The sequence below is a fragment of the Colwellia sp. MB02u-6 genome (assembly GCF_014077095.1).
Lineage (GTDB): Bacteria > Pseudomonadota > Gammaproteobacteria > Enterobacterales > Alteromonadaceae > Cognaticolwellia.
Genome location: NZ_JACGVG010000016.1, coordinates 1 through 45640, shown reverse-complemented (window position 1 = coordinate 45640; position 45640 = coordinate 1). Strand labels below are relative to the sequence as shown.

Below are 45640 nucleotides of genomic sequence, written 5' to 3'. Positions count from 1 at the left end.
AGAAATAACTAGAAATAAAAGGTATTAATATGACTACTAATATGACTACTAATATGACTCATTTTTCAATGCAAATGGTGGGGAAATTTAGTGTGCACAGCAACATCCATGTATATCAGGTTATTTTACCGCCTGCAATATCTCATGGTAGTTTATAAAATCGTCGATAGGTTTGTAATCAACTAATTCATAGTTAATTACAATTTAAATTAAATAAATAAACAATAATATTTAATAGAAGTCGAGAACTCAATATGAATAATACACAGAAATTTCGTTTCATAATAAATCGTTTTTCAAAAAAAACATGCCTAAAAAAGAACTCCTTGTTTCTTGTACTATCAATACTTTTAGCTGGTTGTAATGATAAAGAGCCTGAGACAACTTTAATTGCTCCTCCTGACCCAGTTGCATCGACTCTAGATGCCGATATTAGAACAATCATTGTTACACAAAACTTGACAGGAGATCCTAGTACAGGAAGAACATTACCTGGTATCGAGGAACCTAAAGCTCAGTTAGGAATGAAGCTTTTTTTTACTAAAAGTTTAGGTGGTGATCTCGATTCTGCCTGTGTTACCTGTCACCATCCTATGCTAGGTGGTGGTGATGATCTTGTTTTACCGATCGGTGTTGATGCTGAAGTGGATGATTTGTTAGGTCCTGGTCGATTTCATAGTACAAATGGTGAACATTTTGATGGAGGCCCTACGGTGCCTAGAAACGCACCTACAACCTTTAATATCGCTTTATGGGATAATTTTTTATTTCATGATGGTCGAGTCGAAAGTTTAGGGAAAACGCCTAAATTGGGCGGTAATGATGGATTAGGAATTCGCACGCCAGATGTTTCTTTTGGTGAAATTGATAGTAATGCGGGTTTAAGTTTAGTTGTGGCTCAAGCTAGGTTTCCAGTCACATCAAAAGAAGAAATGAAAAATTTTACCAACTTTGATGGGACAAATAATAACGAAGTTAGAAAAAATTTAGAACAACGTTTAGGAGATTATGGCAACCCTCTAGGTGGAAAGTTAATTGTTAATTACTGGTTAGCGGAATTTAAAAAAGCCTTTTCGACTCCTAACGGAACAGCAGAAGAATTAATTACGTTTGATAATATTATTGATGCGATTGGTGAGTATGAAAGTTCGCAGATTTTTGTTGAAACACCCTGGAAAGAATATGTGCAAGGTGAAGATTCTGCAATTAGTGATGCCGCTAAACGTGGCGCATTGCTATTCTTTAATAATCGTCAAGCTGGTGGTGCAAGCTGTAGCTCTTGTCATTCAGGCGATTTTTTCACGGATGAGAGTTTTCATGTCATCGGTATGGCTCAGATAGGACGAGGTAAAGGTGATGGTGATTTTGGCACGGAAGACTTTGGTCGATTCCGTGAAACGCGAGATGAAAAAGATAAATATGCATTTAGAACTCCTTCGCTACTTAATGTAACTGCGACAGGCCCTTGGGGACATGCAGGAGGATCAGCAACACTTCAACAAGCGATACGCACGCATTTAAATCCACAACAAGAATTGAATAATTATGATTTCTCTCAATTAGCTCCGAATATTCAAGCGATTGATATGGTGACTAACACTCAATTTGCGATTGATAAGCTTGTGGCTAACAGGATGAATGGTATAACTAGTATTGATGATATTAGTTTAACCGATACTCAGGTCGAAGAGTTGTTGGCTTTTCTGGAAGTACTAACAGATCCTTGTGTTGAAGACAGAGAATGCTTGGGTAAGTGGATCCCTGATGCGACTGACTCAAATCCTGATACATTGCGGGTTAATGCTATTGATGCACAGGGTAATTATTTATAAGAGCATAAAGTGTGGCGAGTTATTAATAAACAATGTGCTGTCGATGTAATTACCTTATATCTCTAAGTGTTGTTTAATTAAATACATGGCTTGAATCACTTATAAAGACCCTGTAACAAACTCTGTAGCTGCCTATCATTAATACCCATCTCGGGTTTAGGATAGGCAGACTACGCATAAGAAAGCACAGCAGCATTTGCTAAGCAAACAGCCAAAGGAGTTAAGTCAAAGACTTAACTGACTTTCGTAAAATACTGACTATAACATTCTTGTTTTAATCGCATTCGCTAAAACGCTGAGAATTTCTTCACTAGTATCTAAATCAATACAAGCATCAGTAATACTTTGTCCATAAACAAGCGGTTGGTCAGCGACCACTTTTTGATTACCCTCCACAATAAAACTTTCAATCATAATGCCAAAGATAGACTGATTGCCATCTTGTATTTGCTCAGCCAGTGACTGTGCTACATCCATTTGCTTATTATGATCTTTATAGCTATTGCCATGACTGCAATCAATCATCACTTTTTCTGCTAATGCTGATTTAGTCAATGTTTCGCATGTGGCCTTGATATACTCTTCTTGATAGTTAGGTGTTTTACCACCGCGTAAAATAACGTGAGCAAAAGGGTTGCCATGGGTTTGATAAATACACATTTGACCACTTTTATTCGGCGAATAAAGTACATGTGGAACACTGGCCGCTTTAATGGCGTCAACTGCAATTTGAATATTGCCATCGGTACCATTTTTAAAACCAACGGGACAAGAAAGCGCAGAAGCTAGTTCTCTATGTACTTGGCTCTCTGTGGTACGTGCGCCAATAGCGCCCCAGCTGATCAAATCGGAAATATATTGGCCAGTAACCATATCTAAAAATTCAGTGCCGGCAGCTAAGCCTAATTTATTAATTTGCAGTAGCAAATTACGTGCTAGGTTGAGTCCTTTGGCGACCTGGAACGATTTATCTAAATCAGGATCGCTGATTAAACCTTTCCAACCTACCGTTGTGCGTGGTTTTTCAAAGTACACCCGCATGACAATCAATAATTCATCAGCATATTTTTCTTGCAAGACTTTTAATTTTTTAGCGTAGTCTATTGCGGCATCAGTATCATGAATAGAACAAGGGCCAATAATGACCAGTAAGCGTTTATCATCACCCTTAATAATGGCTTCAATATCCTTGCGGCTATTGATAATAAAATTCGCGGTTTCATCGTCAAGTGGGATCTGCTGAGCAAGTTCAGCAGGAGAAACTAAATTGTCAATTAATGTGGTTCTAAATTCATCAGTTTTTATGGTCATGGGCTATCAAATACTTGTTAGCCTGCATATAGCTATGCAGCGCAATAATAATATCGCGCTAACATAACGAAAATAGTTGCTTAAGTGAACCGCTTTCTAAGATTATTATATAACTAAATGCTCTTAGGCTAATATTTATAGCGCTGAAGACCTGTTTCTGACAATATTTTTGCGGTTATTTCTTCAATAGAAAGCTTAGTGGTATTCAAAAAAGGAATTTTCTCTTGTTTATATAATTTTTCAACTTCTCTTACTTCCATGCGACATTGCCGAGCTGATGAGTATTTAGTGTTGGCCATTCTACCATCACGAATATCGATTAAACGTTCTGCATCTATGGTTAAACCAAAGAGTTTCTTTTTGTGCATTTTTAAAAAAGCGGGTATTTTAAGTTCGTCCATATCATCGTCAGTAAATGGGTAGTTTGCTGCTTTGATACCGTATTGCAGAGCTAGGTAAAGCGCTGTTGGCGTTTTACCTGAGCGAGAAACACCAACCAGTATTACGTCAGCATGCTCATAGTTAGTGATGTTTGAACCGTCATCATTTGCCATAGAATAGTTAACCGCCTCGATGCGATAGTCATAACTATTCTCATGAATACTATGTGTTCTGTGGGCTTTGGGTTTAGCTTGGAGACCAAGCTGTTGTTCAAGCGGCGCAATAAAGTGTTCAAGAAAATTATAAATAATGCCGTCGCAGCCGTCAATAATCGCTCGAATATCTGGATTAACGAAGGTATGAAAAACCAGTGGCGGTATGCCAGTTCGCTTTGCCGCTTTATTTATCCGCTTGCAAGCCTCAAGTGCTTTTTCTTTAGTCTCTACAAAAGGAATGGTGTCGTGTTCAAATTCCATTGGAAAAAGTGACAATAAGGCATGACCAAAAACTTCAGATGTGATCGCTGTACCGTCAGAAATATAAAAAGCTGCTCGCATCGTTAATCCTATATATTATGCTGTGATGAATAGGGGATAATGCCATTGTCCCAAGTGAAAACTTGCAAATAGTGCTTTAGTTTCAAGGTTAGCAGTGTAAAATGTCTGTGGCGTGAAATAAACCATTTAATGCAACATACTTTGATAAAAGCGTTAAGAAAGCTATTTTTAGGCTGTTTCTGTCTATTGGTTACTAGACTATTTTAAAATTGCTTTCTTAACTTTTATTAATTTGTTGGAGATGTTGTCGTGCAAGAATATGTGCTTTGGTATGAAAATTTAGGCATGAATGATGTAGATCGTGTAGGTGGTAAAAATGCATCATTGGGTGAAATGATTTCTAATCTTTCAAATGTTGGTGTGCAAGTGCCGGGTGGCTTTGCAACGACCTCATTTGCTTTTAATGAATTTCTAGAACAAAGTGGCCTGAACGATAAAATTTATCAGCTGTTAGATGATTTAGATGTTGGTGATATTAATGCTTTAGCTGAGTGTGGTGGTAAAATTCGTCAATGGGTTATTGAGACGCCATTTTTACCTGATATGCAGCAAGACATTGAAAAAGCTTATGCAAAACTTGCCGGCGGCTTTGCCGATGACGCTTCATTTGCCGTACGTTCATCAGCAACCGCCGAAGACATGCCCGACGCTTCTTTTGCCGGCCAACAAGAAACTTTCCTCAATGTTCGTGGTTTAGACGCGGTAATGATCGCGATTAAACATGTATTTGCTTCACTATTTAATGACCGTGCTATTTCTTACCGTGTACACCAAGGTTATGACCATCGTGGTGTTGCGCTTTCTGCCGGCATTCAACGTATGGTGCGCAGCGATATTTCTTCTAGTGGTGTCATGTTCTCTATTGATACAGAATCAGGCTTTGAAGATGTAGTATTCATTACGTCAAGCTACGGTTTAGGCGAAATGGTGGTGCAGGGTGCGGTTAATCCTGATGAATTTTATGTTCATAAGCCAACTTTAGCAAAAGGTAAGCCTGCGGTTGTTCGCCGCAATATTGGTAGTAAAGCCATTAAAATGATTTACGCTGATAATCCAGAACACGGTAAACAAGTTGAAATTGTTGATATTGACCAAGCGCAATCAGATACTTTCTCTCTTACAGACCAAGAAGTTGAAGAATTAGCGAAGCAGGCGGTAGTGATTGAAGAACATTATGGCCGTGCTATGGACATTGAATGGGCTAAAGACGGTCTAGACGGTAAGTTGTACATTGTACAAGCGCGACCAGAAACAGTTAAAAGCCGTGAAAATGCTAATGTGATGGAGCAATTTCAATTACAAGCTAGCGCCAAGATTATTTGTGAAGGTCGCTCGATTGGTCACAAAATAGGGAGTGGTAAAGCTAAGGTATTATCTTCATTGGCTGAAATGGATAAAATTTTACCCGGTGATGTATTAGTTACCGATATGACAGATCCAGATTGGGAGCCGATCATGAAACGTGCTTCCGCTATTGTGACTAATCGTGGCGGTAGAACTTGTCATGCCGCGATTATTGCCCGTGAAATGGGTATTCCAGCGGTTGTTGGTTGCGGTGATGCGACCCGTAAAATATCTACAGGTGACGAAGTAACCGTTTCTTGTGCTGAAGGTGATACAGGCTTTATTTATCAAGGTCAATTGGACTTTACCGTTACCACTTCAGAAGTGGATTCAATGCCAGAGTTACCATTGAAAATAATGATGAATGTGGGTAACCCAGATCGTGCTTTTGCCTTTGCCCGTTTGCCACACGCCGGTATTGGTTTGGCGCGTTTAGAATTTATCATTAACAAAATGATTGGTGTTCATCCCAAAGCACTATTGAACTTTGATGATCAGTCAGCAGAACTTCAAGAGGAAATTCGCGAGATTATTGCTGGTTATGACAACCCCGTTGAATTTTACATTGCCAAGCTAACTGAAGGTATTTCTACTTTAGCTGCAGCCTATGCGCCAGAAAAAGTTATTGTGCGTATGTCCGATTTTAAATCAAACGAATATGCAAACTTAGTTGGTGGCGAAGGTTTTGAGCCAGAAGAAGAAAACCCCATGATAGGTTACCGTGGCGCTTCTCGCTATATATCAAAAGATTTCAGAGATTGTTTTGCGCTTGAATGTGAGGCGATTAAACGCGTACGTAACGACATGGACATGACCCATGTTGAGATTATGATCCCATTTATTCGCACCCTTGGCGAAGCCGCTGCAGTTATTGATATTCTAGCAGAGCATGGTTTAAAACGTGGTGAAAATGGACTGCGTATTATTATGATGTGTGAATTACCGTCTAATGCTTTACTCGCCGATCAGTTTTTAGACTACTTTGATGGTTTTTCTATTGGCTCTAATGATTTAACGCAATTAACCTTAGGTTTAGACCGTGACTCTGGTTTAGTGGCTCACCTGTTTGATGAAAGAGATCCTGCGATTAAAATATTGTTAGAAATGGCGATTAACGCCTGTAAGGCACGTGGGAAATATGTCGGTATTTGTGGTCAAGGTCCGTCAGATCATCCTGATTTTGCTGCATGGTTAGTTGAAAAAGGCATTGAAAGTTTATCACTGAACCCTGACACTGTTTTACCTACCTGGTTATATTTAGCAGAACAGCATAATAAAAATAAATAGCCATTTATACGGGTACAAATCTGCTGCTTGACGTTAAATTAAGTTTAAGTAGAGTAGGATTACATTGTATTAACATTTAATCAAGCCTAGGTGCTTTTTATCATGATGATGATAAAAAAGTTCTTAGGCTTTTTTTGTTAACTGATCAAATTGACAATATGCCGTGATACAATATTAACCACATAATATTGTTAATAGACTTTCACCTATGTTACCTCGCTTAAGTCCTCAAGAGTTAGTTTCTCCTTTATATCAAGAGTTTGCCAAAATCTTGGCGACTAAACATTTTACCGGTGATATAAACTTTCAATATAGTGCACGTTTAGCGCACGCCACCGACAATAGTATTTATCAACAACTGCCACAATTAGTGCTGCATCCTCGATGTAAACAAGACATTCAAGTGGTGACGCTACTGGGCAGTGAAGAGCAATTTAACGCGATAAAGTTTAGTGCTCGCGGCGGCGGTACTGGTACTAATGGTCAAAGTTTAACGCCTGGTATCGTGCTTGATTTATCAAAATATATGAATAATATTTTAGAGATAAATATCGAAGAGAATTGGATTCGAGTCGAAGCTGGGGTGATTAAAGACCAATTAAATGATTATCTTAAGCCTTATGGTTTTTTCTTTTCTCCTGATTTATCTACTAGCAGCCGAGCCACTATTGGTGGCATGATTAATACAGATGCTTCAGGTCAAGGCTCATTAGTTTATGGCAAAACCTCTAACCACGTTTTAGCACTTGAAAGCGTATTAGTGAATGGCGAATTTCTAAATACAAAACCCCAAACCATTGCTCAAGCACAGGCATTAGCACAGCAAGATAGTACTGAAGCAAAACTGATGCAACAAGTCCTGAAGTCTTGTGGGGATAATCGCGCATTAATTTTAGAAAAATTTCCTCGTTTGAATCGATTCCTCACCGGCTATGATTTAGAACATGTTTTTAATGATGACTTATCAATAGTGGATTTAAGCCGTATTATTACTGGCTCTGAAGGCTCGTTAGCCTTTGTTTGTGAAGCAAAACTAAATCTAACACCGATAGCTAAAGCTAAAACGCTGATTAACATTAAATATGACAGTTTTGACTCGGCGTTGCGTCATTCACCGAGACTAGTGCAAGCTAAAGCGACGTCAGTTGAAACCATTGACAGTAAAGTATTGAACTTAGCTAAACAAGATATTGTTTGGCAACTGGTTAGTGATATGTTGCAAGATGTTGATGGCGCCGTAATGGACGGCATCAATATGGTGGAATATAACGGCGAGAGTGTTGAAGGCCTTGCCGAGCAAGTTAGCGCCTTATGCGTAGAGCTTGATAAAGACATAGCCAACAAAACCGGTGTTATTGGTTATCAAGTTACCTCAGATCTAGCCAGTATTGGCAAGTTATATGGCATGCGTAAGAAAGCGGTTGGTTTATTAGGTAATACCAAAGGTAGTCAAAAGCCGTTAGCTTTTGCTGAAGACACTGCCGTACCGCCAGAAAATTTAGCTGACTATATTGTTGAGTTTAGACAGTTACTCGATAGCCATGGTTTGCATTATGGTATGTTTGGTCATGTTGATGCGGGTGTTTTACATGTTCGACCTGCATTGGATATGTGCGATCCAGAGCAAGAGCTTTTACTGAGAGAAATTTCAGATCAGGTGGTGGCATTAACCGCTAAATATGGTGGCTTAATGTGGGGCGAGCATGGTAAAGGTTATCGCAGTGAATATGGCCCTGAATTTTTTGGTGAAACTTTATTTACCGAATTAAGAAAGATTAAAGCTGCTTTTGATCCGTTAAATAAAATGAACCCGGGTAAAATTTGTACGCCTTATCATTCCACTGAAAAGCTAGTTTCTGTTGATGACACAAAGCGTGGTTTTTATGACCGACAAATACCTGTGACGGTAAAAGACTCCTTCAGTTCTGCACTTGACTGTAATGGTAATGGCTTGTGCTTTAATTATGATGTAGACAGCCCGATGTGTCCTTCAAGCAAGGTAACACGAGATCGCAGGCATTCGCCCAAAGGCAGAGCTGGCTTAATGCGCGAATGGTTGCGCTTAGTCGAATCTAAAGGTGTTGATGTGCTAGCGTTGGAGCAAAACATACAAAATTGGTCGGTAAAAAGATTATTAGACAAGCTGAAAAATCGTTTCAATAGCCAGTTTAAAAGTGTTGAAAACGATGATTTTTCCCATGAAGTGATGGAAGCCATGCAAGGGTGTTTAGCGTGTAAAGCTTGCGCTAGTCAGTGTCCTATTAAAGTTGATGTACCTGATTTTAGGGCTCGATTTATTAACCTGTATCACTCGCGATATTTTAGACCGTTAAAAGATCACTTAGTGGCGAATGTCGAATTAATGACGCCAGTCATGGCTAAAGCACCAAAAATAGTCAATAGTGTTTTGGCGTCTAATATTTATGATAAATTCTCGCAAGTGACTATCGGCTATGTTGACACGCCTTTATTGTCGACGCCGACATTAGCGCAAAGAGTCACTAAGCATAAATTTACCACCTTTGATTTATCAGCACTTAAAAGCTTGTCTGCTGATAAACGTGCGAAGTCATTGTTAATTGTTCAAGACCCATTTACCTCGTTTTATGATGCAAAAGTGGTTGAAGACTTTATGTTGTTGGTGAAAAAGCTTGGTTTTGAACCCATATTATTACCCTTTAAGCCCAATGGTAAGCCACAACACGTAAAAGGTTTTTTAGCTAAGTTTGCCAATACAGCTAAATCAACGGCAGAATTCTTAAATCAAATTCATCAACTTGACATACCTATGGTGGGTTTAGACGCCTCACTAGCCTTATGTTTTAGGGACGAATATAACCAGGTATTAGGTAATAAGCGTGGCGATTTTGAGGTCAAATTAGCACATGAATGGTTAATAGCGATTATTGCATCACAAAGTAGCACGGTGATTGATAAAGCGTTTAAAAGCGAAAATTCTGTAGACTATAAGCTCTTTGCTCATTGTACCGAAAAAACCGCATTAGCCGGTAGTGAAGGGCAGTGGCAGCATATATTCCAACATTTTGGTTTGTCGTTATCCAGTGTGTCAGTTGGCTGTTGTGGTATGGCAGGTACTTATGGTCATGAAAAAGTTAATTTAGATAACTCAAAAGCACTGTATCAAATGAGTTGGCATAATAAAGTAGCCGATTTAGCGACTGAGCAAATATTGGTTACTGGCTATTCATGTCGCAGTCAAATAAAGCGCTTAGATAACAAAGTAACTTTGCATCCAGTGCAGGCTTTATTAAACGCCTTATAGCCTATCTTTATTATCAACACTTAACCTGATTGGCTAAGTGTTGATAAAATCAACTGATATATCGCCATGCTTTCTATTCATGCGATTATGGCATAACTTATTGTATAGGCTAATTATATACTGAAAACTAATAGTTTAAGCACTTAAGCTATTAGTTTAGCAATCTAGCTTATTGGTGTTAAAACTATTTCGATCCGTTAGCTATAATATTACGTGCCATTTCATCGGCAATTAAACCCGTTGGCATCTTATTAGCCGCGGCAGTTTCAAAAACAGTGATCAAGGTGTTGTAGATATTTTCCACTAATTTTGTTGCACTGTCAGCACAATAGGGTTCTGGATAAATTTCTAAAGCAACATTAATAATACCACCTGCATTGATAACATAATCAGGGGCATACAAAATACCTTTTTCTGTCAGCATGTGATCATGGCGAGACTCGGCTAATTGATTATTAGCACAACCGGCAACTATTGTAGCTTTTAATTGCGCTATACTATCATCGTTAATTGACGCACCTAATGCACATGGCGAGTATACATCAACATCTTGACTATAAATCTCGTCTAAACCAACAACAGTAGCATCTAGCTCTGCAACAGCTTTATCGAGTGCAAGCTGATTAATATCAGTTACAATTAACTCAGCGCCAGCGGCATGCAATTTTTCACAAAGTGAATAACCCACACTGCCTAAGCCTTGCACGGCAACTTTAATACCGGTTAAATCGTCTTTACCTAACTTAAATTTAACGGCCGCTTTGATACCTAAAAATGTACCTAAGGCGGTAAATGGCGCGGGATTACCACTTTTACCTTCAAGACCAGAAACAAAAGCGGTACTTTGGTTAACAATCGCCATATCGGCGGTGGTGATATTAATATCTTCAGCGGTATAGTAACGGCCATTTAAATTATTAACTGCTTGGCCATAGGCATTAAACAACGCGGTTGATTTTAGTGTTTTGGCGTCACCAATTATAACGCCTTTGCCACCACCTAGTTTTAAACCAGCCATGGCATTTTTATAAGTCATGCCTTTAGATAAACGTAATACATCTTTAAGTGCGGCTTCATCACTGGCATAGTCCCAAAAACGACAACCGCCAGCTGCTGGCCCCAAGGCTGTGCTATGAACGGCTATAATGGCTTTTAGCCCAGATGCTTCGTCACTACAATAAACAACTTGTTCATGGTTATCAAAATCTACTAAATCAAAAACGGCCACTATTGAAATCTCCATTGATCTTAGAAATAGTTCAAGTATTAATTTTACTTCAACTAGGGTTGTAATAATTTGCTGCGCACAATACCATTTAGATAAATGCTTCGCTAGTGAAGCTATAAATAAATTTGAACTTTGCTGTGAATTAATCCATACAAACTTCCCGTTATTAACTTATTAATAAAAAGATCCTGAATATGACAGAAAAATTAGCAATGACTCAAGAACAGCAACAAGCTTGGATTCGAGAGCAGTATTTAAAAGCAACGAAATATCTTGCCGAGAAAGGCTTAGTAACAGAGAGTGTTGCCGACACTGAAAGTCGTTATTTGATCCCTTTAATGGCCGTATGGAAAATTAACTTGTTAGATAAAACCAAGGTATGGGTGATTAGTGGTGATTTACCGACTGACCATTTGGTTTTGGAACAAAGTGAGCCGGCTCGTAACGTATTACGCCATTTTACTTTTAAATGGCAAATACAGGCTGATAGTTTGTTAAAAAATGACGTTGAGGAGCAAGTCGAATATGCAAAGCTGCTAATTAATAAAGCGGAAGGTCTTTATCAGCTTTATGCTAAAGACGAGTTATGGGTCTAGCAATAGACTTACATTGCAATGGTTTGCTACTTTAAGTGCCAAAGGTGAAGGTGACTTGATTTAAAAAGACTGCAATAAAAAGCGCAGATTATTCTGCGCTTGGAATTATCTTCTAAGCTTACCTTCTAGTCGATAAGCTTAGAATTTAAATTCAGCGCCCGCATAATAAAATGCGTCATTAAATCATATAGTCTAGACTAGAATCACTAACGTACGGGTGACTAAACTATACTCTCCGTTGATGACTTAAGCTTTATTCTATATACCAATAACCCTTATTTAGAACATCGGTTAACAGCTGAGTATTTTTCAAACAAGTGTTGAGCGCTTTCATTTTACTTGTGCTTAAAGGCTTTTGTTGTGCTAGCTGCTGCGCTAGTGCCAGGGTTTGTTTTTCTAATGGAAAACTTTCTCCGTTGAGAAAAAGTGTTGGCTGCACATCATTTATTATTGCTGCCTTTAATCCTGATACTGGCATAAATGAAATATCTGGCTCTGATAGTATATCGAGCAGTTTATCTTTATCTATGTCATTGACAGGGACTAGAATTTCTAGGGCATGATGACCCTGTGTTAGGTATTGGCCAATAAACTGTTCATAAAATTCTTCTTGCTCAAGCTGTTGTAGCATAAAGGCTTTTAATTGCTTTTTGTCATCTGGTGTAATAGTAAAGTTTGATTGGCATAAGGCTCTTGCAGGATCACTAAACCTTTGTTCACCAAGATTGTTATCAATGAGTTTATCAGCAAAACTTGACCATAATTCTTGGCTTGATGGTGCTTGAAAACCAATAGAAAAATTAACTGAATTCTCTATTGATAGACCTTTGTGTGGGTGGTTTGGTGGAATATAAAGCAAGTCGCCTGCTTCTGTTATTTCATCAATAATTGCTTCAAAGCTTGAAACTTGTTTAAGATCAGCATGAGGTAATAAGCTTTCTAAGCTGCTATCGGGTGCACCGACTTGCCAGCGCCTTTTACCACTGCCTTGAATAATAAAAACGTCATATTGATCTAAATGCGCACCAACGCCGCCATTAGGGGTTGAAAAACTGACCATAACGTCATCTATACGCCAGCTTGGAATAAAAGCAAAGGGCGCAAGTAAATTATGTGTCGGCCGCGACCAGTTGTTTACTGCTTGTACTAATAGTGTCCAATTAGACTCACCATATTGAGAAAAATCTTCAAAAGGGCCATGGTCAACTTGCCAGTCGCCTTTACTGTTAGTGCTAACGATACGCGATTGTATTTCAGCTTCCATGGCCAATCCCGCCAGTTCGTCTGCACTTATTGGGTCTTTAAAATTAGCAAAAGCTTGTTTGATCAATAATGGTTTTTTCTGCCAATATTGTGCAAGAAATATTTCTGGAGTTAAATCACCCCAATTTAACGAGTCTACATTCATAGTGAAACCTTATTTGCATTGCTATTAATGGCTGATTTTTAAAAACTGAATAACAAAAAGGGAGCCAATAGGATCCCTTTTTTTATATCAGCAAAACTAAGTGCTAGGTGTAACTAGTTTAGTTCGTCAACAAATGTTACTGCGCGGCCAATGTAAGAAGCAGGTGTCATTTCACACAGTTGTGCTTTTGCCGCTTCTGGTAATTCTAACGTCATGATGAACGCACGCATAGAATCACCGTCAACACGTTTGCCACGGGTTAACTCTTTTAGTTTTTCGTAAGGTTTTTCGATGCCGTAACGACGCATAACGGTTTGAATTGGCTCGGCAAGCACTTCCCAATTTGAGTTGAGTTCAGCTAATAAGTTCGCTTCATTCACTTGTAGTTTGCTGATACCTTTACGTGTTGCTTGATAAGCAATTAAGGTATGGGCAAAACCAACACCTAAGTTACGTAAAACGGTAGAGTCAGTTAGGTCACGTTGCCAGCGAGATATTGGTAACTTCTGGGCTAAATGGGTAAATAAAGCGTTGGCAATACCTAAGTTACCTTCTGAATTTTCAAAATCAATCGGGTTAACTTTATGTGGCATGGTTGAAGAGCCAATTTCACCGGCAATAGTTTTTTGTTTAAAGTGACCAATGGCAATATAGCCCCAAACATCGCGGTCAAAATCAATTAAAATGGTGTTAAAACGGGCAATCGCATCAAATAACTCTGCTATATAATCATGCGGTTCAATTTGCGTAGTGTATGCATTAAAGCTTAAACCTAATGAGTTAACAAATTCATTAGCAAACTTGTGCCAGTCAACTTCAGGGTAAGCCGATAAATGGGCATTATAGTTACCGACAGCACCGTTAATTTTTCCTAGCATTTCAACTTGTGCAATCTGCTCACGTTGACGTTTTAAACGCATGTAAACATTGGCCATTTCTTTACCTAGTGTACTAGGAGATGCGGGTTGACCGTGGGTACGACACATCATGGGAATGTTTTTATATTCAACCGCTAATGCTTTTATATCACCAAGAATATCGTCAATCATGGGCATTAATACTTGTTCGCGACAATCTGTTAACATTAAGCCATGTGAAAGGTTGTTAATGTCTTCTGAAGTACAAGCAAAATGGATAAACTCTGTTATTGCATGTAATTCAGCATTACCACTAATTTTTTCCTTAAGGAAATACTCAACCGCTTTTACATCATGGTTGGTAGTGGCTTCAATGTCTTTAATACTTTGGGCATCGGCTTCAGAAAACTCAGTAATAATGGCATCTAATAGCGTATTAGCTTGAGCAGAAAAAGGCGCAACTTCAATAATTTCAGCGGTCGCTGCTAACTTTTGTAACCAACGTACTTCGACCGTAACACGGTATTTAATTAAGCCAAATTCGCTAAAAATAGGGCGTAATGATTTAACTTTACTGCCATAACGCCCGTCAACCGGTGATATTGCACTTAATGCTGAAAGTTCCATAGTAATTTCCTGAAGTTAATTTTAAAGTTCTTTAAGTAATTGTTGTGCACACGCCACCAGTTTTGTGCGCCCAAATAATATATTTCTACGCTTGCCGCCCACTTGACGCCATAACACGCTTGAGCGAACACCCGCGAGAAGTAAGGCGCGGATCTTATGCTGATTACTTTGTTGCTTGAGCAAACTTGGTTCACCCGCCACTTGAATAGGCGTGCCTATTGGGCTGAGTAAGTCGCTATAAATACTGGCTAAACTAGCAATGAGCGTGTCACTGGTAATTTCGTAATGCGCGAGCTGACGTTGGCTTTGTTCAATACGTTCACCCAGTAGCGATAATTGATTTTTTTTATTGGCTAAACGTCGTTCTAGACCTAATAAGCTGACCACATAGCGGGTTAGTTCTGGATCTTTTTTGCTGGTTTGATTACCTAACTGCTCAATTAAGGCTTTTAATCCCGATGTTAAGTGGGCAATATCGTTACTATAAACCTCCAAAATGCTTTCGGGTGAAGTCACCATAATACTGTTGAGCATGATAGCGAGTTCAGCTTGTTCTACTGTGCCAGTACGCGCTATTTTTTGCACTAAAACTGAGGCTTGGCAGACTGCTGCCATGGTAATAGTTTGTTTTTCTAAATTATTCATGTATACCTTATATTAACGAATAAGGGAGTTGATAATAGCGCCACCTAGGCAAATATCATCTTGATAAAACACCACAGATTGCCCGGGTGTTACTGAACTTTGCGGCTCAGTAAACATCACTAAATATTCACCATTGGCCATAGGTGAAAGATTACAAGCAACGTCTTCTTGTCGGTAACGGGTTTTTACCGTACAACTTATTGGCGCAGTTAATTCAACTCGCTCAACTAAATGTAATTGATTTGCTACTAAGCCTTTAGAAAATAGGCGAGGGTGATCATGTCCTTGGCCAACAACCAATACATTACGATTAAGATCTTTGTCAACCACATACCATGGCGCGTCACCCGCATTTGCTAGGCCGCCAATACGTAAGCCCTTGCGTTGACCTAGGGTGTGATACATTAAACCATCATGCTCACCAATAGCTTCTCCTTCTGGTGTTTCTATTACACCGGGTTGCGCCGGTAAATATTTGCCCAGAAAGTCTTTAAATTTTCGTTCACCAATAAAACAAATGCCGGTACTGTCTTTTTTGTTATGGGTGATTAAGTCTGCTTGTTCAGCGATAGCTCTTACTTGTGGTTTTTCAATATGACCAACCGGAAAAAGTGTTCTACCTACTTGCTGATGACTCAAGGTATAGAGAAAATAACTTTGATCTTTATTACTGTCTAAACCACGGTGCATCTGCCATTTACCCTGATTAAATTTACGTTGTACATAATGACCGGTAGCGATGTAATCAGCGCCTAGGTCTTCACAAGCAAATTCAAGAAAAGCTTTAAATTTAATTTCTTTATTACACATAATATCAGGATTGGGCGTTCTACCCGCTTTATATTCAGCTAAAAAATACTTGAAAACATTGTCCCAGTATTCAGTCGCAAAATTGATAGTATGAAGCTTAATACCTAGTTTCTGACAAACACTTTGTGCATCCGCTAAATCTTCTGCTGCGGCGCAATACTCATCGTCGTCATCTTCTTCCCAATTTTTCATGAACAAGCCTTCGACTTGATAGCCCTGTTCTTTTAATAAATAGGCAGAAACCGATGAATCAACACCACCCGACATACCTACTATTACTGTAGTATCTTGCGGTAATTTTTCGTTTGGCGTTATTGAGTTTACATTTACATTTACATGTTCGTTTGAGGTCATGACAACTAGATTTCAATAGAAAATGGAGCGGAATTATAGCATGGTCATTTAGCGTGATGAAAGATTAAAGATTAGATTTTAAGTGACTTAAGGGGATTTTTTTACCGCTAAGGTAATCTTCAATACATTCTAGGACTAAAGGGCTGCGTAATTGCGCTGATTTTGCTTTAATTTCTGCTAAAGTAAACCAATGGCACGCTATAATTTCTTCATCTTGTGGTTGGCATGATACTAGCGATTCAAGCTCAATAACAAAACAAAAGCGTAAATAATACAGGTTTAACGATTGCCGATAATAATAGTAAATTCCGCAAAGGTGATCAGGCGAATGGCTTAATCCGGTTTCCTCTTGTAACTCTCGCATGGCGGCAGTCATTAAGCTTTCATCGGCTTCTAAATGCCCAGCAGGTTGATTATAAACTGTTTTACCCTGCTCTATTTCTTCAACCAAGAGAAATTTATCTTGGCAGGCAACTACCACAGCAACCGTGGTGTTAGGTTTGAATTGTTCGCTGCCGTGGGAGTTTGCTATGAGTGTGTTTGATACTAAGCTATCCATGATTTACTCTTTTATAATGACCATTACTAATGCCATCTAAGGTCCATTCACCGATACGATAGCGAATTAACCTCAGGGTTGGAAAACCGATGTGAGCCGTCATTCTTCTTACTTGACGGTTTTTTCCTTCTTGTATGGTTATCTCTAACCAGGTCGTTGGGATCGCTGCGCGTTCTCTAATGGCCGGAACACGCGGCCAAATGTTAGGCTGGGCTATTATCTCGATTATAGCGGGCTTTGTCAGGCCATCTTTTAATTCAACGCCTTGGCGAAGTGCCAAAATATCGGTTTCTGTTGGTACGCCTTCAACTTGCGCCCAATAGGTTTTATCTGTTTTTTGGCTTGGATTAGCGAGTTTATGCTGAAGTTTTCCATCATTGGTCAATAAAAGTAGTCCTTCACTGTCTCGATCAAGACGACCGGCCGCGTAAACATCTTTAACGTCAATGAAGTCTTTTAGTGTTTTTCGATTCTGATCATCAGTAAATTGGCATAATACATCAAACGGTTTATTAAAAAGCACGATTTCTGGCTTAAAATTAACTGGTCGTACCTTTTTGGTTTTTTGCTTATGTTTTCTTGTAACTGTTTGATTTTGTTTTATTGTCACTAATTTTCACCTTGTGAAATATAGACTAGTAATAATTCATCTATTTTAATGCGCTCTGAATTCCGATACTATTCGCGCGAAAAATATATCTCTTATCGATAAAATGAAGAGCCATTCAATTGCAAATGACCATTCATTTTATCGATAAATGGCAAATCAGCAAAGGATTTTTAAATGACCACAGATACATCAAAAATTATTTATACTATTACCGATGAAGCACCAGCTTTAGCCACGCATTCTTTTTTGCCTATCGTAAAAGCATTTGCTGCGTCTTCTGCTATCGATGTTGAAACTCGCGATATTTCATTTGCCGGTCGTATTATAGCTAACTTTCCTAAATATTTAACTGCTGAGCAGCGGATGGACGATGCTTTAGCTGAGTTAGGCGAATTAGCCAAAACACCTGAAGCTAATATTATTAAGTTACCGAATATTTCTGCGTCTATCCCTCAGTTGCAAGCAGCGATTAAAGAACTGCAAGCTAAAGGTTATAATTTACCTAATTATCCTGAAGAGCCGCAAAATGAAGCTGAAGAGTCGATTAAATTCACTTACGCTAAAGTGCTAGGTTCAGCGGTTAACCCTGTGTTACGAGAAGGCAACTCAGATCGTCGCGCGCCTAGCTCAGTGAAGCAATATGCGCGTACTAATCCGCATTCAATGGGCGCTTGGTCACCTACGACTAAATCACACGTAGCACATATGCAATCAGGTGATTTTTACGGTAGTGAGAAATCAGTAACTATTGATGGTGCAACCAATGTTAAAATTGAATTTATCAGTAATAATGGTGATGTAACCTTATTAAAGGAGCATTTGGCGTTATTAGATAAAGAAGTCATTGATGCTTCACTGATGAGCAAAAAGGCACTGGTTGACTTTTTTGCTACTGAAACTGAAAAAGCAAAGTCTGAAGGTGTTTTACTTTCTCTACATTTGAAAGCCACGATGATGAAAGTGTCTGACCCGATTATGTTTGGTCATGCTGTTAAAGTGTTTTACAAAGATGTTTTTGAAAAACACAGTGCTACTTTTAACCAATTAGGTGTTGATGCCAATAACGGTATTGGCGATGTGTATACGAAAATCGGCCGTTTATCAGCGCAAAAGAAAGCTGAAATTGAAGCGGATATTGCGGCGGTATATGCCACTCGTCCTGAACTAGCTATGGTTGATTCAGACAAAGGCACTACCAATTTACACGTACCAAGCGATGTTATTATTGATGCCTCTATGCCAGCAGCACTACGTTCGTCAGGAATGATGTGGGCGCCAGATGGTACGTTAAAAGAAACCAAATTTATGATCCCCGATCGTAACTACGCTGGTGTATTTTCTTCTGTTATTGATTTTTGTCGCGAAAATGGCGCCTTCAACCCAACAACTATGGGCTCAGTACCTAATGTTGGCTTAATGGCGCAGAAAGCGGAAGAATATGGCTCACACGATAAAACATTTACTATGTCCGGTGAAGGTAGTATGCGTGTTGTTGACGAGAATGGCACAACGCTACTAGAACATGCAGTGAGCGAAGGCGATATCTGGAGAATGTGTCAAGCTAAAGACGCGCCGATTCAAGATTGGGTGAAGTTAGCGGTAACTCGTGCTAGAGCAACAAATGTTCCAGCGATATTCTGGTTAGATGAAAACCGTGGTCATGATGCACAAATGATCAAAAAAGTTAATACCTACCTTGCTGATCATGACACTACGGGCTTAGATATTCAGATTATGGAACCGGTTAAAGCCTGTGACTACACTTTAGCGCGCGTCGCTAAAGGTGAAGACACGATCTCAGTGACGGGTAATGTATTACGTGATTATTTAACTGACTTATTCCCTATTTTAGAGCTTGGCACTAGTGCAAAAATGCTCTCTATTGTGCCATTAATGAATGGTGGTGGTTTATTCGAAACAGGCGCTGGCGGTTCAGCGCCTAAGCACGTGCAACAGTTTGAAAAAGAAAATCACTTACGTTGGGACTCATTAGGTGAGTTTTTAGCATTAGCGGCTTCTTTAGAGCACTTAAGCATCAAAACGGGCAATACTAAAGCAAAAGTGTTAGCAGATACTTTAGATATAGCAACGGCTAAATTTTTGCAAGAAAACAAATCACCTTCACGTCGTGTTAAGGAACTAGATAACCGCGGTTCTCATTTCTATTTAGCGATGTATTGGGCACAAGCACTAGCAGAACAAACAAGCGATGAAAGCTTGAAATCAAGCTTTGTTGCTGTTGCTCAAGCACTGACTAAACAAGAAGCCAAAATTGTTGCAGAACTTAATACTGCTCAAGGACCTAGTATGAATATTAATGGTTATTACTTTGCTGATACAGCATTAGCCGAAAAAGCCATGCGTCCAAGTGCGACATTGAATACAATTTTATCGAATTTACTCTAAGCGTAATTTATCAGTAAACTTTGAAAACTAGGCGCTTGCCTAGTTTTTTTTTGCCAAAATTTTAACCATTAAAGTGAAAGTCTCATTGCTGGTTATGGCATTATTTTTGATAAAAGTTTGCATTTTATTTATACAAGCGTTTTAATTATTCATATTGATGATTTTCATTATCACGATTTCAGTATTAGTGTCATTACCCTTTTTCTATTATTTTAAGATTCAGATTAAAAAATTAGCAAACATCTATTTTATCAGTAAATTTTGGAGAGCTCATATGTCGAACCATGTAAATATTCCTAGTGAAGGTGCTAAAATTACTTCAGAGCAAGGTTTGTTAAAAGTACCTAACAATCCTATTATTCCTTTTATTGAAGGTGATGGCATAGGTGTCGATGTAACCCCCCCTATGATGAAAGTGGTTGATGCTGCTGTGAATAAAGCTTATGGCGGAGATAGGAAAATTCATTGGATGGAAGTGTATGCTGGAGAAAAGGCAACACAAATTTATGACTCAGAAACTTGGTTGCCCGATGAAACTTTAGCCATGTTCAAAGCATACAAAGTCGGTATTAAAGGCCCATTAACCACACCCGTTGGCGGCGGTATGCGTTCATTGAATGTTGCCTTGAGACAAATACTAGATTTGTATGTGTGCCAGCGACCGGTTCAATGGTTTACTGGCGTACCAAGTCCAGTTAAAAAACCTAGTGAAGTAGACATGGTGATTTTTAGAGAAAATTCTGAAGATATTTACGCGGGTATCGAATATCAAGCGGGCAGTGATCAGGCTAAAAAAATGATCAAATTTTTAACTGAAGAAATGGGTGTTACAAAAATTCGTTTTGAAGAAAATTGTGGTATTGGAATCAAGCCTGTTTCTAAAGAAGGTACACAAAGATTAGTTAGAAAAGCTATTCAATACGCTATTGATCACGACAGAGAGTCGGTTACTTTGGTACATAAAGGTAATATCATGAAGTTTACTGAAGGGGCCTTTAAAGAATGGGGTTATGAATTAGCCCGAGAAGAGTTTGGCGCTGATCTTTTAAATGGTGGTCCTTGGTGTAGCCTTATAAATCCTAAAACGGGTAAAGAAATCATTATTAAAGATGTTATTGCCGATGCGATGTTACAGCAAATTTTATTACGTCCAGCAGAATATAGTGTTATTGCTACCTTAAATTTAAATGGTGATTATTTGTCAGATGCCTTAGCGGCACAAGTTGGTGGCATTGGTATAGCACCAGGCGCTAATTTAAATGATGAAGTTGCTATCTTTGAAGCAACACACGGTACAGCACCAAAATATGCTGGACTTAATAAGGTTAATCCTGGGTCAGTTATTTTGTCTGCAGAAATGATGTTACGACATATGGGCTGGACAGAAGCTGCTAACCTATTATTAAAAGGGATGTCTGGTGCGATCAACGCTAAGACAGTAACTTATGACTTTGAGCGTTTAATGGATGATGCGACATTGGTGACTTGTTCTGAATTTGGTGATTGTATTATTGATCAGATGTAAATTTAACACATATATAAACCGAAAATAGATTATAGGTAGAGTCAACATGTTTTATTACCGATAATCACTAACCATAAAAAAACACAGCCAAGTTGCTGTGTTTTTTACTTTAAGCCAAAAAGTAACTTAACTTAATTTAGTTGTCTGATTCTATTTCTGATGGCGTAATGCTTGCTGCGTGATCTCCTTTTGGCCCCCCATTTAATTCGTAGTTTACATCCTGTCCCGCTTTTAATGTACGGTATCCTTCCATTTGAATCGTTGAATAATGAGCAAAAATATCTTCACCACCATCCTCTGGACGAATAAAACCAAACCCTTTTGCATTATTAAACCACTTAACTGTACCGTGAGCCATACTTCAACATCCTTCTAAAATCATCGGTAATTAGGTATGCTTTATCTAAAGCATTCTTTAAAGTATTCTTTAAAGTATTAGTATTAACTTTAGGAGACTAAAAAATAGCCACCAAAGTAAATCGTAGATAATAAATAGAAATAGTCAAATGTTATGTTATGATTTTTGACATTTTTAGTTATTATTTTTTTCAAATCTTAAAGCAAAAATTTAACTGACAGACTAATATAGAATTATGAGTAAATGGAAAGAGTTAATAGACGATCAAAACGTTCTTGATGATGAGGTTGTTGAAAAATTTCAGAAACCCCCAATGTATACAGTAGTGTTATTAAATGACGACTATACTCCAATGGACTTTGTCATTGATGTGTTGTGTAAATTTTTTAACATGAACTCGGAGCAAGCAACAGAGATTATGTTAGCGATTCATTATAAAGGGAAAGGGCGTTGCGGTATTTTTACTGCTGAAGTAGCTGAAACGAAAGTTGATCAGGTGTTAAGTTACGCAACAAGCAATGAACATCCGCTTAAATGTACTATGGAAAAAGTGTAAAAACGCAAGATTTAAATTGGAGTAACCTATGCTGAATAAAGATTTAGAAGTATCGTTAAATATGGCTTTTCGTCAGGCTAAAGAGTCTCGCCATGAATTTATGACGGTTGAACATTTATTGTTGGCGTTGTTAGATAATCCATCATCCATTGAGGCTTTAAAAGCCTGTGGCGCTGATATGGCAAACTTAAGAAAAGAACTGTTAGCCTTCATCGCCGATACGACCCCAGTTATTCCCTCCGGTGAGGAAGAAAGAGAAACTCAGCCAACGTTAGGTTTTCAGCGCGTATTACAACGGGCCGTTTTTCATGTCCAGTCATCGGGTAAAAGTGAAGTTAATGGTGCGAATGTACTCGTTGCAATATTTAGTGAACAAGAATCGCAAGCCGCTTATTTTTTAAAGAAATCTGATATTAGTCGCTTAGATATTGTTAACTTTATTTCTCATGGTATTGCGAAAATTGAACAAGAAAATAGTCATAACGAAGAGCAAGCGCCGGCAGGTGAGGAAGAACCACGCACAATTGATAACTTTGCTACTAATCTTAATGAAGAAGCCTTGAAAGGTAATATAGACCCACTAATAGGGCGCGATAACGAACTAGAACGTACATTACAGGTACTAAGTCGCCGCCGCAAAAACAACCCTTTATTTGTTGGTGAAGCAGGTGTTGGCAAAACAGCGATAGCTGAAGGTTTAGCTAATTTATTGGTTTCTGACAAAGCGCCAGAGTTTTTAGCTGATGCAACTATTTACTCTCTTGATATGGGCGCATTATTAGCTGGGACTAAATACCGTGGTGATTTTGAAAAACGCTTTAAAGCCTTATTAAAAGAGTTAGAACAAGATGGCAACGCAATTCTCTTTATTGATGAGATTCACACCATTATAGGTGCGGGTGCTGCGTCTGGTGGTATGTTAGATGCCTCAAACTTGCTAAAGCCTTTACTTTCATCAGGTAAGTTACGTTGTATGGGCTCTACCACGTATCAAGAGTATCAAAGTATTTTTGAAAAAGATCGTGCATTAGCTCGTCGTTTTCAAAAAATAGATGTTGTTGAACCCAGCGTAGACGACACCACGAAAATTTTGCATGGTTTGAAAGATAAATACGAAGCGCATCATGGCGTTCGTTACACTAATAGCGCCTTAAGGGCAGCGGCACAGCTTTCTGCAAAATATATCAATGATCGATTTTTACCTGATAAAGCCATTGACGTTATTGATGAAGCCGGAGCGCGTCAACAACTCGTTGCCGCAGATAAACGGAAAAAAGTGATCGATAATACCGACATTGAAAATATTATTGCCAAAATGGCACGTATTCCTGAAAAGTCAGTGTCGTCATCAGAGATAGATAGTTTAAAAACACTCGACCGTAATTTAAAATTGGTTGTTTTTGGTCAAGACCATGCTATTGACGAATTAACCTCTGTTATTCGCTTGTCGCGAGCAGGTTTAGGCAATGAACGTAAGCCTATTGGTTCATTTATCTTCGCTGGCCCAACAGGGGTTGGTAAAACAGAAGTTACCCAGCAATTAGCTAAAGTGCTGGGCGTAGAACTGCTGCGATATGACATGTCTGAATATATGGAAAAACATGCCGTAAGTCGTTTAATTGGAGCTCCTCCAGGTTATGTTGGTTATGAACAGGGTGGCTTATTAACTGATGCAGTGATTAAAAACCCCCATGCCGTTGTGTTGTTAGATGAAATAGAAAAAGCACATGAAGATGTTTACAACATATTATTACAAGTTATGGACCATGGTACCTTAACCGATAATAATGGCCGCAAAGCCGATTTTAGAAATATTATTTTAGTGTTAACAACTAATGCAGGCGTAGCACACACTGTAAAGCAATCTATTGGCTTTAAACAACAAGATAATAGTTTGGATGCTATGGACGAAATAAACAAAGTATTTTCGCCCGAGTTTCGTAACCGCTTAGATAATATCGTGTGGTTTAATCACTTAGGTGATGAAGTTATCCAGCAAGTTGTTGATAAGTTTATTGTCGAACTGCAAGTTCAACTTGATGAAAAGAGTGTTTCGTTAGAGATAACTAAAGATGCTAAGAAGTGGATGGCAATTAAAGGTTATGACAAAACAATGGGTGCACGACCTATGGCTCGATTGATTCAAGAGCAGTTGAAAAAACCATTGGCAAACGAGTTGCTTTTTGGTGAGCTAACACAAGGTGGCGTAGCTAAAGTCGCGGTGAAGAAAGACAAGTTGGTGATTAACTATGAATCAAAAAAAGAATTAGTTGAACACTAGGCTTTGATGCTTAAGCCCCTACATCTTTTTAGCGTATCAAGGTTCTTTCACGTTAATGTGAACACGTAAGTACCGAAAGGGACGCCGGTACTGTCGGCTTACTGATAATTGATCACTTGCTTAATGTAGCGGGTATTAATTTTCGTCTGGAACAAAAAACTGACTGTTATTATCAAGCATAAAAAAACCGAGCAAGCTCGGTTTTTTGTTATTACTTAATTGGCGTTAATTAAATTTTAGTTATAAATAGTCGCTTTACTAAGATATTACTAAAGCGCATCTAAAACTGAAATAATTAATTTCTATCTAGCACGGAAGATAATACGACCTTTAGATAAGTCATATGGTGTTAATTCAACAGTGACTTTATCGCCAGTTAAAATACGAATGTAATTTTTACGCATTTTCCCAGAAATATGAGCAGTAACAACATGACCATTTTCCAATTCAACACGGAACATAGTATTTGGCAAAGTATCTAAAACAGTACCTTGCATTTCAATATTTTCTTCTTTCGCCATTGGGCGCCGAACCTCTAAATTAGTGCATAAACAAAAAGCTGCGCAGATAATGCCGAATTGCAGCGCTAATGTAAAGCTATAGTGTTATTTATTTACAGTTTGCCATTGATTTTCGACCAATATTTGGTGGGGATGGTAACGGCTTTTGTAATTCATTTTACTGCATTGCTCTATTTGGTAACCAAGGTAGAGAAACTCTCGTTTAAGTTCAGCTGCAATTTCAATTTGTTTTAAAATTGAAAAAACACCAAGCCCCTGTTTTCTGTAGCTCGGGTGATAAAAGGTATAAACCGCTGATAAGCCATTAGGAATGTCATCGGTTACGGCAACACTGATTAATACTTGCTCATGCCAAATTTCAATATAGTATGGCTCAGTAATATTGTTATGGGTAAAACTTTGAAATTGTTCGTTTGATGCTGGAAACATACTGCCATCGTGATGAATAGTATTAATGTATTGTTCATACAGTGGGTAGTAGTTTTCTTTAACTTTTTTACTTAACGTAACCTCAAAGAGCTGATTACTTTTTAATAGGCGTTTTTGGCTTCTTGAGGGCTTAAAGTCTTGAACTGGCACACGTAGCGATTGGCATGCTTGACAAGCAATACAATGGGGACGATAAATATCATTACCACTGCGCCTAAAGCCTTGCTGCATTAGCCAACCATAATGTTCACGATCATGCAGGATGTCATCAACAGCGATTAATAAGCGCTCTTCCTGTTCAGGCAGGTAATTACAAGGAAATGATTTTGTAATACCTAGTTTATAATTTAAACTCATTAATACTTTACCCGTAACTGAATTTTTAGATGAAATATAATCATTGCAAAGCAATGTGACTTAATCATTATAGCAATTTTGTCGCCGAGTGATGGTGAAATATAATACTTAATGGACTAAATAATTAGCCACGATTCAACGAGAATAATTAGTGCGATTCAAGGCGAGTTATTAATCACTAATTGGCCGTTTATCGTCATCTTGGTAATTGTTCACTACATTTATAATCATTGAGATCCTGGTGCGAAAAGGTGGCATGAGTAAGGTTTTTTATGTCGAGGTAAACTAATAGAGCAATGTAGAACTATATTATTGATTAAGAGCAAGTATATGTTATGGCAGAAAAAAAGTTTACTCGGGAGAACGTTTAACAGTCAGTAATGGATATTTTTATTATAGGATACTGTTACAGAAAAAAGACACAAGTAGCTAGTGCTAGTCAAATAAGGTGATCTTCAGGTTGCCCAATAGTCGTTGTGGATTTAAATTACAACGAGAATAATAAGTAGGGTAGTTGTCTTGAAAAATGCTTAATATTAGCCATTATAAATAGCTGGCATGGACATTGTTTATCTAGTTTAACAACAGATTTTAGTTAGAGTAAATTAGCCTCTTTTAAGACTAAATAGGCATTCTCGAACGCGCCCAGTTGATAGTATGCTTCTGCAAGTATTCGCATTAACTCCACTTAATCACGTTGCATTTTATAAGACTTTACAAATAAAATGGTTTCCAGAAGCAAGGTTTGACACGCTTGAAATTCTTTGTTGTGACATAAGAGACTGGCCGTATTTTTACGAACATGTATTTTTACCCGCTCTGAAGTACTTGCATCAGCAGCAATAATAGCTTTGTTTAAATATTTTTTTCTTGTGAGTGATTTTCTAAGATATTTTGATACTCTGATAGCCAAGCTAATGAAAATGCTTGATTGAGCTTATTGTTGTCTTTTAAGGCCCAGCGATAAGACTTCAGCGTTAACTTACTTGCTTCGTCTCAAGCTTGAGTCTCTTGATATATTCGCCCCAAATTATAATAATCAACCAATAAATAATGAGCGCTATTAACTTTTTATAAATATCATTGGCTTTACCTTGGTATTTTTTAGCTATTCCTATATTACCCAGGCTTTTACTTACGGTGCTAAATCGCTGAAGTATTATTGCTTTATCACAGACGCTAGGCAAAAGCTCTTTTTACTAAGGCGGCTACCTTATAATTTGATAAATTTGGTTGTTCTGCTTTGATAACGGCGATATTTGCAGTGGCAAAAAATGTTTTAAATTTTCCGCGCTGATAATATCCTCTCGATTGGCTAATCAGCACTCTAGTGTGCCAAGGCTCAATTAACAAACCTGTTGCTAAAGCCAACTTTGAATATTTAAGAATACTTTTAGGTTGGTTAATAACGTAAGCGATATCAGATTGCATGACCATTAGTTTCGCTTTTAAAGTCATAGGTATGTCTGGATCTGCTAATAAAGTTTCAATTTTGCAGAATACTGCTTTTGGATTAACAGTACTTTGTTGGCTAAACTTTTGCGCAATGTCAGCAATGTCTAAAGCTAATGCAAAGTTTGAGTGAAACACAACTAAGATTAAATATAACCAATAAAGATTTTTCTCAATTATTTATCCTGAATTAAAGAGTCATGCCAGATCAATCTTTTATTTATTAGAAACTTAATATCAAATTTAAGTCGCTATAAAGACTTATAATTATATTAAGTAGCAGATTATTTAAACAGCATGCCTTTAGCTAGTCTTTAGAGCAATTTCATTAAATTATTGCTCGCTTGTGCTGATCAAAATACATCACGGCTTTGGTGCTCTCAATCACAATAATTAGCTATCGCTAATTGAGCATCTTGCCTTGATTTACTGATGAGTTTAACTTGTGGAATACTTTTGATTTTATCTAGGTAAACTATAGAATAATAATTAACGACAATGTTATAAGTGGGTATTTTGGCTCAGACTAAAGTTAGTGTCCTAGGTTGCCAAAAGTTGACCGGCGGAGCGATAGCTTTTGCCGCTACTTGCTGGGTAATAAATTGTTCTCTGGATACTTCAATACAACCCATTGACGCTAAAAAAGGATTCAACATTTGACAGTCAATAAGCTCAATACCTATTGATTTTAGTAGCACAGCTAAATATACCAAGGCTACTTTTGAGGCATTGCTTTGTCGGTAAAACATTGATTCACCTGAAAAATAGCCGTTAACGGCCACACCATACAATCCACCCACTAATTGCTCATTTTGCCAGACTTCAATCGAGTGGGCCTTACCTTGAACATGCAGTTTTTTATAAGCTGATAGCATTGGATTAACAATCCAAGTCTCCTCACAGCGAAAGGGTGCATCAGCACATAGCTCAATAACCTGCTTAAAATCTTTATTGAGTGTTACACTAAAAATTTCGCGCTTAAGTATTTTTTGTAGTGTTTTATTAATATTAAGCTGAGCAATATTAATAATCCCCCGTGGATTTGGACTCCACCACATAACTGGATCGCCATCACTAAACCAAGGGAAAATTCCTAGTTGATAGGCTTGAATAATTCGTTGTGGTGATAAGTCATCACCGAAAGCAAGTAGGCCGTTTGGTTCATCTAAGGCGTTAGATAAATCAGGGAAAGTTGAGCTATTCGAAGATAACCAAGGAATAGCTCGTGTCATTGACTAGCGACTACCTTTTGCGTCGAGGAAACGCTCGGCATCTAGTGCTGCCATACAACCAGAACCAGCTGAAGTAATGGCTTGACGGTATATATGATCAGCAACATCGCCGGCCGCGTAAACACCTTCAACACTGGTTTGTGTTGCATTACCATTTGTACCACTTTGAATGGTTAAATAGCCGTTTTTCATCTCAAGTTTATCGTTAAATATATCAGTATTTGGCTTATGGCCAATCGCGATAAAAACACCCATAACATCAATTTCTTCGGTAGCATCTGACTTCATGTCTTTAAGTCGCAAACCTGTTACACCCATATTGTCACCTAGTACTTCCTCTAACGTACGATCCAGGTGTAATATGATATTACCGTTGGCGACTTTATCCATCAAACGTGTGATCAAAATCTTTTCTGAGCGAAAGGTATCACGACGGTGAATTAAGTGAACTTCAGAGGCAATATTTGACAAATACAAGGCTTCTTCAACCGCGGTATTACCGCCACCAACAACTGCAACCTTTTGATTTTTATAGAAAAATCCATCGCATGTTGCACAGGCAGAAACACCTTTACCCATAAAGGCTTCTTCAGAAGGTAGCCCTAGGTATTGCGCTGAGGCACCAGTACAGATAATAAGTGCGTCACAGGTATAATAGCCAGAATCACCTTTTAATTTGTACGGTTTCTCACTAAAGTCAACTTCACTGATGTAATCAAAAATAATTTCAGTGTCAAATTTTTCCGCATGTTTTTGCATACGGTCCATTAATGCTGGGCCTGTTAAGTCATCAGCATCACCGGGCCAATTTTCTACTTCGGTGGTAGTGGTTAATTGACCACCTGGTTCTAAACCTGTGATCATCACAGGTTTTAAATTTGCTCGTGCAGCATAAACAGCTGCGGTATATCCTGCAGGGCCTGAACCCAATATGAGTAACGGGCAATGTCTTGCTTCGCTCATGAACTACTCCAAAAAATAAAATACGTTGATATGACAATGGTTGGGATTCTAAGTGATTATCTCAAGAGAGCAACAAAGAAATAATTATAATTAATAACTTATTTTGTAAAACTGCCAGGCTATTTTTACAAATGGCCCATAGATTTATATTCTTGGCGCTATTAGAGTGACTAATAAAAAAGCCGCTATTAACTAGCGGCTTTAAGTATTTTATCTAGTAAGGCCTATAACGTCACTATAGCGTCTTCTGGTCTAACATACTGATAACCTAATACATCTGCAACAGGCTTATAAGTGATTTTTCCACCTAAAACATTCAAACCAGCCATTAAGTGTACGTCATCAAGCATTGCTTGTTTAGCACCCTTATTTGCTAAGGTAACTGTAAATGGCATAGTAGCATTGGTTAAAGCCAGAGTTGATGTTCTTGCGACACCACCAGGCATATTAGCGACACAGTAATGAACAACACCATCAACCATATAAGTTGGGTCTTGGTGAGTAGTTGCTTTCGATGTTTCAAAACAACCACCTTGGTCAATGGCAACGTCAACAACAACAGCGCCTTTCTTCATCATTTTAATGTGTTGTGCCGTAACCAATTTAGGTGCTGCAGCACCAGGGATCAATACTGCACCAATAACTAAGTCAGCTTCAACAATAAGCTGGTCCATAGCATCAGCCGTTGAGTAAACTGTTTTTAAGCGGCCATCAAACTCTGTATCTAACTGGCGAAGACGAGGCAAAGAGCGATCTAAAATGGTTACATCAGCGCCCATACCAACGGCCATACGGGCTGCTTGAGTGCCAACAACGCCACCACCAATAATAAGTACTTTGGCAGGTGCAACACCAGGTACACCACCTAATAATGCGCCCAAACCGCCTTGTGCTTTTTCTAATGCGTGCGCACCGGCTTGAATAGACATACGACCGGCCACTTCAGACATGGGTGCTAAAAGAGGTAAGCCACCGCCATGTTGAGTCACTGTCTCGTAGGCAATACAAGTAGCGCCAGAAGCGACAAGCAGTTCTGTTTGTTTTGGATCTGGGGCTAAATGTAAGTAGGTAAATAGTACTTGGCCAGGGCGAAGCATTTTACACTCATTGGTTTGTGGTTCTTTTACTTTGATGATCATGTCAGCAGTAGCAAAAATTTCTGCTGCGGTATCAATAATTTTCGCACCAGCGGTAATGTATTGTTCATTATCAAAACCGATTTCTGCACCACCATTGTTTTCAACGATAACGTCGTGGCCATTTACAACTAATTCTTTAACACCTGCTGGAGTTAGTCCAATACGGTATTCGTGGTTTTTTATTTCTTTAGGTACGCCAATAATCATAGCTTTATCTCTGCGGTAAAATATGAAGCTAGTATAATGACTTTATAGCGGATTAACCTGTCGTTTTTCTCGATAAATTAGGGTATAATCCTGCAAGCAATGTGTTTTATAGCGAATTATATATGAGTTCATCAACAGCTAAAAAAATTGATCGTATAGACAAAAATATTTTAATTGAACTACAAAAAAATGGTCGTTTATCTAATATTGAACTGTCAAAAAGGGTTGGATTAAGCGCTACGCCTTGTTTAGAGCGAGTAAAACGTTTGGAAAATGACCGTTTTATTCTTGGTTATCAAGCGATGCTAAATCCGCAAAAATTAGATGCCGCGTTATTGGTCATTGTTGAAATTACTTTAACCAAAACTAGCCCAGATGTATTTAATGACTTTTCCAAAGCTGTTCATGAATTAGATGTTATTCAAGAATGCCATTTAGTCTCAGGGGATTTTGATTTTTTATTGAAAACACGTGTGGCAGATATCGCAGCTTATCGTGAGTTACTCGGTAATACCTTATTAAGACTGCCTGCTGTGAGTGAAAGTAGAACTTATGTCGTGATGGAAGAGGTAAAATCGTCAAATCTCTTGCCAATAAAACGCTAATGTTTGGTATTACGTTTTATTCATCGCTAATTTTTGGTATTTTAACAATAATATAATGATAATTTTTTCAAGAGTGTGCATTTGTCTTCTCCATCTCCAAAGTTAAACGGCGTTCAACGTCTTCTCGAAGCAGGACTTTTAGTCTTTTGCGTCTTTGCCATGTTTATCATGTTAGCGCTCTTTAGTTTTGATCCCGCAGATCCTGGTTGGTCACAAACAGGTTATCAAAGTTCTGTGCGTAATTTAGGTGGTGCAGTGGGGGCTTATTTATCTGACTTATTATTAAACTTATTTGGTTTAGTTGCCTACAGTTTACCCTTTGTTATCGCAATTATCGGTTGGCTATTATTTCAAAAATATCACCAATTAATCCGACTAGATTACCTTACACTTGGCTTGAAATTTATTGGTTTTATCTTGTTTTATATTGGCATAACCTCAATTGCCAGTATGAATTTTGACGATGTTTTTTACTTTTCGGCTGGCGGTATTCTAGGGGATGTATTAAGTAACTCACTCTTGCCGTATTTATCATTCATTGGTAGCACTTTGTTATTTGTAACATTTTGCGGTTCAGGATTCGTCTTGCTAACAGGAATTTCGCTGCTTAAGTCTATTGACAGAGTCGGGGAGTACGCCATTATCGCCATTGAATACAGCTTAACGATACCTGAGCTGATCAAGCAATATTTAGGCACTAGGCCTGAACAAGAGTCCAAAGCTAAAATATCTGATGACACTGAACAAGCATTAGAAAATTTAAATATGGAAAACAACAGTGACAGTGATAATAGTGACAGTAGTGCTACTGAGCATTATATTGCTTTTGAGAAAGAGCCGGAAGAAGTAAAAAAAGCGCTGGAGACTATCAGTGATACAGAATACGAGAGTATTTTTGCCAAAAGTGATGACGACAGTGCCTATAACACCCGCGAAAAAGAACCCTATGTCGATATCGACGAGTTAATGGGTGAGCCGCTGGCCATCAATGTGCAAGAACACGTCAGTGCTGATGAAATCGCAGCGGCATTTGAGCCAGTTGAAAAAATTATTGTTGAAGAGCCAGTCACATTGCATGACAAAATTTACCAGCAATTAGAAAATGATAAGCCCGCAGAGCCAAATCATCATGATATGCCGTCATTAGATTTATTAGATCGTACCGATAGGGTTAAAAGTCCGATTGATCAAGAACAACTAGACCTAGTTTCTCGCTTAGTGGAAGCAAAACTTATTGAATTTGGCATTAAAGCCGAAGTGGTGGGTGTTTTCCCTGGTCCGGTCATTACCCGTTTTGAATTAAACTTAGCACCAGGTGTTAAGGCCAGTAAAATTACCAACTTATCGAAAGATTTAGCCCGTTCGTTATCAGCTAAAAGTGTTCGTGTGGTAGAGGTTATTGAAGGTAAATCAGTTATTGGTATTGAATTACCTAATAAACATCGTGAAACCGTATTCTTTGCTGATGTGATTGCTTGCGATAAATTTGCTAATTCAAAATCAAATTTAGCCATGGCTATTGGTAGTGATATATCTGGCGAACCTGTGATTGCCGACCTAGCGAAAATGCCACATTTATTAGTGGCAGGTACTACAGGTTCAGGTAAATCTGTTGCGGTAAATACTATGATTGTCAGCATATTGTATAAATCTTCGCCGGAAGATGTCCGTATGATCATGATTGACCCTAAACAAGTTGAATTATCAGTTTATGACGGTATTCCTCATCTACTTTCTGAAGTGGTCACTGACATGAAAGAAGCCGCTAACGCATTGCGTTGGTGTGTAGGTGAAATGGAACGCCGTTATCAATTAATGTCGAAACTCGGGGTGAGAAATCTTAAAGGCTATAACGACAAAGTCGCTAAAGCCATCGCCGCGGGAGAACCACTCATTGACCCCTTATGGCAAGCCAGTGATGCTTTTACGCAAACACCTCCCACCTTAGGTAAATTACCATCAATAGTGATTATTGTTGACGAATTTGCTGACATGATGATGATAGTGGGTAAAAAAGTAGAAGAACTGATTGCTCGAATAGCACAAAAAGCCCGTGCCGCGGGTATTCACCTAATTTTAGCCACGCAACGGCCATCAGCTGATGTTATTACTGGCTTAATTAAAGCCAATATTCCAACCCGTATGGCGCTCAGAGTGCAATCTCGTATTGAATCTCGTATTATTCTAGACCAGCAAGGTGCTGATCAGTTATTGGGTATGGGTGATATGTTTTATTTACCGCCAGGTGAAGCTGTACCTATTCGAGTGCACGGTGCCTTTGTTGATGACCACGAAGTGCATGCGGTAGTCAATGATTGGAAATCAAGAGCTGAGCCTAATTATATCGAAGACATTTTGTCAGGCGGTTCAGACCAAGAAATTCTTTTACCGGGTGAACAAGCAGACGCCGACAGCGAAGAAGAACTCGATACTTTGTATGACGAAGCCATCGCCTTTATTACTGAAAATGGCCGAGTGTCTATTTCCAGTATTCAACGTAAATTTAGAATTGGTTACAACCGTTCAGCCCGCATTGTCGAACAAATGGAAATACATGGCGTCGTAACCAAACCGGGCAATAATGGCGCACGAGAAGTACTAGCGCCACCGCCAATTAAGGAGCCTTAACATGCTAACTAAGACAAAATTGATAAAAAGTGCTGTGGTCATCGCCGCACTTTTTAGTATCGTATTATCAACGACTAGCCTTGCTTTAAGTGCTAGAAGTGAAGTGATACCAGAGCTAAAAACCAGTGCAGCAGGCAGTGCAGTGAACAATGCAGTAAACATGATGACTAGCAATATTGCGACTCATACCGCTGTAAAAAAGGCCGATAACAGTAAGCGTGAATTAATGGCAAAATTAGCTAAAATTGAATTTTTTAGTGCTGAGTTTAATCAAGAAATTTTTGATGAAGCGGGCAATAAATTACAACAAGGTAGTGGTTTACTTGCCGTTAGCAAACCCAATTTAGTCAATTGGCAAACCATCATGCCCGATGAGTCATTAATTGTTTCAGACGGCAAAAACCTCTGGTTTTATGACCCGTTTGTTGAACAGGTCAGTGTCTATAGCTTAGAAAGTGCGATAGCCAATACCCCTATTTTATTAATCACCAGTAATGACGAGCAGCTATGGCAAGATTATAGCGTAAATCAGTTAACAGATAACCGTTACTTGATCAGCGCTAATAATGAAAATGCTCGTGTTAAAAGCTTAGAACTAAGCTTTGTACAAAAACTTAACCACCTCGAACTTGCCGCATTTAATATTCTTGATGCTACGGGCCAATTAAGTGTCATTACCCTGACACATCAAGATAAAGCGCCTAAGGCGAGTTTATTTACATTTTCTGTTCCCGAAGGTGTTTATTTAGATGATCAACGCTAATGGTTCACTTGATCTAGGTTTTGCTGAAGATGACCGTTTCAAACCTTTAGCGGCAAAATTAAGGCCTAAATCGCTCGCTGAATATGAAGGCCAAGAACATATATTAGCTAAAGGCATGCCATTAGCTTTGGCTATCGAGCAAGGTAAGGTGCATTCCCTTATATTTTGGGGCCCACCTGGCACAGGTAAAACCACGATTGCAGAAATTATTGCCAATCACGCCAATGCCAATATTGAACGAGTTTCTGCCGTAACGTCAGGCATTAAAGATATACGGCAGGCGATTGAAAATGCCAAAAGTCGTGCTACCCATCAACAACGCAGAACCGTACTATTTGTTGATGAAGTTCATCGTTTTAACAAAAGTCAACAAGATGCCTTTTTACCGCACATTGAAGATGGTACTATTATTTTTATTGGTGCAACCACTGAAAATCCGGCTTTTGAGCTCAATCAGGCGATATTATCGCGAGCTCGGGTTTACACCTTAAAAAAGCTCAGTGAAAGCAACCTCAGTAATGTCTTGGCCCGTGCGATAAGTTATCAAGAGCAAAGCTCAAGCTTTGATATCATTATTGACGAGGCAACAAAAAAGCAACTTATTGCTTTGGCAAATGGTGATGCGCGTAGGTTACTTAACCTTTTTGAGAACTGTTTAGAAATTACCAGCGTTGAAAATAACCAACAAATACTGAATAAAGCCCAGCTCATTCAAGTAGCGGGTAATAAGATTGCACTTTATGACAAAGGTGGTGACGCCTTTTATGATTTAATTAGCGCTTTTCATAAATCGGTTCGCGGCTCAGACCCGGATGCTGCACTATATTGGTATGCCCGTATTTTAAACGGTGGTGGTGATGCGCTGTATGTTGCTCGTCGGTTGTTAGCGATTGCCAGTGAAGATATTGGCAATGCTGACCCAAGGGCGATGCAATTAGCCCTGAACGCTTGGGATACTTTTCAGCGTGTGGGTCCAAGTGAAGGTGAACGAGCGATTGCACAAGCTACAGTTTATATGGCCTTAGCGCCGAAAAGTAACGCCGTTTACACCGCATTCAATCAAGCAAAAGCTTTGGCTGCTGCAACCAGTGACCTTGACGTACCACTACATTTAAAAAATGCGACCAGCGCCATTACTAAAGCATTAGGGCACGGTGGAGAATATCGTTATGCTCATGACGAAGTCGGGGGTTTTGCTGCCGGTGAGAATTACTTTCCAGAAGCAATAGCCCAAACAACACTGTACCAACCCACAGAGCGCGGATTAGAAAAGCAACTGCGTGATAAGTTAAATTATTTAAACCAGTTAGACCAACAAAGTGACCAACAACGATATGACTAATACCCTAAGCAACTTTTCTTTATATCTATTTGTCGCCATAGGTGGCGCATTTGGTGCGAGTTTTAGATTTTACATTTCACAATTAATTTTCAATTGGCTCGGAAAAGGATTCCCTTTTGCGACGCTGGCGGTTAATATTTCCGGATCCCTGATCATGGGAGCACTTTATGGGTTAATTGAACAAGGTGTTATTGAGGTTAGTATTTATCGAACACTTATTGGTATTGGCTTTTTAGGCGCATTTACCACCTTTTCGACCTTCTCATTAGATACCTTGTTATTAATACAACAAGGTGACATATTTAAAGCGACAATAAACATCTTACTTAATGTTAGTTTATGCATTTTTGCAGCGGCATTAGGTATGTATATTGTATCTATTTTTAACAAGTAAATAATAAAGAAAACACTGATATATCATGCTTGATCCAAAATTACTTAGAACAGACATCGAAAATACCGCAACTGAGCTCGCTAAACGCGGATATAAATTAGACACCGCGCAATTAATTATGTTGGAAGAGCAACGTAAAGCGATCCAAATGAGCACGCAAGATTTGCAAAATCAGCGTAACACTCGCTCTAAGTCGATAGGTCAAGCGAAAGCCCGTGGCGAAGATATTCAACCCTTGTTGGCCGAAGTGAGTAAACTCGGTGATGAGTTAGAAGCCGCGAAAGAAGCGCAAACCCAAGTGTTGGCGCAAATCGACCTAATCGCCTCAGCCATACCTAATTTAATTCATGAGTCAGTGCCTGCCGGTGCAAGTGAAGACGACAATGTAGAAATTAAACGTTGGGGTACGCCGCGTGTATTTGACTTTGAAGTAAAAGATCATGTTGACGTTGCCACGGCACTAGGTAAAGGTTTAGACTTTGAAAGCGGTGCCAAGCTTGCGGGTACACGCTTTGCTGTTATGCGTGGTCAAATTGCTAAATTACACCGAGCACTAGCACAATTGATGTTAGATGTGCACAGTGAAGAGCACGGCTACCAAGAAATGTATGTGCCTTACTTGGTCAATCATGAGTCTTTATACGGTACCGGTCAATTACCAAAATTTGGTGAAGATTTATTCCATACCGAACTCAACAATAAAAAACTCTCTTTGATCCCAACCGCTGAAGTTCCGTTAACGAACTTAGTACGTGACGAAATTGTTGACGAACAAGAGTTGCCCATTAAAATGTGTGCTCATACCCCATGTTTTCGCAGCGAGGCGGGTTCTTATGGCCGTGACATTCGCGGTTTAATTCGCCAACATCAGTTCGACAAAGTAGAAATGGTACAAATCGTTAAACCTGAAGATTCTTTTAACGCTTTAGAAGAGTTAACCGGTCATGCAGAAAAAATTCTAGAAAAATTAGAACTTCCTTATCGTACTGTTGTGTTATGTACCGGTGACATCGGCTTTAGTGCGACAAAAACTTTTGATATTGAAGTGTGGTTACCGGCACAAAATACCTATCGCGAAATTTCATCTTGCTCAAACATGGCAGACTTCCAAGCCCGTAGAATGCAAGCCAGATATCGTAATAGTGAAACCAATAAGACAGAGCTTGTTCATACACTCAATGGCTCAGGTTTGGCAGTGGGTCGCACATTGGTTGCTGTGATAGAAAACTACCAACAAGCTGACGGTAGTATTAATGTCCCCACCGTTTTACAACCTTATATGAAAGGTTGTACCAACATAAACTAATCAGCGTTAATGAAAGTTTTATCATAAAATCCAATACCTAGTTATTGGATTTTTTTTATCTTTTTCTCAACAAACTAAAAAGAAAACTTTTCATCAGCAGACTTCTGATAAGAATAGATCGTGTTGTAAAAACCTTTAACACTATGTTTATTTGTGATTTTTTAATTCATATCAGACACAAGCCCAAACATAATAAGTCCTAACCATTGGCAAAGGGCATGAGGTATTTCATTCTTTTGAAGAAGGCTATGCATACTGTCACTGTGTGTGATAGATAAACTAATAGCAGTTTACAGGATATATTTATCTTGTTTAATATTAACTATATCTTGGTTAGAATTTGCATACAGTAATGTTCGCCATTTTAGTTTAAGTCATTATTATCAATGCGTCTTATAGTGGCAATCTAACTAGCGTCGATCTATAGCTATTTTTGTACTTATCTAATTAAAGTTTTGCTAGAATTAGCTAATTTAAATGAAGGTAAGGAATCAAGTTTTGTTTGGTGAGCGCTTTAACGATATAAATCTTAAAGGTGACATTTTTGGTGGTGTCACAACCGCTATTATTTCTTTACCCTTAGCACTCGCTTTTGGCGTAGCGTCCGGAGCCGGTGCTGAAGCCGGGCTTTGGGGAGCGATTTTAGTTGGCTTTTTTGCTGCCTTATTTGGCGGATCAACATCGCTGATCTCCGAACCTACTGGGCCGATGACAGTGATTATGACCGCTGTGCTTACCAGTATGATGGCAAAATATCCTGAATCAGGTATGGCGATGGCATTTACTGTCGTAATGATGGCGGGAGCCTTTCAAATATTAATCGGCACACTTAAGTTGGGTAAATACATTACCTTAATGCCTTACAGTGTCATATCTGGCTTTATGTCAGGTATCGGTGTGATCTTAATTATTTTGCAACTGTCACCACTTTTAGGCCAAGCGGCCCCAGTCGGTGGAGTCTTAGGTACAATATCAGCACTGCCTAATATCCTATCAAATATTAATTTTAGCGAGTTATTACTTGGCATACTGACCTTAGCGGTGTTATTTTTCTTCCCAAAACAGTATCGAAAATACGTACCTGCACAACTTGTTGCTTTAGTAGCCGTTACTTTATTTTCTGTTTTATTTTTTGATATCGACAGTATTCGCCGTATTGGAGAAATCCCTGCAGGTTTACCTTCTTTAGTTATGCCACACTTTACGGCTGACATGTTTATGACCATGGTGGTTGATGCCCTCGTCTTAGGCACGTTAGGCTGTATTGATACTTTATTAACCGCTGTTATCGGTGATTCACTGACCCGTAAAGAGCATGACTCAGATAAAGAGCTACGTGGCCAAGGGCTTGCTAATATGATCTCAGGATTATTTGGCGCCTTACCTGGCGCTGGAGCAACTATGGGCACAGTCACTAATATTCAAGTTGGCGCGCGTTCACCGTTATCAGGCATGGTGAGGGCACTGGTATTAACCCTGGTGGTATTAATTGCGGGTGGCCTAACCGAGCCTATTCCGATGGCCGTATTAGCCGGTATTGCGGTTTATGTTGGTTTAAATATTTTAGATTGGAGCTTTATCCAACGCGCCCATAAAGTCAGCCTACAAGGTATGATGATTATGTATGGCGTCATGTTATTAACCGTGTTTGTTGACTTGATTGTAGCGGTAGGGCTTGGCGTATTTATCTCCAACATCCTCATTATTGAACAACTGAGTCAAGCACAAGCAAAGCAAGTAAAAGCGATCAGTGACACAGATCAGGATGTGGTACCGCTAACCGATGGTGAACGAGTATTATTAGATCGCGCCAATGGTAAAGTGCTATTTTTTTATCTTTCAGGGCCAATGATTTTTAGCGTCTCAAAAGCTATTGCTCGTCAACATAGCCGTGTCAGTGATTATGAAGCGATGATCCTTGATTTAACCGACGTACCTATGTTTGATATCACCGTGGGTTTGGCGCTTGAAAATGTGATTAAAGATGCCCGAGAGGCAAATTGTGAAGTGTTCCTACTCTGCCCAAATCAGCAAACGCGAAAACAATTAGAAAAATTTGAGTTATTAGCTATGGTGCCGACAGAAAATACTTATACCTATCGCCATGAAGCCCTACAAGCAGCATTAAATTATGTTGAAAAGCGCACACTAATAGCGCCGTTAAGCGTATAGGTATAATGTTTTTAGCTTATCAGCTATGAATATAGTTAATTCACTTTGCCAACACTTTCATTTAAAAATAGATAGGAGATTGAGCTATCGTGCAGAGTATAGAAATTGTGATTGGTATTAAATGGCGATAAGGCACGAGAGAATACAGGCGCATGTTGTCAAGCAATCGCTAGTTTATGAGATTGGGCACAACGAAAGAGATGACTACTAGGGTATTTACAGGTGAAAAATTAATAATTTTTTTGGCGATAAGCCATTACTTTGATTTGTTCATATAATACTGAGCTATGAAGCGGGCCTAAGTTTATCGGCAATTTTATAGAAAAATAGATCTTTTACGGATACGTTTTTAAGCTTATTGAGTGTGCCAAGTCACATCAGGCTTCCAGTGATTAATCCAAGCAGGAATATCGCTTGCTGGCATCGGTTTGGCAATACCATTACCTTGAGCTAAGTCACAGCCCAGTTGTAGTACAGCCTTGCAATGTTCAATTGTTTCAACGCCTTCAGCAATTACGTCACGTTTGAATGACTTAGCTAAAGCTATCACGCTTTCAACAATGGCCAAATCGTCAACGTCAATTAGCATGTCTCGTACAAAGCTCTGGTCTATCTTAATCATGCTGGCGGGTAAACGCCTAAGATAAGTGAGTGATGAATAGCCGGTGCCAAAATCATCTAAGGCAAAGTTTACACCTAGTGCGATACAATCATCCATGATGTTTGAGATATGGTGAATATCATCTAAAGCACTGGTTTCCAGTACTTCTAGTTCTAAATAGCTAGGTTTAACATCGGGGTGGGCTGCTAGTAGTGAGGTTAAGGTCTGTGTAAATCTAGACTGTTGTAATTGAACCGCAGCAATGTTTACACTTATATTTACGAGACTAAGACCCATTTTTTGCCATTCACTGATTTGTGTTAGTGCGGTATCAATAACCCATTCACCCACCTCAATATTCATCGGATTATTTTCAATAATGGGTAAAAAATCGATAGGGTTTAATAACCCTCGTTGAGGATGTTGCCAGCGAATAAGCGCTTCAACACCTGTCACTATGCCAGTCTTCATATTAACCTTAGGTTGATAATGAAGTACAAATTGACGATGGTCTAAGGCATGACGAATAGCTTCTAGGTTTTCCTGATGCAGTTTAACCGCGTCATCTTGAGCGGTATCAAACAAATGATAACAATTTTTACCCGATCCTTTAGCTACATACATAGCTTGATCGGCATGGCGTACCAGTTGGTCAGCATTGGCATTATCTTGTGGGTAAATCGTTATGCCAATGCTGACGGATAAATTGAAGATAACATCATTGACAGTAACTGGCTCAGACGCGGCTAATAACAAGCGTTCTAATACCGGTTCACAATCTTCAACTTTGTCTAGATCAGTTAATATGGCCACAAACTCATCACCGCCAATACGGGCTAAGGTATCACCCTCTCGTAACGCCTCTTTCATACGAACTGAGAGGACAATGAGTAGTTCATCACCCACGTTATGGCCATGCATATCATTAACCGTTTTAAAACCGTCTAAATCTAGAAAAGCCACTGCAAGTAAATGCTTGTTACGACTGCACCGTAACATGGCTTGAGATAATCGGTCAGCCAGCAATACTCGATTGGGTAAGTTAGTCAGTACATCGTAATGAGCTATTCTCTCTAGTTGAGTTTGATGCTCTTTCATCGGGGTGATATCGTTAGCTAAGGCGATATAATGGGTCGCGATACCATATTCATTGAACACCGCACTAATGGTAGTCATTTCAACATACACTTCACCATTTTTACGTCTGTTCCAAATTTCACCAGACCAATTACTATCTTTTTGCAGTGCTTGATCAATGCCAGAAAAAAATTCAGGGGTCTCCTTACTTGATTGGAGAAAACGCGGATTTTGACCAATAGCCTCTTCACGACTGTAGCCTGTTATACGGGTGAAACTGTCGTTAACATCGATAATAATACCATTATTATCGGTAATCGTGATGCCTTCTCTAGCATAAGTAAAAACACTAGCAGCCAGTTTCTGCTCATTTTCAGTTTGTTTTTTTTTGGTAACGTCAATTAGTGCGGCAAGACAGTCAGTGTCTGTAATGCCCAGATTAGCTTCGATATTTAGCCAACGTGTTGTCTGGTTAACGCGAACTAAAATCTCAAATGATTGTTTGCCTTTATGCTGAAATACATTTGCCAGACAATCATTAAAAGTATTGCGATGGGGCATTGTGACGTAGTTGACAAAGCTTTTTCCTACTAAGTTAATACGATTAATACCCAATAAGTTCGCACCTCGTAAGTTGACCTGAGTAATTTTGCCTTTCTGATCAAAAGCAAAATAAGCAATGGGTGCAAACTCAAATAACTCAGTGTAGCGATAATGTAATTGTTCAGTTATCCGCGTTTGCTGCAACTCATCATTTTGCATCTCCAATTCAATTTGATGAACTTGCAGCTCGTGTAATAGCTGTTGGGCGTCGTTGTTGATAAGAACAGCTTGTTTGTTGTCCTTATTTTTTTTCACTTGTACTTCAGCAAGCTGACGTAACTCTTTTGGTGAGAGTTTCGCTAACATTTTGGGAGGTTGTGTAGGCTTGGTCATATGGTTGGTCATATAGCTGGCTTTATTTTACGTAACTTTGACTCAAGCAGCTTGGCTGCGCTAATGTCAGTGAAGGTAATGACTACGCCGTCAATCACGTTTTCTTGTGTGCGATAAGGCATAATACGGACCTTAAACCAACGCTCCTTGTGGGCGGTTACTTCTTTTTCTATGAAAATTAGTGTGTCTAACACTGCCCGCGCATCTTCTTGTAGTGAAGTATAATCAAGCTCAGTAACTATGTCAGACAATGGTCGACCAACATCACCAGGGATCAGTTTAAATAGGTGGGTGGCGTAGTTAGTGAATCGTCTTACGCGTAGCCCATTATCGAGAAATACCGTCGCTATTTCGGTGCTATTAAGCAGGTTTTTCATGTCGTTGTTGACCCATGACAAATCATCAACTTTAGATTGTAGTTCGGTATTGACCGTTTGCAACTCTTCATTCATTGACTGCATTTCTTCTTTAGAAGTGGTCAATTCTTCATTGGTAGATTGTAATTCCTCATTGGTAGATTGTAACTCTTCATTGCTGGACCTGAGTTCTTCTTGTGCCGCCTGCATTTGTTCACGAGTTGCTTGTATCTCGTCGCGCGCATGTTGCAGTTCTCGCTGATTACTTTCTTCTGCTTTACCCCGCTTTTTACTCGGCTGCGCGGTGGGTGTTAAAACTGTGGTAAAAGTCACCATCAGCAAACCCATCAAAGCTTTTGGTTTAGCAATGGCTTGCACCGTTAAGTTAATCGTTTCTGTGCCTATCATTAGGTTTTCAATAATAACTGGCTCTACTTGTGCCTGCGCTTTCTTCATCGCAAGGTTAAGGTGCATGAGCAGTTCTTCACGCGCCATCACGTGAACATTCCAATTGGCCTTACCCGCCGAGGCTTCTAAATATTTACCCGTGCGACCATTGATATACATAATATCACCGGCAGCATTAACCAATACCGCTGCAGGCGAGTAATTTTGTAGTAGGAGTTGGTCTGCCTGCGCTTGTAAGTTAATGATGTCTTTACTCATATCTCGGGTTCTCTTGGGTTCATTGTATATCACAGATATAACAGGAAATATTCTTGAGGGAAAGTCGACATCCATTCGTTGTTTGGGAATATCGATACGGTTAAAAATCCGTGCACTATCGTTAAGTGCTAAAAACAAATTGGTAAAATTACCTATGGTTTCGGCATTGCCTAACAGCAAAAGACCATTAGAATTCAATGTGTAGTGGAACAATGGAATTAACTTTTTTTGTAATTCTGGTCCAAGGTAAATAAGCAGATTACGGCAGGTAACAATATCTAACTTAGTAAATGGTGGATCCATGATAATATTTTGCGGTGCAAAGATGATCATGTCACGTATTTTCTTATTGATACGGTAACCTCTATCATCTTTAATGAAATAACGCTCTAATTGTGTTGGCGTTACATCTGTCTCAATGCTTGCTGGATAAAAGCCTTGCCGAGCAATGTTGATCGCATCTTCATCAAGATCGGTCGCAAAAATTTGTAGTTTAAAACGCGCTTTAGGATTAATCTCATCCAAGAGATCCATCATAGTTATGGCGAGTGAATAAGCCTCTTCACCGGTTGAGCAGGCGGTAACCCAAGCTCGAAGCTCTTTACCTTCAGGATAATTTTCTAATAGTGCTGGCAACGCGATTGACTTGAGCTGCGCCCAAACGTCTTTATCACGAAAGAAATTGGTTACCCCAATTAACAGTTCTTTAAATAATAGGTCCTGTTCTTGTGGGTTCTCTCGCAGATAGCGTGCATAAAGCGCTATGTTTTCAAGTTGATGTAGGTGCATACGCCGTTCAATACGACGATAGATGGTGTTTTTCTTATACAGTGAAAAGTCATTTCCCGTGCGTTCACGCAAGATAATAACGATCTGTTCCAATGCACTTTTTGATTTTATTTCTACCCTTGGTTCAATATCCTGTGTGGCTGTATGAGGGCCATTTTTGATCTCACTGAGTATATGTTCTGGTAATTCTTTAGTTGGGGCAATGATGTCGATTAATTCTGCATTAATGGCGCTTTGAGGCATGGAAGAAAATTTTGCACATCCAGGGGATTGGGCCAGAGACAGTCCAGCATTTTGTTTGATGGCGCGTAAACCTAAGGTACCATCAGAACCCATGCCAGAAAGAATAACAGCCACCGCATCTTCGCGCTGATCACTAGCAAGGGATCGAAAGAAAAAATCAATCGGTAGGCGTAATCCGGAATTAATCGCAGGCTCAAACAAACATAATGAGCCGTGCAGAATGGATAAATCTGTATTAGGAGGGATTACATAAACACAATTTTTCTCTACTCTCATGTGGTTGCGAGCTTCTTTGACTATCATTTGCGTAGTACGTTGCAACAACTCAGCCATGATGCCTTTGTGAGAGGGATCTAGGTGCTGGATAACAACAAACGCCATATGGGAAGGCGTTTTCACCTGAGAAAAAAAGTCTTCCAATGCCTCTAAACCGCCAGCAGAAGCACCGATGCCGACAATATTTGATGGTTTTTTTAGAGCATTTAACCGACGTGAGTCACTGGAAGTGTTTGGCTTGGTGGCTTTTATTTTATTTTTCATTAAGGTACATTTATTTTGTGCTCCATAACATTATAATAAACAATATATTAAGTGGTGTGCAATTACATTTTAATAAAATTATATATAATTTTAGTAAAATGTAATTG

At 39.0% G+C, this 45640-nt stretch carries 34 protein-coding genes; 16 read left to right on the top strand and 18 right to left on the bottom strand.

Annotated elements, in window-relative coordinates:
- The first annotated feature begins 29 nt into the window (after positions 1–29).
- Positions 30–158 (top strand): hypothetical protein, encoded by a 129-nt coding sequence (locus tag H4J46_RS16990; protein ID WP_259365628.1) that lies wholly within the window; start codon positions 30–32, stop codon positions 156–158.
- Between the two features lie 96 nt (positions 159–254).
- Complete coding sequence (locus H4J46_RS01045) at positions 255–1832, top strand: cytochrome-c peroxidase (RefSeq protein WP_182231737.1); 1578 nt, start codon at positions 255–257, stop codon at positions 1830–1832.
- Between the two features lie 258 nt (positions 1833–2090).
- On the opposite strand, the gene H4J46_RS01040 is transcribed toward H4J46_RS01045, so the two are convergent.
- Both H4J46_RS01040 and H4J46_RS01035 read right to left on the bottom strand, forming a co-directional pair.
- The gene (locus H4J46_RS01040; protein ID WP_182231736.1) at positions 2091–3143 is read right to left on the bottom strand and encodes a 3-deoxy-7-phosphoheptulonate synthase; all 1053 of its coding nucleotides are present in this window, start codon (positions 3141–3143) and stop codon (positions 2091–2093) included.
- A 128-nt stretch (positions 3144–3271) separates the two neighbouring features.
- Positions 3272–4081, bottom strand: a complete 810-nt coding sequence (locus H4J46_RS01035) for a pyruvate, water dikinase regulatory protein (RefSeq protein WP_182231735.1) — start codon at positions 4079–4081, stop codon at positions 3272–3274.
- 249 nt (positions 4082–4330) lie between these two features.
- On the opposite strand from H4J46_RS01035, the gene ppsA reads away from it, so the two are divergent.
- Both ppsA and H4J46_RS01025 read left to right on the top strand, forming a co-directional pair.
- A complete protein-coding gene (gene ppsA / locus H4J46_RS01030; RefSeq protein ID WP_182231734.1) occupies positions 4331–6712 on the top strand; it encodes a phosphoenolpyruvate synthase in 2382 nt (793 codons plus the stop codon).
- 208 nt (positions 6713–6920) lie between these two features.
- Entirely contained in the window at positions 6921–9995 is a 3075-nt protein-coding gene (locus H4J46_RS01025; protein WP_182231733.1) for an FAD-binding and (Fe-S)-binding domain-containing protein, read from the top strand.
- Positions 9996–10179: 184 nt separating this feature from the next.
- Here the strand turns inward: H4J46_RS01025 and H4J46_RS01020 are convergent, their stop codons facing one another.
- Positions 10180–11223, bottom strand: a complete 1044-nt coding sequence (locus H4J46_RS01020; protein WP_182231732.1) for an amino acid dehydrogenase — start codon at positions 11221–11223, stop codon at positions 10180–10182.
- A gap of 194 nt (positions 11224–11417) precedes the next feature.
- Between H4J46_RS01020 and H4J46_RS01015 the strand changes: the two genes are divergently transcribed.
- The gene (locus H4J46_RS01015; RefSeq protein ID WP_182231731.1) at positions 11418–11819 is read left to right on the top strand and encodes a DUF4826 family protein; all 402 of its coding nucleotides are present in this window, start codon (positions 11418–11420) and stop codon (positions 11817–11819) included.
- Between the two features lie 253 nt (positions 11820–12072).
- Here H4J46_RS01015 and H4J46_RS01010 read toward each other — a convergent pair whose 3' ends face one another.
- The 6 genes from H4J46_RS01010 to H4J46_RS00985 all read right to left on the bottom strand — a co-directional run bounded on the left by H4J46_RS01010 (position 12073) and on the right by H4J46_RS00985 (position 17683).
- Positions 12073–13227, bottom strand: a complete 1155-nt coding sequence (locus H4J46_RS01010; RefSeq protein ID WP_182231730.1) for a cupin domain-containing protein — start codon at positions 13225–13227, stop codon at positions 12073–12075.
- A 113-nt stretch (positions 13228–13340) separates the two neighbouring features.
- Positions 13341–14711, bottom strand: a complete 1371-nt coding sequence (gene purB / locus H4J46_RS01005; protein WP_182198656.1) for an adenylosuccinate lyase — start codon at positions 14709–14711, stop codon at positions 13341–13343.
- Between the two features lie 21 nt (positions 14712–14732).
- Positions 14733–15356 carry a high frequency lysogenization protein HflD gene (gene hflD / locus H4J46_RS01000; RefSeq protein ID WP_182231729.1) on the bottom strand — a complete coding sequence of 208 codons (624 nt, stop codon included), beginning with the start codon at positions 15354–15356 and terminating at the stop codon, positions 14733–14735.
- Positions 15357–15368: 12 nt separating this feature from the next.
- Positions 15369–16520 carry a tRNA 2-thiouridine(34) synthase MnmA gene (mnmA, locus tag H4J46_RS00995; protein WP_182231728.1) on the bottom strand — a complete coding sequence of 384 codons (1152 nt, stop codon included), beginning with the start codon at positions 16518–16520 and terminating at the stop codon, positions 15369–15371.
- A gap of 64 nt (positions 16521–16584) precedes the next feature.
- A complete protein-coding gene (locus H4J46_RS00990) occupies positions 16585–17079 on the bottom strand; it encodes an NUDIX hydrolase (RefSeq protein ID WP_182231727.1) in 495 nt (164 codons plus the stop codon).
- Positions 17072–17683, bottom strand: a complete 612-nt coding sequence (locus H4J46_RS00985) for a pseudouridine synthase (RefSeq protein WP_182231741.1) — start codon at positions 17681–17683, stop codon at positions 17072–17074. The genes H4J46_RS00990 and H4J46_RS00985 overlap by 8 nt, the downstream gene beginning before the upstream one ends.
- Before the next feature lie 180 nt (positions 17684–17863).
- On the opposite strand from H4J46_RS00985, the gene H4J46_RS00980 reads away from it, so the two are divergent.
- The gene (locus tag H4J46_RS00980) at positions 17864–20095 is read left to right on the top strand and encodes an NADP-dependent isocitrate dehydrogenase (RefSeq protein WP_182231726.1); all 2232 of its coding nucleotides are present in this window, start codon (positions 17864–17866) and stop codon (positions 20093–20095) included.
- Positions 20096–20369: 274 nt separating this feature from the next.
- Positions 20370–21620, top strand: coding sequence for an NADP-dependent isocitrate dehydrogenase (gene icd / locus H4J46_RS00975; protein WP_182231725.1), 1251 nt, complete (start codon positions 20370–20372; stop codon positions 21618–21620).
- 136 nt (positions 21621–21756) lie between these two features.
- Here icd and cspD read toward each other — a convergent pair whose 3' ends face one another.
- A complete protein-coding gene (gene cspD, locus H4J46_RS00970; protein WP_182184695.1) occupies positions 21757–21978 on the bottom strand; it encodes a cold shock domain-containing protein CspD in 222 nt (73 codons plus the stop codon).
- Between the two features lie 235 nt (positions 21979–22213).
- Here cspD and clpS point away from each other — a divergent pair, with 235 nt between their 5' ends.
- Both clpS and clpA read left to right on the top strand, forming a co-directional pair.
- Positions 22214–22534 (top strand): ATP-dependent Clp protease adapter ClpS, encoded by a 321-nt coding sequence (gene clpS / locus H4J46_RS00965; RefSeq protein WP_182136791.1) that lies wholly within the window; start codon positions 22214–22216, stop codon positions 22532–22534.
- A 28-nt stretch (positions 22535–22562) separates the two neighbouring features.
- Positions 22563–24815: an ATP-dependent Clp protease ATP-binding subunit ClpA gene (gene clpA / locus H4J46_RS00960; protein WP_182231724.1), complete on the top strand. Its 2253-nt coding sequence runs from the start codon at positions 22563–22565 to the stop codon at positions 24813–24815.
- A 302-nt stretch (positions 24816–25117) separates the two neighbouring features.
- Here the strand turns inward: clpA and infA are convergent, their stop codons facing one another.
- The 6 genes from infA to ald form a co-directional block, all read right to left on the bottom strand.
- The gene (gene infA, locus H4J46_RS00955) at positions 25118–25336 is read right to left on the bottom strand and encodes a translation initiation factor IF-1 (protein ID WP_011043571.1); all 219 of its coding nucleotides are present in this window, start codon (positions 25334–25336) and stop codon (positions 25118–25120) included.
- An 84-nt stretch (positions 25337–25420) separates the two neighbouring features.
- Positions 25421–26122 (bottom strand): arginyltransferase, encoded by a 702-nt coding sequence (locus H4J46_RS00950; protein ID WP_182231723.1) that lies wholly within the window; start codon positions 26120–26122, stop codon positions 25421–25423.
- A gap of 1179 nt (positions 26123–27301) precedes the next feature.
- Complete coding sequence (locus H4J46_RS00945) at positions 27302–27712, bottom strand: hypothetical protein (protein ID WP_182231722.1); 411 nt, start codon at positions 27710–27712, stop codon at positions 27302–27304.
- A gap of 383 nt (positions 27713–28095) precedes the next feature.
- Positions 28096–28806: a leucyl/phenylalanyl-tRNA--protein transferase gene (gene aat, locus H4J46_RS00940; RefSeq protein WP_182231721.1), complete on the bottom strand. Its 711-nt coding sequence runs from the start codon at positions 28804–28806 to the stop codon at positions 28096–28098.
- Positions 28807–28809: 3 nt separating this feature from the next.
- Positions 28810–29769: a thioredoxin-disulfide reductase gene (gene trxB / locus H4J46_RS00935; protein ID WP_182231720.1), complete on the bottom strand. Its 960-nt coding sequence runs from the start codon at positions 29767–29769 to the stop codon at positions 28810–28812.
- 224 nt (positions 29770–29993) lie between these two features.
- Entirely contained in the window at positions 29994–31115 is a 1122-nt protein-coding gene (ald, locus tag H4J46_RS00930; RefSeq protein WP_182231719.1) for an alanine dehydrogenase, read from the bottom strand.
- A gap of 122 nt (positions 31116–31237) precedes the next feature.
- Between ald and lrp the strand changes: the two genes are divergently transcribed.
- From lrp to H4J46_RS00895, 7 genes are all read left to right on the top strand, one after another.
- Positions 31238–31720 carry a leucine-responsive transcriptional regulator Lrp gene (lrp, locus tag H4J46_RS00925; RefSeq protein ID WP_182231718.1) on the top strand — a complete coding sequence of 161 codons (483 nt, stop codon included), beginning with the start codon at positions 31238–31240 and terminating at the stop codon, positions 31718–31720.
- Positions 31721–31795: 75 nt separating this feature from the next.
- Entirely contained in the window at positions 31796–34348 is a 2553-nt protein-coding gene (locus H4J46_RS00920; protein ID WP_404851626.1) for a DNA translocase FtsK, read from the top strand.
- A gap of 1 nt (position 34349) precedes the next feature.
- Positions 34350–35111 (top strand): outer membrane lipoprotein chaperone LolA, encoded by a 762-nt coding sequence (gene lolA, locus H4J46_RS00915; protein ID WP_182231717.1) that lies wholly within the window; start codon positions 34350–34352, stop codon positions 35109–35111.
- On the top strand, positions 35098–36453 hold the full coding sequence (locus tag H4J46_RS00910; protein WP_182231716.1) for a replication-associated recombination protein A: 1356 nt from the start codon (positions 35098–35100) through the stop codon (positions 36451–36453). The genes lolA and H4J46_RS00910 overlap by 14 nt, the downstream gene beginning before the upstream one ends.
- Positions 36446–36847: a fluoride efflux transporter CrcB gene (crcB, locus tag H4J46_RS00905; protein ID WP_182231715.1), complete on the top strand. Its 402-nt coding sequence runs from the start codon at positions 36446–36448 to the stop codon at positions 36845–36847. The genes H4J46_RS00910 and crcB overlap by 8 nt, the downstream gene beginning before the upstream one ends.
- 25 nt (positions 36848–36872) lie before the next feature.
- On the top strand, positions 36873–38153 hold the full coding sequence (gene serS, locus H4J46_RS00900; protein WP_182231714.1) for a serine--tRNA ligase: 1281 nt from the start codon (positions 36873–36875) through the stop codon (positions 38151–38153).
- 477 nt (positions 38154–38630) lie between these two features.
- The gene (locus H4J46_RS00895; protein ID WP_220462895.1) at positions 38631–40325 is read left to right on the top strand and encodes a SulP family inorganic anion transporter; all 1695 of its coding nucleotides are present in this window, start codon (positions 38631–38633) and stop codon (positions 40323–40325) included.
- Positions 40326–40680: 355 nt separating this feature from the next.
- On the opposite strand, the gene H4J46_RS00890 is transcribed toward H4J46_RS00895, so the two are convergent.
- The gene (locus H4J46_RS00890) at positions 40681–42951 is read right to left on the bottom strand and encodes an EAL domain-containing protein (RefSeq protein ID WP_259365626.1); all 2271 of its coding nucleotides are present in this window, start codon (positions 42949–42951) and stop codon (positions 40681–40683) included.
- Positions 42948–45533 (bottom strand): chemotaxis protein CheB, encoded by a 2586-nt coding sequence (locus H4J46_RS00885; RefSeq protein ID WP_182231713.1) that lies wholly within the window; start codon positions 45531–45533, stop codon positions 42948–42950. Before H4J46_RS00885 ends, H4J46_RS00890 begins: the two co-directional genes overlap by 4 nt.
- Positions 45534–45640: the final 107 nt, after the last annotated feature.

Bases quoted from the DNA above. Each gene is read 5' to 3' on its own strand.
- H4J46_RS16990 (WP_259365628.1), top strand. From the start codon at position 30: ATGACTACTAATATGACTACTAATATGACTCATTTTTCAATGCAAATG.
- H4J46_RS01045 (WP_182231737.1), top strand. From the start codon at position 255: ATGAATAATACACAGAAATTTCGTTTCATAATAAATCGTTTTTCAAAA.
- H4J46_RS01040 (WP_182231736.1), bottom strand. From the start codon at position 3,143: ATGACCATAAAAACTGATGAATTTAGAACCACATTAATTGACAATTTA.
- H4J46_RS01035 (WP_182231735.1), bottom strand. From the start codon at position 4,081: ATGCGAGCAGCTTTTTATATTTCTGACGGTACAGCGATCACATCTGAA.
- H4J46_RS01025 (WP_182231733.1), top strand. From the start codon at position 6,921: ATGTTACCTCGCTTAAGTCCTCAAGAGTTAGTTTCTCCTTTATATCAA.
- H4J46_RS01015 (WP_182231731.1), top strand. From the start codon at position 11,418: ATGACAGAAAAATTAGCAATGACTCAAGAACAGCAACAAGCTTGGATT.
- H4J46_RS01010 (WP_182231730.1), bottom strand. From the start codon at position 13,227: ATGAATGTAGACTCGTTAAATTGGGGTGATTTAACTCCAGAAATATTT.
- purB (WP_182198656.1), bottom strand. From the start codon at position 14,711: ATGGAACTTTCAGCATTAAGTGCAATATCACCGGTTGACGGGCGTTAT.
- hflD (WP_182231729.1), bottom strand. From the start codon at position 15,356: ATGAATAATTTAGAAAAACAAACTATTACCATGGCAGCAGTCTGCCAA.
- mnmA (WP_182231728.1), bottom strand. From the start codon at position 16,520: ATGACCTCAAACGAACATGTAAATGTAAATGTAAACTCAATAACGCCA.
- H4J46_RS00990 (WP_182231727.1), bottom strand. From the start codon at position 17,079: ATGGATAGCTTAGTATCAAACACACTCATAGCAAACTCCCACGGCAGC.
- H4J46_RS00980 (WP_182231726.1), top strand. From the start codon at position 17,864: ATGACCACAGATACATCAAAAATTATTTATACTATTACCGATGAAGCA.
- icd (WP_182231725.1), top strand. From the start codon at position 20,370: ATGTCGAACCATGTAAATATTCCTAGTGAAGGTGCTAAAATTACTTCA.
- cspD (WP_182184695.1), bottom strand. From the start codon at position 21,978: ATGGCTCACGGTACAGTTAAGTGGTTTAATAATGCAAAAGGGTTTGGT.
- clpS (WP_182136791.1), top strand. From the start codon at position 22,214: ATGAGTAAATGGAAAGAGTTAATAGACGATCAAAACGTTCTTGATGAT.
- clpA (WP_182231724.1), top strand. From the start codon at position 22,563: ATGCTGAATAAAGATTTAGAAGTATCGTTAAATATGGCTTTTCGTCAG.
- infA (WP_011043571.1), bottom strand. From the start codon at position 25,336: ATGGCGAAAGAAGAAAATATTGAAATGCAAGGTACTGTTTTAGATACT.
- H4J46_RS00950 (WP_182231723.1), bottom strand. From the start codon at position 26,122: ATGAGTTTAAATTATAAACTAGGTATTACAAAATCATTTCCTTGTAAT.
- aat (WP_182231721.1), bottom strand. From the start codon at position 28,806: ATGACACGAGCTATTCCTTGGTTATCTTCGAATAGCTCAACTTTCCCT.
- trxB (WP_182231720.1), bottom strand. From the start codon at position 29,769: ATGAGCGAAGCAAGACATTGCCCGTTACTCATATTGGGTTCAGGCCCT.
- ald (WP_182231719.1), bottom strand. From the start codon at position 31,115: ATGATTATTGGCGTACCTAAAGAAATAAAAAACCACGAATACCGTATT.
- lrp (WP_182231718.1), top strand. From the start codon at position 31,238: ATGAGTTCATCAACAGCTAAAAAAATTGATCGTATAGACAAAAATATT.
- lolA (WP_182231717.1), top strand. From the start codon at position 34,350: ATGCTAACTAAGACAAAATTGATAAAAAGTGCTGTGGTCATCGCCGCA.
- H4J46_RS00910 (WP_182231716.1), top strand. From the start codon at position 35,098: ATGATCAACGCTAATGGTTCACTTGATCTAGGTTTTGCTGAAGATGAC.
- crcB (WP_182231715.1), top strand. From the start codon at position 36,446: ATGACTAATACCCTAAGCAACTTTTCTTTATATCTATTTGTCGCCATA.
- serS (WP_182231714.1), top strand. From the start codon at position 36,873: ATGCTTGATCCAAAATTACTTAGAACAGACATCGAAAATACCGCAACT.
- H4J46_RS00895 (WP_220462895.1), top strand. From the start codon at position 38,631: ATGAAGGTAAGGAATCAAGTTTTGTTTGGTGAGCGCTTTAACGATATA.
- H4J46_RS00890 (WP_259365626.1), bottom strand. From the start codon at position 42,951: ATGACCAACCATATGACCAAGCCTACACAACCTCCCAAAATGTTAGCG.
- H4J46_RS00885 (WP_182231713.1), bottom strand. From the start codon at position 45,533: ATGAAAAATAAAATAAAAGCCACCAAGCCAAACACTTCCAGTGACTCA.